Origin of the sequence: Georgenia deserti, assembly GCF_042680605.1 — a bacterium.
In the GTDB taxonomy this organism is placed as follows: domain Bacteria; phylum Actinomycetota; class Actinomycetes; order Actinomycetales; family Actinomycetaceae; genus Allobogoriella; species Allobogoriella deserti.
Genome location: NZ_JBHUEE010000005.1, coordinates 164,637 through 212,609, shown reverse-complemented (window position 1 = coordinate 212,609; position 47,973 = coordinate 164,637). Strand labels below are relative to the sequence as shown.

Annotated in this window: 42 protein-coding genes (1 of these 42 cut by a window edge); 22 read left to right on the top strand and 20 right to left on the bottom strand. The window is 70.4% G+C overall.

Annotation, left to right across the window (positions count from 1 at the left end; all coding sequences use genetic code 11):
• Positions 1-152: 152 nt before the first annotated feature.
• Both ACFSE6_RS11105 and ACFSE6_RS11100 read left to right on the top strand, forming a co-directional pair.
• A complete protein-coding gene (locus tag ACFSE6_RS11105; protein WP_388006574.1) occupies positions 153-1,133 on the top strand; it encodes a VOC family protein in 981 nt (326 codons plus the stop codon).
• Positions 1,130-1,711 carry a carboxymuconolactone decarboxylase family protein gene (locus ACFSE6_RS11100; protein WP_388006571.1) on the top strand — a complete coding sequence of 194 codons (582 nt, stop codon included), beginning with the start codon at positions 1,130-1,132 and terminating at the stop codon, positions 1,709-1,711. Before ACFSE6_RS11105 ends, ACFSE6_RS11100 begins: the two co-directional genes overlap by 4 nt.
• A gap of 79 nt (positions 1,712-1,790) precedes the next feature.
• Here the strand turns inward: ACFSE6_RS11100 and ACFSE6_RS11095 are convergent, their stop codons facing one another.
• The 4 genes from ACFSE6_RS11095 to ACFSE6_RS11080 all read right to left on the bottom strand — a co-directional run bounded on the left by ACFSE6_RS11095 (position 1,791) and on the right by ACFSE6_RS11080 (position 8,673).
• A complete protein-coding gene (locus tag ACFSE6_RS11095) occupies positions 1,791-3,650 on the bottom strand; it encodes an amidohydrolase (protein ID WP_388006568.1) in 1,860 nt (619 codons plus the stop codon).
• Between the two features lie 187 nt (positions 3,651-3,837).
• Positions 3,838-5,676 (bottom strand): amidohydrolase, encoded by a 1,839-nt coding sequence (locus ACFSE6_RS11090; RefSeq protein ID WP_388006565.1) that lies wholly within the window; start codon positions 5,674-5,676, stop codon positions 3,838-3,840.
• 222 nt (positions 5,677-5,898) lie between these two features.
• Positions 5,899-7,857, bottom strand: coding sequence for a primary-amine oxidase (locus tag ACFSE6_RS11085; protein ID WP_465254145.1), 1,959 nt, complete (start codon positions 7,855-7,857; stop codon positions 5,899-5,901).
• 168 nt (positions 7,858-8,025) lie between these two features.
• Positions 8,026-8,673, bottom strand: a complete 648-nt coding sequence (locus ACFSE6_RS11080; RefSeq protein WP_388006559.1) for a TetR/AcrR family transcriptional regulator — start codon at positions 8,671-8,673, stop codon at positions 8,026-8,028.
• A 144-nt stretch (positions 8,674-8,817) separates the two neighbouring features.
• On the opposite strand from ACFSE6_RS11080, the gene ACFSE6_RS11075 reads away from it, so the two are divergent.
• The 3 genes from ACFSE6_RS11075 to ACFSE6_RS11065 are packed head-to-tail and all read left to right on the top strand — an operon-like array spanning position 8,818 to position 12,153.
• Positions 8,818-9,801 (top strand): AraC-like ligand-binding domain-containing protein, encoded by a 984-nt coding sequence (locus ACFSE6_RS11075; protein WP_388006556.1) that lies wholly within the window; start codon positions 8,818-8,820, stop codon positions 9,799-9,801.
• Between the two features lie 16 nt (positions 9,802-9,817).
• Entirely contained in the window at positions 9,818-10,870 is a 1,053-nt protein-coding gene (locus tag ACFSE6_RS11070; RefSeq protein ID WP_388006553.1) for a phosphotransferase enzyme family protein, read from the top strand.
• Positions 10,867-12,153 carry an aspartate aminotransferase family protein gene (locus tag ACFSE6_RS11065; protein WP_388006550.1) on the top strand — a complete coding sequence of 429 codons (1,287 nt, stop codon included), beginning with the start codon at positions 10,867-10,869 and terminating at the stop codon, positions 12,151-12,153. Before ACFSE6_RS11070 ends, ACFSE6_RS11065 begins: the two co-directional genes overlap by 4 nt.
• Positions 12,154-12,158: 5 nt before the next feature.
• On the opposite strand, the gene ACFSE6_RS11060 is transcribed toward ACFSE6_RS11065, so the two are convergent.
• The 3 genes from ACFSE6_RS11060 to ACFSE6_RS11050 form a co-directional block, all read right to left on the bottom strand.
• Positions 12,159-13,643 (bottom strand): APC family permease, encoded by a 1,485-nt coding sequence (locus ACFSE6_RS11060; protein WP_388006547.1) that lies wholly within the window; start codon positions 13,641-13,643, stop codon positions 12,159-12,161.
• A 115-nt stretch (positions 13,644-13,758) separates the two neighbouring features.
• On the bottom strand, positions 13,759-14,574 hold the full coding sequence (locus ACFSE6_RS11055) for an SDR family NAD(P)-dependent oxidoreductase (protein ID WP_388006544.1): 816 nt from the start codon (positions 14,572-14,574) through the stop codon (positions 13,759-13,761).
• Positions 14,571-15,944, bottom strand: coding sequence for an MFS transporter (locus ACFSE6_RS11050; protein WP_388006541.1), 1,374 nt, complete (start codon positions 15,942-15,944; stop codon positions 14,571-14,573). Before ACFSE6_RS11050 ends, ACFSE6_RS11055 begins: the two co-directional genes overlap by 4 nt.
• 182 nt (positions 15,945-16,126) lie before the next feature.
• Between ACFSE6_RS11050 and ACFSE6_RS11045 the strand changes: the two genes are divergently transcribed.
• The 3 genes from ACFSE6_RS11045 to ACFSE6_RS11035 are packed head-to-tail and all read left to right on the top strand — an operon-like array spanning position 16,127 to position 19,037.
• Entirely contained in the window at positions 16,127-17,659 is a 1,533-nt protein-coding gene (locus ACFSE6_RS11045; RefSeq protein ID WP_388006538.1) for a fumarylacetoacetate hydrolase family protein, read from the top strand.
• The gene (locus ACFSE6_RS11040; protein WP_388006535.1) at positions 17,656-18,318 is read left to right on the top strand and encodes a GntR family transcriptional regulator; all 663 of its coding nucleotides are present in this window, start codon (positions 17,656-17,658) and stop codon (positions 18,316-18,318) included. The genes ACFSE6_RS11045 and ACFSE6_RS11040 overlap by 4 nt, the downstream gene beginning before the upstream one ends.
• 14 nt (positions 18,319-18,332) lie before the next feature.
• On the top strand, positions 18,333-19,037 hold the full coding sequence (locus ACFSE6_RS11035) for an IclR family transcriptional regulator (RefSeq protein ID WP_388006532.1): 705 nt from the start codon (positions 18,333-18,335) through the stop codon (positions 19,035-19,037).
• Between the two features lie 78 nt (positions 19,038-19,115).
• Here the strand turns inward: ACFSE6_RS11035 and ACFSE6_RS11030 are convergent, their stop codons facing one another.
• The 4 genes from ACFSE6_RS11030 to ACFSE6_RS11015 form a co-directional block, all read right to left on the bottom strand.
• Entirely contained in the window at positions 19,116-20,804 is a 1,689-nt protein-coding gene (locus ACFSE6_RS11030) for a thiamine pyrophosphate-binding protein (protein WP_388006529.1), read from the bottom strand.
• A 142-nt stretch (positions 20,805-20,946) separates the two neighbouring features.
• Positions 20,947-21,624, bottom strand: a complete 678-nt coding sequence (locus tag ACFSE6_RS11025; RefSeq protein ID WP_388006526.1) for a hypothetical protein — start codon at positions 21,622-21,624, stop codon at positions 20,947-20,949.
• 55 nt (positions 21,625-21,679) lie between these two features.
• Complete coding sequence (locus tag ACFSE6_RS11020; protein ID WP_388006523.1) at positions 21,680-22,315, bottom strand: hypothetical protein; 636 nt, start codon at positions 22,313-22,315, stop codon at positions 21,680-21,682.
• Positions 22,316-22,340: 25 nt separating this feature from the next.
• Positions 22,341-24,248 (bottom strand): FAD-binding monooxygenase, encoded by a 1,908-nt coding sequence (locus tag ACFSE6_RS11015; RefSeq protein WP_388006520.1) that lies wholly within the window; start codon positions 24,246-24,248, stop codon positions 22,341-22,343.
• Between the two features lie 268 nt (positions 24,249-24,516).
• Between ACFSE6_RS11015 and hpaE the strand changes: the two genes are divergently transcribed.
• The 9 genes from hpaE to ACFSE6_RS10970 all read left to right on the top strand — a co-directional run bounded on the left by hpaE (position 24,517) and on the right by ACFSE6_RS10970 (position 32,694).
• On the top strand, positions 24,517-26,034 hold the full coding sequence (hpaE, locus tag ACFSE6_RS11010) for a 5-carboxymethyl-2-hydroxymuconate semialdehyde dehydrogenase (RefSeq protein WP_388006517.1): 1,518 nt from the start codon (positions 24,517-24,519) through the stop codon (positions 26,032-26,034).
• A 26-nt stretch (positions 26,035-26,060) separates the two neighbouring features.
• Positions 26,061-27,155, top strand: a complete 1,095-nt coding sequence (gene hpaD, locus ACFSE6_RS11005; protein WP_388006514.1) for a 3,4-dihydroxyphenylacetate 2,3-dioxygenase — start codon at positions 26,061-26,063, stop codon at positions 27,153-27,155.
• Positions 27,156-27,165: 10 nt separating this feature from the next.
• Positions 27,166-27,951, top strand: a complete 786-nt coding sequence (hpaH, locus tag ACFSE6_RS11000) for a 2-oxo-hept-4-ene-1,7-dioate hydratase (RefSeq protein WP_388006511.1) — start codon at positions 27,166-27,168, stop codon at positions 27,949-27,951.
• A complete protein-coding gene (locus ACFSE6_RS10995) occupies positions 27,936-28,727 on the top strand; it encodes an HpcH/HpaI aldolase family protein (protein WP_388006508.1) in 792 nt (263 codons plus the stop codon). Before hpaH ends, ACFSE6_RS10995 begins: the two co-directional genes overlap by 16 nt.
• A gap of 75 nt (positions 28,728-28,802) precedes the next feature.
• Positions 28,803-30,266, top strand: coding sequence for an NAD-dependent succinate-semialdehyde dehydrogenase (locus ACFSE6_RS10990; RefSeq protein WP_388006505.1), 1,464 nt, complete (start codon positions 28,803-28,805; stop codon positions 30,264-30,266).
• 142 nt (positions 30,267-30,408) lie between these two features.
• Entirely contained in the window at positions 30,409-30,822 is a 414-nt protein-coding gene (locus ACFSE6_RS10985; protein WP_388006502.1) for a ChaB family protein, read from the top strand.
• 70 nt (positions 30,823-30,892) lie between these two features.
• Positions 30,893-31,918, top strand: coding sequence for a chymotrypsin family serine protease (locus ACFSE6_RS10980; protein ID WP_388006499.1), 1,026 nt, complete (start codon positions 30,893-30,895; stop codon positions 31,916-31,918).
• Positions 31,919-31,979: 61 nt separating this feature from the next.
• Entirely contained in the window at positions 31,980-32,222 is a 243-nt protein-coding gene (locus tag ACFSE6_RS10975) for a hypothetical protein (RefSeq protein WP_388006496.1), read from the top strand.
• Between the two features lie 52 nt (positions 32,223-32,274).
• Positions 32,275-32,694: a nucleotide pyrophosphohydrolase gene (locus tag ACFSE6_RS10970; RefSeq protein WP_388006493.1), complete on the top strand. Its 420-nt coding sequence runs from the start codon at positions 32,275-32,277 to the stop codon at positions 32,692-32,694.
• Here the strand turns inward: ACFSE6_RS10970 and ACFSE6_RS10965 are convergent.
• From ACFSE6_RS10965 to ACFSE6_RS10950, 4 genes are read right to left on the bottom strand one after another with little or no spacing between them, the layout of a single operon-like run.
• On the bottom strand, positions 32,676-34,997 hold the full coding sequence (locus tag ACFSE6_RS10965) for an FAD-dependent oxidoreductase (protein ID WP_388006490.1): 2,322 nt from the start codon (positions 34,995-34,997) through the stop codon (positions 32,676-32,678). The genes ACFSE6_RS10970 and ACFSE6_RS10965 overlap by 19 nt on opposite strands.
• A gap of 52 nt (positions 34,998-35,049) precedes the next feature.
• Positions 35,050-35,931 carry a carbohydrate ABC transporter permease gene (locus tag ACFSE6_RS10960; protein WP_388006487.1) on the bottom strand — a complete coding sequence of 294 codons (882 nt, stop codon included), beginning with the start codon at positions 35,929-35,931 and terminating at the stop codon, positions 35,050-35,052.
• A gap of 3 nt (positions 35,932-35,934) precedes the next feature.
• Positions 35,935-36,933: a carbohydrate ABC transporter permease gene (locus tag ACFSE6_RS10955; protein WP_388006484.1), complete on the bottom strand. Its 999-nt coding sequence runs from the start codon at positions 36,931-36,933 to the stop codon at positions 35,935-35,937.
• The gene (locus ACFSE6_RS10950; protein WP_388006481.1) at positions 36,930-38,234 is read right to left on the bottom strand and encodes an ABC transporter substrate-binding protein; all 1,305 of its coding nucleotides are present in this window, start codon (positions 38,232-38,234) and stop codon (positions 36,930-36,932) included. Before ACFSE6_RS10950 ends, ACFSE6_RS10955 begins: the two co-directional genes overlap by 4 nt.
• A 141-nt stretch (positions 38,235-38,375) precedes the next feature.
• Between ACFSE6_RS10950 and ACFSE6_RS10945 the strand changes: the two genes are divergently transcribed.
• Complete coding sequence (locus tag ACFSE6_RS10945; RefSeq protein ID WP_388006478.1) at positions 38,376-39,446, top strand: LacI family DNA-binding transcriptional regulator; 1,071 nt, start codon at positions 38,376-38,378, stop codon at positions 39,444-39,446.
• Positions 39,447-39,455: 9 nt separating this feature from the next.
• Here ACFSE6_RS10945 and thiD read toward each other — a convergent pair whose 3' ends face one another.
• The 3 genes from thiD to ACFSE6_RS10930 all read right to left on the bottom strand — a co-directional run bounded on the left by thiD (position 39,456) and on the right by ACFSE6_RS10930 (position 41,880).
• Entirely contained in the window at positions 39,456-40,256 is an 801-nt protein-coding gene (gene thiD, locus ACFSE6_RS10940) for a bifunctional hydroxymethylpyrimidine kinase/phosphomethylpyrimidine kinase (RefSeq protein ID WP_388006475.1), read from the bottom strand.
• Positions 40,257-40,322: 66 nt separating this feature from the next.
• Positions 40,323-41,285 (bottom strand): SDR family oxidoreductase, encoded by a 963-nt coding sequence (locus ACFSE6_RS10935; RefSeq protein WP_388006472.1) that lies wholly within the window; start codon positions 41,283-41,285, stop codon positions 40,323-40,325.
• A gap of 76 nt (positions 41,286-41,361) precedes the next feature.
• Positions 41,362-41,880 carry a winged helix-turn-helix transcriptional regulator gene (locus ACFSE6_RS10930; protein WP_388006469.1) on the bottom strand — a complete coding sequence of 173 codons (519 nt, stop codon included), beginning with the start codon at positions 41,878-41,880 and terminating at the stop codon, positions 41,362-41,364.
• A gap of 171 nt (positions 41,881-42,051) precedes the next feature.
• On the opposite strand from ACFSE6_RS10930, the gene ACFSE6_RS10925 reads away from it, so the two are divergent.
• Positions 42,052-42,609 (top strand): dihydrofolate reductase family protein, encoded by a 558-nt coding sequence (locus tag ACFSE6_RS10925; protein WP_388006466.1) that lies wholly within the window; start codon positions 42,052-42,054, stop codon positions 42,607-42,609.
• Between the two features lie 37 nt (positions 42,610-42,646).
• On the opposite strand, the gene ACFSE6_RS10920 is transcribed toward ACFSE6_RS10925, so the two are convergent.
• A complete protein-coding gene (locus ACFSE6_RS10920) occupies positions 42,647-43,528 on the bottom strand; it encodes a LysR family transcriptional regulator (RefSeq protein WP_388006463.1) in 882 nt (293 codons plus the stop codon).
• A gap of 86 nt (positions 43,529-43,614) precedes the next feature.
• On the opposite strand from ACFSE6_RS10920, the gene ACFSE6_RS10915 reads away from it, so the two are divergent.
• Positions 43,615-44,679 (top strand): YeiH family protein, encoded by a 1,065-nt coding sequence (locus ACFSE6_RS10915; RefSeq protein WP_388006460.1) that lies wholly within the window; start codon positions 43,615-43,617, stop codon positions 44,677-44,679.
• A 68-nt stretch (positions 44,680-44,747) separates the two neighbouring features.
• Positions 44,748-45,488, top strand: coding sequence for a GTP pyrophosphokinase (locus ACFSE6_RS10910; RefSeq protein WP_388006457.1), 741 nt, complete (start codon positions 44,748-44,750; stop codon positions 45,486-45,488).
• 87 nt (positions 45,489-45,575) lie between these two features.
• On the opposite strand, the gene ACFSE6_RS10905 is transcribed toward ACFSE6_RS10910, so the two are convergent.
• A complete protein-coding gene (locus tag ACFSE6_RS10905) occupies positions 45,576-46,493 on the bottom strand; it encodes a hypothetical protein (protein WP_388006454.1) in 918 nt (305 codons plus the stop codon).
• A gap of 71 nt (positions 46,494-46,564) precedes the next feature.
• Between ACFSE6_RS10905 and pabB the strand changes: the two genes are divergently transcribed.
• Positions 46,565-47,973, top strand: the 5' portion of a protein-coding gene (gene pabB / locus ACFSE6_RS10900; RefSeq protein ID WP_388006451.1) for an aminodeoxychorismate synthase component I. It continues 394 nt past the right edge of the window; the window shows 1,409 of its 1,803 coding nt (coding positions 1-1,409); it begins with the start codon at positions 46,565-46,567; the stop codon falls past the right edge of the window.

Sequence of the window (47,973 nt, the reverse complement as noted above, 5' to 3'; positions counted from 1 at the left end):
CTCGTCATTCCTGCACCCACTCGTCATTCCTGCACCCACTCGTCATTCCTGCACCCACTCGTCATTCCTGCACCCACTCGTCATTCCTGCACCCACTCGTCATTCCTGCACCCACTCCTCACACCTGATCCCCGAACCCGAAGGAGCATGACGTGACCGCCCCCGCCGAACCCATGCACGAGCTGGCTCACCTCGGGCACGCCTCGCTGTTCACACCCACACCGGAGGCGACGTGCAGCTACTTCGTCGATCTGCTGGGGATGGACCTCCTCGAGGAGCGGGACGGTTCGTCCTACCTGCGCGCCTACGGTGACTACGAGCGCTGGACCGTCAAAGTCACCGGCGCGGACCGGGCCGGCGCGGAGTACATCTCCTGGCGCACCTCGAGTCCGCAGGCTCTCGACCGGCGGGTGACGTGGCTGGAGAGCGCCGGTCACGGGGGCCGATGGGTGGATCAGGAGTTCGGCAAAGGCCCCGCGTACGAGTTCGACGACCCGGACGGGCACACCTTCCGGCTCTACTTCGAGACCGAGCGGTACGTCGCCCCCGAGGGCAAGCGCCCGGTGATCCCGGTCAACATCCAGGCGTACGCCGGTCGCGGCGCCAACGTGCACCATCTGGACCACGTCAATCTGTTGGCGAGGGACGTGCGCGTCTGCCGTGAGTTCTGGGAGGAAGGATTCGGGCTCCGCACCTACGAGATCATCGAGCGTCCGGACGGCGACGGCGAACTCGGCGCCTGGATGTCCAGTTCCATCCAGGGGCACGAGCTCATCTACACGCAGGAGAACACGTCCGGCCACGGCCGCCTGCACCACCTGGCCTACGTCGTCGAGTCCCGCGAGGAGGTGCTGCGTGCGGCCGAGATCATGGCCGACGCCCTCATCTACATCGAGGCCGGGCCGTCGCGGCACACGGCTATCCAAGGGTTCTACCTCTACACGCGTGAGCCGGGCGGGAACCGGATCGAGGTCGCCAACGGCGGGTATCTGGTCTTCGCGCCGGACGCCGAACCGTACGTATGGACCGCCGAGGAGTGGGCGACCAAGCCCGGCTGGGGCGCGCGGATCCCCCCGGAGTTCCACGTCTACGGCACCCCGGTGGTCGATCCGGAGCAGGAGATGACCACGTGAGCGGCTCGGTGCGCCGCCGCCCGCGCCGGCCCGATGAGCTCGACGCCGAGCAGCGGGCGGTCTACGACCGGATCGTCGGCGGTCCACGCGGTTCACAGGCGGGTCAGGTGCCCGTCACCAACGACGACGGCTCTCTGGCAGGACCGTTCGATCTGATGACGATCGCGCCCGCGGTCGGTGACGCCGTCCAGCAGGTCGGCGCGGCGATCCGGTTCACGACGAGCCTCGAGCCGCTCGTGCGGGAGGCGGCGATCCTGCTGGTGGCCGCTCGCCACGGGTGTGAGTTCGAGTGGCGCGCGCACGCCGGCGCGGCGCGGGCGGCAGGCGCGGGCGAGGACCAGCTCGCCGAGCTCGGCGCCGGGCAGGTCCCGGCAGGTCTGACCGCGGAACAGGCGCAGGCCTTGGCGGCGGTGCGGGCCATGCTGGTCAACGGCCGCCTTGACGACGCCGAGTACAGCGCTGCGAGCGACCAGCTCGGCGAGCGCACCCTCGCGGAGCTGGTCTGGCTGTGCGGGTACTACTCGATGCTCGCGCTCGCGCTGGCCGTGTTCACGCCGACGTCGGACGAGCCGGAGTAGCCGTCGAGATCGTCGTTTCGGGTGCTGTCAGCGCCCGAAACGACGATCTCGACGCAGCAGGTCACGCCCGGCCGAGCCGTCAGACGTGGCAGCAGCCCTTGGTCATGTACGTGTGCAGGCCGCTCGCTGCCGCGGCCGCCGTGGTCGTCGCGGCGGTGTCAGTGGAGGTGTCGGATGCGGTGTCGTAGACGACGTCACCGCCCACCACCGTCATCCCCACCGGCAGATCCACGATCTCTTCCGAAGGGGTGTCCAACAGGTCACCGTCGAGGACGACCAGGTCGGCTGCCATGCCCTCGCTAAGCGCGCCCTTCCAGGCCTCGGCGTGGTCCTGCCAGGCACCGGCGGTGGTGTACGTGGCCAGCGACTCTTCCAGCGAGATGATCTCGTCCGCACCGAACACCTCGCCGGTGGCCAGGCTCTTCCGCGTCAACATCGCCGCCAGCCCCTCACGGAAGTTGGGGAAGCCGACCACTGGCGCGTCGGACGCACTGCCGACGTGCACGCCGGTGTCCAGGGCGGTCCGGTACGGCCACTGATAGTCGGCGCGCTCCCGCCCGATGATGTCGACCAGCTGGTGCGAGAGGGACCGCTTGATCTGCGGGTTGAAGCTCGCCCCGAACCCGTAGTCGGCCATGCGCCGGAGGTCCTCGGGCGTGGTTAGATCGCCATGGATGACGTAGTGCCGCAGGTCCCGGCCACCGAGCTCATCGACCGCGACGGCATAGGCGTCGACGACGGCGTTGATCGTGCGGTCGCCGGTGGCGTGGGTGCCCACCTGGAAGCCCATGTCGTGCGCCGTCATGACCCAGTCGTTCAGGATCTCGAGCTGTTCCTCCACGGAACCGCCGGGCAGCGTCAGGCCACCGGTGCCGCCGCCGACGTACGGCTCGGAGACCCACGCGGTGCGGGCTTGGGTGGGCACGCCGTCGGCGAAGATCTTCACCTGGCTGACATTGAGCCACGACGGGTCCGTGTCCAGCTCTCGCGCAGTCGTCAGCGTCTGCCGCAGGTCGCCGGCACTCGACGCGGCGATCATGATGGTGAACCGTTGCCGGATCTCGCCCGCGCCGAGCATGTCCTGGTACAGCGCGACCGAGTCGAGTCCAATCCCGGCGTCGGTGACGGAGGTGATGCCGTGCCGGTGCATGAGGTCGACGGCGGTGGTCATCCCGAGGCGCTTCTCGTCGTCGGTGAAGTCGGGGACCTCGACCAGGCCGGCCGCCCCCTCGAACAGCAGCCCGGTCGGCTCACCGTCACCGTCCTTGACGATCTCCCCGCCGGGCGGCGGGACGGTGTCCCGCGTGATGCCGGCGAGTTCGAGCGCCCGGGTGTTGACCAGTAATGCGTGACCGGACCACTCGCGCAGCGCGATCGGGTTGTCGGGGCTGACGTCGTCGAAGTCGTGGCGGGTGGGGTAGCGGCCCTCCGCGAGGTACCCCTGGTCCCAGCCGAATCCCCGGATCCAGTCCCCGGGCTCTTTGTCCTGGGCCGCCTGGGCCACCAGGTCACGGATGTCGGCGATGGAGGTGACGGCGTCGCGGCTGAGATCGAGGGTCAGCGGCGGTTGGTTCGTCCCCAGGCTCATGGGGTGGAAGTGCGCGTCGTTGACCCCCGGGATGACGGTGCGCCCGCGCAGGTTGACCGACTCGGTCCGAGAGTTCGTGAACCGGCGCAACTCCCGGGTCCGGCCGACGGCGAGCACCTGGCCGTCCTTGATCGCGATCGCCTCATGAGGGGCGAACCGTCCGTCCATCGTCAGGACGCTGCCGTTGTACAGGAGCAGATCCGCCTTGTTGTGCCCGATACCCCGCCCGTTCCCCCGGCCGCTGCCGGGTGAGGCCACGGCGCCGGTGCCGCCGAGGGCGCTCAGTGCGACCCCGGCTCCGGCGCCCTGGAGAAAGTGGCGCCGCCCCACGTGCTTCGATCGTTCAGTCATGGTGCCTCCATGCCTCGTCGAGCCCGTGGCGCCACGGTCCCCGCACCGATGCGAGGGGGCCACGGGGTGAGTCGCCCCCATGCTTCCGGCACGGGCCACGGCCGTCTTGTGCCTGCCTGTGCTGCCGTTGTCGTCGGGTGTGGCGCACGAAAGCACGACAAGACCACCTCAGACGCGGCGGCAGTCGTCAGACGTGGCAGCAGCCCTTGGTCATGTACGTGTGCAGGCCGCTCGCTGCCGCGGCCGCCGTCGTCGTCGCGGCGGTGTCGGTGGAGGTGTCGGACGCGGCGTCGTAGACGACGTCACCGCCCACCACCGTCATCCCCACCTGGAGGTCGACGATCTCCTCGGCAGGGGTGTCGAGCAGGTCGCCGTCGAGGACGACCAGATCGGCCGCCATCCCGTCGGCGAGGGTGCCCTTCCAGTCCTCGGCGTGGTCCTGCCAGGCACCCGCCGTGGTGTAGGTGCCAAGTGCCTGCTCGAGCGAGATGACCTCATCCTCGCCGAACACCTCGCCGGTGGCCAGGCTCTTCCGCGTCAACATCGCGGCCAGTCCCTCGAGGAAGTCGGGGAAGACGTTCGGCGCGTCCGACGCGCTGCCAACGTGCACGCCGGCGTCGAGCGCCGTGCGGTAGGGCCACTGGTAGTCGGCGCGCTTCCGCCCGATGATCTCGACGATCTGGTGCGCGAACGAGGTCTTGATCTGCGGGTTGAAGCTCACGCCGAAGCCGTGGCGGCCCATGCGGCGCAGGTCCTCCTGCGCGGCGAGGTCCCCGTGGATGACGTAGTGCCGCAGCCCGCCGCCGAGTTGGTCGGCTGCGGCCTCGTAGGCATCGACGACGGCGTTGATCGTGCGGTCGCCGGTGGCGTGGGTGCCCACCTGGAAGCCCTCTGAATGAGCGGTGAGCACCCAGTCCTGCAGGGTCGCGAGCTGCTCGTCGACCGTGCTCCCGGGCAGGGCGAGCCCGCCCGTCCCGCCGCCGACGTACGCCTCGGAGACCCAGGCCGTGCGGGCCTGGGTCGGCACGCCGTCGCCGTAGATCTTCACCTGGTCCGCCTGCAGCCAGGACGGGTCGGTCTCGATGTCTCGAACCGCTCGCAGCTCGTCGGGCAGGTCGACGCCGACCTCGGCGAGGATCATGGCCGTGACCCGCTGGCGGATCTGACCGGCGGCCTGCAGGTCGCGGTACATCCGGATCGTCGCCGCGTCGGTGCCGGCCTCGGTCACCGAGGTGATGCCGCCCTGGTGCATGATCTCGACGGCACGGCGCAGGCCCTGTCGCTTCTCCGCGTCGGTGAACTCGGGGATCACCTCCTCGATGAGGTCGGTCGCTGACTCCAGCAGCATGCCGGTCGGCTCGCCGTTACCGTCCTTGACGATCTCCCCACCCTGGGGCGGTTCGGTGTCCCGGGTGATGTTCGCCGCCTCGAGTGCTGCGGTGTTCACCCAGGCCGCGTGGCCCGACCATTCGCGGAGGTAGGCCGGGTTGTCCGGGCTCACGTCGTCGATGTCGTGGCGGCTCGGGTACCGCCCTTCGGCCAGGTAGCCCTGGTCCCATCCGTAGCCCCGGATCCACTCCCCCGGCTCCTTCGACCCGACCGCCTCGGCGACGGCGTCGCGGATGTCGGCGATCGAGGAAACCGCCTGCCGGCTCAGGTCCAGGGTGAGCGGTGGTTGGTTCGTCCCCATACGCAGCGGGTGGTAGTGGGCGTCGTTGACCCCCGGGATGACGGTGCGCCCGCGCAGGTTGACCGACTCGGTCCGAGAGTTCGTGAACCGGCGCAACTCCCGGGTCCGGCCGACGGCGAGCACCTGGCCGTCCTTGATCGCGATCGCCTCATGAGGGGCGAACCGTCCGTCCATCGTCAGGACGCTGCCGTTGTACAGGAGCAGATCCGCCTTGTTGTGCCCGATACCCCGCCCGTTCCCCCGGCCGCTGCCGGGTGAGGCCACGGCACCGGTGCCGCCGAGGGCGCTCAGTGCGATCCCTGCGCCCGCCCCCTGCAGCACGCTGCGGCGTCGCACGTTCCGTCGAGCTGCCGACCGATCCATGGCTGACCTCCGATGTCAGGTTCGTCGCTCGTGGCACGGCAAGGCGTGCTCTCTCCTGCATCGTCGGCCCGGCGCTGCGCGCCCGTCTTGCGCCGCGGCGCCCGCTCCTTGTCCCTGCGTGTGACGGGCGCCTGCTGCTGGCCGCCTGTCCTCGTGGCGCGCACGGCGCCTCCTGACGGCGACTGGTGCGAACGCTCAGTGCCCGCACGAGCACTGGTGGTCGCCACCGTGGTGCCGGGCCTGGCTCCAGTCCGGCACGTCGAGGGCCGGGTTGGAGTCGAGAAATCCGTGCGGCTTGAGCCAGAAACCCGAGTAGTCGACCGGCATGACCGGCCAGTCCTCCGGCCGAGGGATGTGGGTCGGTCCGAACGTGTGCCACAGCACGACGTCGGTGTCCTCGATCGACCGGCCCGCCTCGACCCACGTGCCGAGCCCGTCGCCCGCGTGCTGGTTGGGGAACTCACCCGCCGGGAAACGCTCCGCGGCGTCGAACGGCGTCGCCCACAGGTGGTGCTGGGCGAAGGTCGCGCGCCGGGCCGCCGAGGATCCGGGTTGGGCCATCAGCCGAGGACCGGCCATCGGTGTGAGTTGGTAGGCGGTAGGCTTCCCGACGCCGTTGCGGCGTCCGGTACTGGTCACGTACCAGCGGCGCCCGGCCTCGGAGTCGGCGTCGCGGGCCGTCTCCGAGCGCAACGGCGTGCGCCGCCAGGTGAACGCGTTGCCGTGCGGGTTCTCCGGACCGATCGGGATGCCGACGAGCTCCTCCTCCTCCACAGAGTTCGCCAGGCCGTCGACGGCCATGTCGAGCCGGGCGCAGAAGATGTGCTGGTGGACCGGGGCGAGGATGCCCGGGGCGATCTCCGGCGCGTGCCGGTTCTCGGTCCCCGGTTCACCCGCGCCGACGAAGACGATGCCGGTCGCCTTGGTCTCCATCTGGATGGAGCCGTCGAGGTAGAAGTACCAGAAGAAGCCGTAGTCGTAGTTGCCGACCGTCGCGAAGTAGGAGAGCACCAACCGGCGCGAACGCCGCACCTGGGGCTGCTCCCCCACCTCGGTGTGCTTCCAGAGGATGCCGTAGTCCTCCTCATGCATGCAGACCGCGTGCGGGATCGGCATGGGGTTGCCGTGATCGTCGGCGACGACGGCGTCGAAGTAGTGGATGACCCCGAGGCAGTCACAGCCCAGCTTCAGCGAGTTGGCGTTCTTGCCGAGGAGGTACTCGCCCGCGTCGAAGTAGCTGATCCAGTACCGGGTCACGTCGGTGTCGCCGTAAGGGACCACCATCTCCGGTACGGACGCGCGATAGATGACCGAGCGGTCCTCCTGCCCGTCCCGGAAGCTGATCTGATTGAGAACCAGGCCTTCCTGGGCGTTGAACCCCACCCGCATCGTCCAGTTCTCCCAGCGCACAAGGCTGCCCTCGACACGGAACGACGGCCCTTCGGGCTGGGTGATCTCCAGCGGTTTGAGGGAGGTCCGGGGCTCGCCGACGTGATCGGGCGTGTAGTGCCAGTCGCCGCTCGGGACCGGGACCTCGCCCTCGTCCGTGAGCTCGACGACCTCCCCGGCGGTGAGGTCGACGAGGGCGATGAGGCCGGCCACCGGGTGCGCCCACGGGTTGTCGCCGTCGTAACGGCGGTGGAAGGTCAACGACCGGATCATCCGGTGCCCGGCGTATCCCTCGTGGGGGAAGTACCCGGGTGCGAGCGGGGCGACCAAGCTGTGTGAGGTGTCGGTGATGCCGCGCCGGGCCATGGCCGCCTGCCAGCGACGGTCCGCCATGACGATCTCCGAGGCGCGCTCGTACTCCTCGAACAGGTACTGGGGCTGTCCATACGGGTGCGTGCCGGTCGGGACATCCCGACGATCGAGAACGACTCCCTCCGTCACCGAGACCACCGCCTCACGGACCGCGCCGGAATCGGTCTCCAGAAGCGTGACGCGCAGGCTCCGGTCGAAGTCGTCGGCGCCGTCGACGTGGCCGAGGACGAGGTCCTTCGCCGGCTCGACCGGCAGGATCCGCGGCACTCTCGTCGTCTCGGTGAGGTCGCCCGACTCGACCAGGATCCGGCGTGCGGCCGTGATCTCCTGCGCCGTCACCATGTCGAGCGGGTGGGTGACCCCGAACGACGACGGTGGCGCGACCGGACGCATGGTCTCCGTCAACTGCCCCTCCTCAACGCACTGGTGGGGCGCTGACGTGCCCCAGGCGGTCAGGATATGGGCGGGGCCGGCGGCGCCGTCGGCGCGCGCGGCGCCTCGGCCACGCAGCGTCAAACGGTGTGCGTTCCGCGACAACCACGGTCGTCGCCCAACGCGCGGTCACCCGGTAACTGTGCCGGCCAACGGGTCGACGGACGAGAAGCTGCGGCGGCCGGCGTCGGTCAGCCAGGGAGCCAGCAACTGCCGGATGACCTGCCACTGACGCTCCGGCTCGGCGACGGGGGTCCGCAGGACATGCTCGACCTGGTACCCGACGGCCAGGACCAGCACGGTGTCCGAGAGGAGGACGAGCGGGGCGTGCGGCGAGACCTCACCGAGGTGGACCGCGTCTCCGAGGTGTCCGCGCAGCATTCCCCGCCACTGCTCCTCCACCTCGTTCTGGAACGCGCCCAGTGACGGCTTTGCCGGGACGCGGCCCCAGAAGCTCGTGACCACGTGCGCCTCGTCCCGGGTGACCTTGTCGAGAGGGTTGAGTTCGCGCACCATCGCGATGAACGCGGCCAGGCCGGCCTTGTCCCCGGTCGAATCCGAGATCCTGGCCGTGGTCCGGTCGAAGATGAGTTGAAAGGCGCGGAACAGCACCTCGTCGAACCCGTCGAAGTAGTGCCAGAGCGCTCCGGTCGAGACACCGAGCTCCGTGGCGAGCGCGCGCGTGCTGGCCGCCTCCATCCCGTCGCGGGCGACGATCCGCAGGTAGGTCTCGACGATGTGGCGGCGTCGCGCTTCGCGATCGACGATCTTCGGCATGGCGTGATTCTCGCTCCGGCGGCCACGCCCCCGCGAGCCTGTGTCGCGGCGCGGGACCTTTACGGGACTGCAACAGCTCGGTAACCTACTTTGAGCACTCGCTCAATAACGTCACCGGCAAGGTCGCCGAGACGAGGGAACGACATGACACAGACGCATGCGACGAAGCAGGTCGTCAATCTCCCCACCGCACCGCTCGGCCTGGACGCCTGGCGCGCCGCCGTCACCAGCGCCGTCGCGCCCCTGGAGATCCGGGCCACCGACGGTGTGCCCTTCCAAGGACATCTCCACCAGACGGTGGTGGGCGAGGTCTCGTTGTTCGAGATGGTCGCCACACCGCACATCGTGCGCCGAACGCACGAGCTCATCGCCGCGCGCGAGTGCCGTTATTACAAGTTGAGTCTGCAGCTCGCCGGACGCGGCGTGCTCGAACAGGACGGCCGGACGGCACATCTCCTCCCAGGGGATCTGGCCATCTACGACACGCACCGCCCCTACACGCTGCGATTCCCGGAACCGCACCAGTCGATCGTCATGGTCTTCCCGCGGGACCTGGTGGACCTGCCCCCGGACGAGGTCTCCCGGGTGACCGCGACGCGCTTCCCCAGCGACGCCGGGCTCGGCCGGGTCATCAACCCCTTCTTCGTCGAGCTGGGCCGGAACATGGATCAGCTGGCCGACGGACACGCCGCTCGGCTCGTCCGGTGCGCGCTCGACCTGCTCGTCACGATGCTCTCCCAGCAACTCCAGCAACGCCACGAGACCCAGGGAGAGAGCGCCCGAAACCTGGCGCACGAGACCAGGGCGTACATCCTCGACCACCTCGGCGACGAGGACCTCAGCCCGGCCGAGATCGCACGAGCGAACTACATCTCGCTGCGGCACCTGTACACCATCTTCTCCCCCGAAGGGCAGACGGTCTCGGCCTGGATCCGGTCACGGCGGCTCGAGCACATCCGCCGCGACCTCGTCGACCCGTTGTTCGTCGACCGGCCCGTCTCCTGGGTCGCCGGCCGGTGGGGGTTGCACGACGCCGCCCATTTCAGCCGGATCTTCAAGGCCGAGTTCGGCGAATCACCCAGCGCCTACCGGCGCCGGCACACCGACCGGCGCCTGTTGGCCAGCTGATCGCGAGCACATCCTGATGGACAGCCACGTCGCCGCGACGATCGCCCGTGCCGCGTTGGACCGATTCGCCATCGCACGCTTGTCGACCGTCACCTTCGTCAAGTACCGCGAGAACCACGTCTTCCGTATCGACACCCCCTCCGGTGAGTCGTACGCACTCCGGCTGCACCGGCCCGGCTACCGCAACGAACGCGAGATCGACACGGAACTGCGCTACGTCGAGGCCCTGGCTCGGCGCGGGGTGCCGGTCCCGTCCGTGGTGCGGGCCTGCGACGGCGAACCGTACGCCCGCGTCACCGCGGCGAGGCATACCCGCGTCGTGTCCGTCCTGCGCTGGTTGCCCGACGCTCGCCAACTCGGCGATGCGGGCGAAGCTTTCCTCACCGGCGGAGCTGAGACCGTCGAGGCGTTCCGGGACGTGGGATCCCTGCTGGGCCGGTTCCACCGGGCGGCGCAGGCGCTCGAGCGGCCGGCCGGCTTCGAGCGTGCCGCCTGGGACGCCGACGGCCTGGCCGGAACGAAGCGGCTGTGGGGCGATCCGTGCCGACTTCGCGGGCTCGACGCCCATGACCGTGCCCTCCTCGGCGACGCCGCGGCGTTCGTCCGTGCGCGGTTGGCCACCGTGGGCGAGGAGGCATCGTGCTTCGGGGTGATCCATGCCGACACCACGCCCGAGAACATCCTGAGCACACCGACCGGTCTGTGGCTCATCGACTTCGACGACTTCGGCACGGGCTGGTACGTCTTCGATCTCGTGACCGCCCTCTTCCACCACACGCCGCACCCGCGCTACCTGCAGTACCGAGACGCTCTGCTGACGGCCTACCAGGCGCACCGCCCGCTCACGCGCCACGAGCTCGAGCTCTGGGACCCCCTCATGCTGGCCCGGGGCATGAGCTACCTCGGCTGGGCGGCGGACCGGCCGGGCGACCCGGCCAGTGACTTCGTCGCCGACCACGTCGCACCCTGGGTGCTGCGGGCCGCACATGCCCTCACCACCGGGACCGACCTCCCGTGGCGGGCGGGCTCGCCCGGCACTGCCGTCACGACCTCCGGGAAGGGACCATGACCGTCTCACTGCTCGACCGGCGTCACGCGACCCTGGGACGGCACTCGCCGTTGTTCTACGACGAGCCCGTGCACCTCGTCGCGGGAGAGGGCGTCTGGCTCACCGACGTCTCCGGGCGGCGGTACCTCGACGCGTACAACAACGTCCCGCACGTCGGGCACGCCCACCCCCGGATCGTCGAAGCTCTGCGGTCGCAGGCGGCGACGTTGAACATCCACACCCGGTATCTCAACGAGCGTGTGGTCGACTACGCCGAGGCCCTGCTCGCCCGGTTCGAGCCTGGCCTGGACCGGGTGCTACTGACCAACAGCGGCTCCGAGGCGAACGATCTCGCGTTGCGGATCGCCACCCAGCACACCGGGAGCCGCGGCGTCCTGGTGACCGACTGCAGCTATCACGGGAACACGACCCTGCTCGCGGGAATGACCACCGGACTGGCCACCCACGAGCCGCTCGGGGAGCATGTGCGCTCGTTCGCGGTGCCGGACCTGGACGCACCGGCGAACCGCGCGCGCAGGGAGTCGGACGTGCTGGCCGAAGCCCTGGCGTCCGTCGACCGCGCCGTGGGCGAGCTGGCCGCGTCCGAGCACGGCGTCGCCGCGGTCCTCGTCGAATGCCTGTTCTCGACCGAAGGATTGCCGCGGGTCCCCGCCGGCTTCGTGAGCGGCCTCGCCGAGCGCGTCCATGCCGCGGGCGGACTGGTGATCGCCGACGAGGTGCAGGCCGGACTGGGGCGGACGGGCGCCCGTTTCTGGGGTTATCAGCGCCACGGCCTCGCACCGGACGTCGTCACTCTCGGCAAGCCCCTGGGGAACGGGCACCCGCTGGCCGGCGTCGTGACGACGCCAGAACTGCTCGAGGAGTTCGGCTCCCGGAACGAGTACTTCAACACCTTCGCCGGAAACCCGGTCTCCGCGGCCGTGGGGCACGAGGTTCTCCGCGTCATCGACGAGGAGGACCTCGTCGCGAACACGGTCGCCCTCGGGCTCAGGATCCGCGACGAGCTCGCGCCCGCCCTGGCCGCCCACCCACGGCTCGGCCCGCTGAGGGGCGAAGGGCTCTTCTTCGGGTTCGAGGTCTTCACCGACGGGAGCCGAGAACAACCGGACGGCCCGGCGACGAAGCGTCTCGTCGAGGCCGTCAAGGCCCGTGGCGTTCTCCTGAGCCGGATCGGGCCGACCGGTTCGGTGCTCAAGATCCGGCCTCCGCTGGCGCTGCGCGAGGACGACGTACCGGTGCTGCTCGAGGCACTGGCCGGCGCCGTCGACGAGCTCGACGGCTGACCCGATCAGGCTCGCGGACCGGAGCCCTCCGGTTGCCGCACCTGTGCCGGCTCGACGTCGAAACGCTCGAGGTCGGTCTGCAGCCGCTCGTAGACCTCGGGGCGTCGCGCCCGCAGGTAGCCCGCGTAGGCGACCCCACCGACGAGGGCGACGGCGAGCAACCACGGCAGCACCGCGACGTAGGCGGCGTCGGACCCGGCGAGCAGGGGGAAGTTGAGCACGGCCATCACGGAGATCCACGCGAGGCCCAGGAATCCCAGCCCCGGCGCGATGAACGTCTTCCACCACCGGCCGTCCCCGACCCGACGGAAGTGCACCACGATCGCCAGCGCAGCCAGCATCTGCAGGACCACGATGCACAGGGTGCCGAACCCGATCATCACCGGCACCAGCGTCGTGATGGCGTCGAGCCCGAAGACGGCGAACAGACCGGCGACGACGATGGCGAACGCCGCGTTGACGATGAGTCCGTTCTGCGGCACGCCGTTGGCACGGGTTCGCGCGAGTCCCCGGAAGAGGATCCCGGCACGGCCGAGCGAGAACAGGTACCGCCCGGCCACGTTGTGGAACGCGAGCTGCGCCGCGAAAAGGGAGACCACGAGCAGCACCATCGCGAGCGAGAGCAGGAAACCGCCCAGGTACTCGTCGATGACGACGAACATCAGGTCACCGGCTTCGAGGTGCTCGAGGCCGACGTCCTGCGCCTCGTGCACACCGACCGCGCTGACCAGGGCCCAGACCGTGGTCGCGTGCAGTAGTCCGATGACGACGATGGCCGTGTACGTCGCGCGCGGAATGGTCCGCAGCGGATCCTTGGCCTCCTCGCTGAACAGGGAGGTGGCCTCGAACCCGAGGAAGGCCGTCCCGGCCAACAGCAGCGCGACGGCGAGCGAGCCGCCGAAGATGACCTCGCCGGAGAAGACCTCGAGGCTGAAACCGGTCCGGACGAGTACCGAGATGCTGAAGGTGGCGAGCAGCAGGATCTCCAGGATCAGTGCGACGCCGAGCACCTTGGCGCTGATGTCAATGCCGGAGCGGGCGAAGGCGAAGGCCAGGAGCATGATCACCAGGCCGCACAGGAACCAGTGGACGTCGATGCCCGTGAGCTCGCCGATGACCAGCGAGGTGAAGAAGCCCGCCGTGCCGATCGCCCCGGCGACGAAGAAGTTGTAGCCCATCGTCGCGATGAATCCCGCGACGAGTCCGCCGGGTTTACCCAGGCCCTTGACGACGAAGGCGTAGAAGCCGCCGGCGTTGACCAGTTCCCGGGACATCTGCGCGTAGCCGACGGCGAAAAGCAGCAGCACACATGCCACGGCGGCGAAGGCGAAGACCACACCACCGCCGTTGCCGAGGGCGACCGCCAGTGTCGCGACGACGATGGCCACCGTCATGGGGGCGACGGCGGCCAGGACGACGAAGACCACGCCGGGTACGCCGATCTGGTTCGACGCCAGACGGCCGTCCGGTACCGAGTTCGAGGCAGACACGTCGATTCCTTTCAGCGGGCGGGGTGAGCACCGCCGATTATTCGAGTGTTCACCGGCCGGGCGGTTGACTGCCCGTGCGGATGGGTCTCCACCGAATGCGCTCCGCCGGTGCGGTTCAGTCCTCGGCCCGGTCGAAGGCGAGCGTCGGCAGATCGACACACCGCGCGCCGCCGTCGACCGGCAGGACCGCCCCCGTGATGTACGACGCTGCCGGCGAGGCCAGGAAGTGGATGACCTCGGCGATCTCGGCCGGTTCCGCCGCCCGGCGCAGGGGCACGTCGGCGGTGGCGGCGGTATAGGCCGCAGCCCGGTCGGGCAGGGAGGCAGACGACGCGAGTTCGTCCATCTCGTCGTCGGCCATCGGCGTGCGTACCCACCCGGGGCAGATCGCATTCGCGCGCACCCCGCGCGGCCCGTAGTCACGCGCGATCGAGCGCATCAGCCCGAGCAGCGCGTGCTTCGTCGTCGTGTAGCCCAGCGTCTCGGGCGCAGCCGCGAGGCCGGAGAGCGAGGAGACGACGACGAGTGCACCGCACGTCTCGGTGAGCGCCGGCATCGCTGCCCGCGCGGTGACGAACGCGGTGTCCAGGTTGGCCCGGATGCTCGAGGACCACTCGGCATCCGTGGTCTCGGTCAATCTCGAGAATCCGTGGCCCCCGGCGTTCGCCACCGTCGCGTCGAGCCGGCCGTACTCGCGCAGCACCGCCGCGACCGCTTCGCCGGCCTGGCCCGGATCGGCCGCGTCGGCGGGCAGCATGAGCGCGCCGGTGCGCTCGGCGATCGCCTGCAGGGGGCCGGTGCGGCGCCCGGTGACCGCCACGCGCCATCCGGCATCGACGAACCGGTGCGCCGTCGCCGCACCGATGCCGGTCCCGCCGCCGGTGACGAGCGCGACCCGGGGCCCGGGCCCGGTGGCTGCCGCGGTGGTCATCCCTGCCGGTCCCGGGCGGTGTCCGGACGCCAGGAGCTCCAGCCGCCGCTCCGCTCGAAGTCGATGTCCAACGGGATGTCGCGCCGGTCCTTCAGCCCGGCGGTCGCCGCCACGGCGACCAGGACCATGAGCACCAGGTAGGGCACGATCGCCCAGGTGGTTCCGAAGGCCTGGAGCAGCGCCTGCGCGATCACGTTGGCGAACGCACCGCCGACGATGGCGCCGATCGCGTAGCTGATCGAGACACCCGAGTACCGGATCGAGGCCGGGAACATCTCGGCGTACCAGGCGGCCTGCGGGCCGTAGGTCAGGCCGAGACCGACGGCCATGAACGAGGCGCCGAGGGCGATACCGCCCACGCCGAGCTTGACCAGCTCGAACAGCGGGATGGCCGCTGCGAAGAGCAGGACCCATCCGATCATGTAGGTCCGTTTGCGCCCGATCACGTCGCTGATCCACCCGCCGACGGCGGTCGAGACCAGCCACACGGCGGCGCTGAGCAGGATGGCGAGCTGGACACCGACCGGGTCGAAGCCGTAGCCGCCCTCGTCGACCGGACGGGAGGCCAGTCCTTGGATGAATCCGCCGGTCGTCATGTAGCCGAGCGCGTTGTTGCCGGCGAACAGCAGCGCGGCGAGCACCACGAGAAGCCCGTGCCTGGCGAAGAGCTGGCGGATCGGGGCCGACTGCTGTTCCTGGTGTTCGCGGATCTCTCGGAAGACCGGCGACTCGTCCACTGTCCGGCGCACCACGTAGCCGACGATGATGAGGACGAAGGACAGCAGGAACGGCACCCGCCAGCCCCAGCTCAGGAACTCCTCGCCCGGCGCGATCGCGCGCATGAGCGCCAGGATCCCGGAGGCGACGATCATCCCGATCGGCACCCCGAGCTGCGGGCTCATGCCGAAGCGGCCGCGCTTGCCCGTCGGCGCGTGCTCGACCGACATCAGGACCGCGCCGCCCCACTCGCCGCCGGCCGAGATGCCCTGCAGGATGCGCAGCAGCATCAGCACGACCGGCGCGATGACGCCCACGGACGCGTATGTGGGCAGGACGCCGACGAGCGTCGTGGCACCGCCCATGAGCAGAAGGGTGAGGACGAGCATCGGGCGGCGTCCGATCTTGTCCCCGAAGTGGCCGGCCAGGAAGGCGCCGAGCGGGCGGAACAGGAACGACAGGCCGATCGACAGCAGCGAGAGGATCATGGCCATCGACTCGCCGGCCGGCGAGAAGAACAGTGGTGCGAACACCAGGTTGGCCGCGAAGGCGTAGATGAAAAAGTCGTACCACTCGATGGTGGTGCCGATGATGGTGGCGGCGACGACCTTCCGGCGGTCCGCCGCGGTGCTTGCGGGAGTTGTCGTACTCATCCGGTGACTGACTCCTTCGTCAGGCGTGTCATCGACTGGGGCCTCGGGGCGCCCGCGGAACGATATACGATTCCGTACACGCTGCGTCAAGCGCTCGCGGCCGCCGTCGCTAACGGCGGTCCACCACGCTGTGACGCAGGCGCACCACGGCTGCGGACCCCGAAAGATATACGATCGCTCCCATGCACGATGCGACGAGGCAGACGACGCCGGACCCCGACGCCGACCCGCTGCAGCCCGTGGGCGCCCACCGCGCGTGGGAGCTGGTGGGCGGCCGGCCCGGGAAGGTCGTCGCCATGCATATCGGCTACGCCGCCCGCGCGGCCCAGAAGGGGCGCACGCCGGAGGCCCCCGGGTATTTCCTCAAACCGCCGACGTCCTTGACCACGAGCGGCGACGTGGAGCTGCCGGCCGGCTGCGAGATCCTCGGGTTCGAGGGTGAGATCGCCGTCATCATCGGAAGGACCGCGCGCCGCCTGAGCGAGGCGGACGCGTGGTCCGCCGTCGCCTGGGTCACGGCTGCGAACGACCTGGGGGTCTTCGATCTGCGGTGGGCGGACAAGGGAGCGAACCTGCGCTCCAAGGGCGGCGACGGCTATACCCCGATCGGGCCTGCGTTGCTCCCGGCCGCCGAGCTCGACCCGCACGCGATCGAGATCAGGGTCTGGCGCGACGGCGAGCTCGTCCAGCAGGACAGCACCGCCACCCTGCTGTTCAGCCTGCCGCAGATCGTCAGCGACCTGTCCCAGCTGATCACCCTCGAGCCCGGTGACGTCATCCTCACCGGCACCCCCGCCGGCGCCTCGACGTTCGAGCCCGGTCAGACCGTCGAGGTCGAGGTCACCGCCGCCGGGCGCACCACCGGACGCCTGCGCACCGGAGCGGTACGTGACACCACTCCCCTGCCGCCGTACAGCGCCCGACCGAAGCCGACACCCGAGCAGTGGGCGGACGCCTCGGGGCGCCCACCCAGCGACTTCGCCGAGCCGGACCCGCCGGTGCTCGACGCTGACCTGCGCGAGCGCCTCGGCAGGGTCGCCGTCGCCACTCTCGCCCAACTGATGCGCGGGCGCGGCCTGAACAACGTCAGCATCGACGGCGTCCGCCCCACCCGCCCGGGCGCCCGGCTGGTCGGCACCGCCCGCACGCTCCGATACGTGCCGTGCCGCGAGGACCTGTTCGCCGCGCACGGCGGCGGGTACAACGCCCAGAAGCGGCTCTTCGACGATCTGAACGCCGGCGACGTCGTCGTCATCGAGGCCCGTGGCGAACCGGGCGCCGGCACGTTCGGCGACATCCTTGCGTTGCGGGCCCGGCACCTCGGCGCCGCCGGGATCGTCACCGACGGCGGCGTCCGCGACGCCGAGGTCATCGCCGAGATGGGCCTGACCACCTACGTCGCCGGCGCGCACCCGGCAGTGCTCGGACGGCGACACGTCCCGTGGTCCTACGACGAGACGATCAGTTGCGGCGGCACGACGGTCCAACCCGGCGACGTCGTCGTCGGCGACGGTGACGGCGTGCTGGTCATCCCGCCCGGCCTGGTCCGCGAGCTGGTCGCCGAGGCCGAGGAGCAGGAGGCCGGTGAGGAGTTCATCGCCCGGATGGTCGAGGAGGGGCACCCGGTCGACGGGCTGTTCCCGATGAATGCGCAGTGGCGGGCACGGTACGAGGCCGAGGCCGCGCAGGGCGCGGACGGTCCGGAGCGGGCATGAACACGGCGAGCAAGTCCCAGCGCGCCTACGACCATCTCCACGAGCGCATCGAGTCCGGCGCCTACGGGCCGGGTTACCGGCTGGTGCTGCACACCGTCGCGCGGGAGATCGGCGTCTCCGTCGTCCCCGTGCGCGAGGCGATCCGCCGTCTCGAGGCGGAGGGGCTGGTGACGTTCGAGCGCAACGTCGGTGCACGGGTGGCGGACATCGATCCGGGCCAGCTCGAGGAGACCACCCAGACCCTCGCCGTCGTCGAGGGTGCGGCCGTCGCGTTCGCCCTGCCGCACCTGACCGAGCAGCACGTCACGGAGGCACGGCGGTTGAACGACCGGTTACGGCAGAGTCTCGACGACTTCGACCCGGTGACGTTCACCCGCCGCAACGAGGCCTTCCACCGGGCCCTGTCCGATCCCTGCCCCAACCCGCAGCTCCGCGGGCTGGTGGATGACGGGTGGCGCCGGCTCGCCAAGATCCGGCAGTCCACGTTCGGCTTCGTGCCGGGCCGGGCGCGCGAGTCGGTCGAGGAGCACGAGCGGATCGTCGAGCTGCTCGAGAACGGCGCCGATCCCCGGGAGGTCGAACTCGCGGTCCGCGAGCACCGGCTCCGGTCGCTGCACGCCTTCCTGGACCGGCAGCACGACGAGTCTGCGGCGTCGTAGGGGGCCGAGCGCGCATGGCAGCCGAGAGGAGCACCGCGGGGGCGCAGACCCTGGCGCGTGGGTTGGCGGCGATCGAACTGCTGGCCGAACATGGGCCGCAACGCATCCAGGAGCTGGCAGACCGGCTCGGTGTCCACCGGTCGATCGCCTACCGGATCGTGCGCACGCTGGAGGAACGCCGCTACGTCATCCGGGACGCCGCCGGGCGCCTCGAGCTCGGTCCCCAGCTCGCCGTGCTCGCCCGCAACATCGACGAGGACCTGCAGAGCGCGGCGTTGCCGCACCTGACGGCGCTGGCGAACGAGGTCGGCATGACGGCGTTCGTCGCCGTCCAGGACGACGACGACGTCGTCACCCTGGTCACGGTGGAACCGCGGCGCGTCCACGCCTCCGTGGCGCAGAGGCCCGGCACACGGCACCCGCTGAGCAAGGGGGCGCCGGGCATCGCGCTGCAGACGTTGCTCACGGCCACGGAGTGGGCCTCGCTCGGGCACGACGAACCGATGCGGCCCGAGGTCGCCGCCGCCCGGCAGACCGGCTACGCCACCAGCCACGACGAGGTCATCCCGGGCATCAGCTCCGTCGCCGCGGCCGTGCCCCATCCGCGACTGCAGCCGCGCGCCGCCATCGCGGTCGTCACCGTCGGTCGGCCCGATACGGCGAGTGTCGGCCACCACGTCGCCGCGGCGGCCGCACGCACCGCCGCCGACCTCAGCTGACCCCACCCCACCCGCGAGTGGTCAACCCCGCCCCGACTCGTCAACGATGCACCGACTCGTCAACGATGCACCGATTGGTCAGTCGTGTGCCGGGCGGTTCGCCCGGATGATCTCCTGCTGGTAGGGCGCGACGACGTCGGCCGAGATCCGCACGTCGAGCAGCAGGAACCGCCGCTGCCCGGCGGGCGTGGCCGCCCAGGCGGCGAGCCGATCGAGGTCGGCCAGGTCGCGGACGACGACGCCCTCCGCGCCGACCGCGTGGGCGAGCCCGGCGAAGTCGACCTCGGGGATCCGCATCGGGCCGTCAGCCATCCCCTGCCGCCCGTACAGGTTCACCTCGGCACCGTAGGCGGCGTCGTTCCAGACGACGGCCAGGCCCCGGCCACCGGCCACCCGGACCGCGGTCTCCAGGTCGGCCAGCGCCATGAGGCCGCCACCGTCGCCGGTGGTGAGCACGATGGTCGAGCCGGGCCTGGCGACGGCGGCGCCCGCGACGCTCGGCAGCCCGAGCCCGATGGCCTGGTAGGCGGTGCCGACCATGATCATCCGGTCCGGTGCGGCGACCGGCCAGTACATGTTGGCCCACCCGATGAAGTGGCCGCCGTCGGAGACGACGACCCGATCCTCGGGTAGCAGTTCACCGATCCGGGCGGCCACGCGGCGGGGGTCGAGCCGGCCGTCGGGAGCGACGTCCTCGCCGACCTCCTGCGCCCGGGCGGCACCGACGTCGACCGCCTCCCGCCAGGGTGGACCCTGCCGCTGCACCGGCTCGGCCGACCGGCCGACCGAGCCCTCGAGCCGCTGCACCAGCGCCTCGGCCACCAGCGCGGCGTCGCCACGGATGTAGGTTCCGACGCGCGCGTGCGTGGCCGTCGGCGCGAGGTCCACCTGGATCACCCGCGTCGTCGGGCCGAAGAGCTCGCCGAAGCGCATGGTGAACTGGTTCAGCGAGGCACCCACGACGAGGGCGACGTCGGCCTGCTGGACGAGGTCCATGGCGCCCGGCGCGCCGAAGCCGCCGGCGACGCCCAAGTCGTACCGTGCGTCCGGGAAGACGCCGCGTGCGAGCGCCGTCGAGGTCGTCAGGGCGCCGGCGACCTCGGCGAGCCGCCCCAGTGCCGGCCCGGCACCGGCCAGCCACGCGCCGCGTCCGGCGACCAGCACCGGCCGCTGACCGGCGGCCAGTTCCTCCGCGACGAGGTCGAGGGCCGCCTCGGTGGCCGGACCCGTCGGCGCGAGCGGTTCGGGCAACCGGTCCGGCGGCAGGTCAGGGATCGGGCCGGCGTCGAGCGCGCCGACGTCGTACGGGATCGCCAGCACCACCGGCCGGCGGCCGGCGCGGGCGTGCTCGACAGCGATCGCGGTCGTGGCGGCGGCGTCGGCGCGAGCGACGGTGTACGTACGGGCACCGACGCCGGCGGCCACGGAGATCTGGTCGACGTCCCACGGCCGGGCGCCGGAGGTCGGTTCGTCACCGACCACGACCACCATCGGCGTGCGAGCCTGGACCGCCTCGGCCAACGGCGTGAGCATGTTGGTGAAGCCGGCACCGTATGTCGCTGTGGCCACCGCGAGCTCACCACAGGCACGGTGGAAGGCATCGGCGGCCACCACGGCACCCGCCTCGTGCCGAACCGCAGTGAACGTGACATCGGTGTCCCGTTCCAGGGTATCGAGCAGGTGGGCGTTGCCGTTGCCCATGAGGCCGAACACGTGGTCGACGTGGGCCGCGAGCGTGGCGGCGACATGGGCGGCGACGGTGGGCATGACGAGGGCCTTTCGAGACGACGGATGGCTTCCGTATGTGTCTCGCCCGCGCGCCTGCTGCGCTCACGCGCTTCGTGCCCATTTGTCGAGCACCGCCGGGGCCACACCTGCGCGGCACCCGGCTGACATCACGACTATACGATCAGACGCTCGGCTCCTGCACCGTGGCGACGATGTCTGCCAGTTGCTCGCGCCCGAGTTCGTCGCCCGACACGTGGAGGACGACGGTCGGGTAGTCCGAGTCGCGCGGCCGGTCGACGGAGATGATGGCCACGGGTTCGATGTCGTCGGTACAGGAGTTCGTGCACTCGTAGTACAGCTGCTCGAAGATCACCGCCTCGCCGAGGTCGGTGGAGACCTCCGCGACGTCCCGGGGGTCGTCGACGTCGTCGATGGTGCGGTACAGGCCATGGAAGCCGTTGCCGATGCGCCGGTTCATGCCCCCGACGTCGGGGCAGTCCGTCGGGACGAGCTCGATCCACAGACCGCGGTCGCCGACCGAGTCGCCCAGGGTGTAGCGGCGCACCGGACCACAGTGCTCGGCGCCCTCGCGCGTGTCGATGTCCCTGATGGACATCGACCGCGGCACGGTCAGCTCCGCGAACAGCAGATCGTCCGCGATCCGCAGGGCACGCTCGTCGGGCTCGGCACCGCCGCGCCCGTCTGCCTCACCGTCACCCTGCACGAACAGCAGCCCGGTCGCCGTCACCGCCCACACGAGCAGCACCACGACGCCCACCACCCACGGCCATCGCCGGCTCCGCGGTGGCAGAACGGTGACGTGCGGCGGCCCGGTGCCGCCGGACGGAAACATCGTCATCCCGGCATCGTCTCCGCTGATCGGACCGCCGGCGATGGGCACATCTGCCCGGTCGTCAGTACGGCGCGCGCACCGACGAGACCATCTCGTCGAGTTCCTCGCGATCGACCGTCTCTCGGTCCCCGCGCACCACGACGGTGGGGTACGCCGGATCGACCGGCTCGTCGAGGGCGATGATGGCGACCGGTTCGCGGTAGTCCCGGCAGACGTTGGTGCACTCGGTGTAGTCCTGGGTGAAGATCACCGCCTCGCCGAGCGAGGTGCTCGTTTCGGCCACGTCCTCCGGCTGCGGGACGTCGTCGATGGTGCGGTACAGGCCGTGCTGGCCGTTGAGCGCCTCCTCGTTCTCCGCGGCTCGGGCACACTCGGTCGGCACGAGTTCGACAACGACCAGCACGTCGGAGGGCCGAGTGCCTCGGATCGAGTAGCTGCGGACCGGCCCGCACTCCTCCCACTCGGTGGTGTGGATCTGCCGGATGCCGGTGGCGGCGGGCGCCTCGATCTCCATGGACAGCCGGTCGTCGTCGACGGTGAGGACGTTCTCCGACCAATACCGGGCGGTGAGCCAGGTGGCGGCCACCGCCACCACGACCGCGAGAAGCACGAGGAGGACGACGGCGCCCAGCACCCGTAGCCACCGACGAGGCTGCGGGCGGGCCGGCTTGAGGCCTTCCACGGATGCGCTGGTCACCGGGACATCATGGCGTGTCGGCAGGTCAGGCGGGCGCTCCCGCGCGGTCGGGACGCATCGCGCCGGCGAAGAACTGCGCGAGCTCGGCGGTCGCGGTCAGCGGCAGCACGTGCGAGACGTACTGATCCGGCCGGACCACGACGACGGCCCCGGACCGGTCGATCTCACGGAGCTCGAAGATGTCGTTCTCGGGATCGGCGGCGTAGACCTTCTCGTAGTCGATGAGCTGGAACGGCCCTACGCGTGGCAGGAAGATGCGGGGGACCTGCCCGAGATCGACGTCGTGGTGGTGCTGCTGGTAGACGACCTTGACGTCGAACCAGGCGTCCAGGTCCTCGCCCGCGGGCGTGTAGGCCAGGACCGGGGAATCCGGCGAGGTGGCGAGCCAGTCGGCCAGGTCCGCCGTCGGTGAGACTGCGCCGGGCGAGGCGGCGTCGGCGAAGACGTAGATCCGCCATCGCCCGTCGGCACGGGCGTGATGTCCCAGATGGACGGGGTTCGTGTCGGCCACCCGGACCACGGGAGCCGACTTGAACCGTTTGCCGATGGTGAATCCGCGCGCCAGCGACTGATGGGTGTCCTCAGCGGTGATCATCGACGGCGTGTAATGCGTCATGAATCCGGCAGGAAACTCGGCGGTCTTGACGTAGAACTCCTCGAGGATGGACGGGTCCTCGAGCTCCTCCGGTTTGGCCGCCATGAGGCTCGACCATTCCCTGTCGAAGTCGATGAGATTCTTCGCCACCACCTGCCGCTCGGCCGAGTAGGTCTGGAGCAGCGCCGCCGGCGCGCGCCCGGACAACACATGGCCCAGCTTCCAGCCGATGTTCCATCCGTCCTGGATCGAGACATTCATCCCCTGCCCCGCCTTGGCCGAGTGGGTGTGGCAGGCGTCGCCGGTGATGAACACCCGTGGCGTCCGGGTTCCGACCTCGGCGTCGGGGACGTCGTCGAACCGGTCGGTGAGCCGGTGGCCGACCTCGTAGACACTGTGCCAGGCCACGTGGCGCACATCGAGGGTGTACGGGTGCAGGATGGCGTTCGCCTGGTCGATGATCTGCTCGATCGTCGTCGCCCGTACCTGGGCACTGCCGTGCTCAGGGACCTCACCCAGGTCCACGTACATCCGGAAGAGGTGGCCGCCTTCGCGCGGGATGAGCAAGATGCTGCCCGCGCGGGACTGGATGGCGCACTTGGTGCGGATGTCCGGGAAGTCGGTGACGGCGAGCACGTCCATCACGCCCCAGGCGTGGTTGGCGGCGTCACCGGCCAGGGTGCGCCCGATGGCCTGCCGCACCGGGCTGCGGGCCCCGTCGCAACCGACCACGTACCTGGCCCGCACGGTGCGTTCCTGCCCGGCGCGCTCGCCCGCCGTGCGGCGCAGCGTGACTGTCACCGGATACGCGGTCCCACCCGTGTCCACCTCGAGGCCCACGAACTCCAGGCCGTAGTCCGGCCGCAGCCGGGCCGGCCCGTTCGCGGCCGCCTCGGCGAAGTAGTCCAGCACGCGGGCCTGATTGACGATCAGGTGTGGGAACTCGCTGATGCCGGTGGGGTCGTCCTGGGTCCGTGCCGTACGCACGATGCGGGCACCGTCCTGCGGGTCGGGCTTCCAGAAGTTCATCTCGGTGATCCGGTACGCCTCGGCGATGATCCGCTCGGCGAAGCCGAAAGCCTGGAACGTCTCGACGCTGCGTGCCTGGATGCCGTCGGCCTGACCGACCTCGAGGCGGCCCGCGCGCCGCTCGACGACTCGCGCGCTCACCCCGGGGAACTGGGCGAGCTGCGCGGCCGCGACCATGCCCGCGGGCCCGCTGCCGACGATCAGGACGTCGACCTCGTCGGGCAGGTCGTCTGGACGATCCAGCCCGACGCCGGCCGCAGGCTGGGTCCGCGGGTCACCGGAGACATAACCATGGTGATGGAACTGCACCGTCCACTCCTCACGTCGTCGTGATCGCCACCCGCACCACGGATGTTCAATAATCGAACGGGTTGTTCGTTTAACGGTGCCTGGATCGTAGGAGCCTCGCGGCGAGCCCACAAGCCGCTCTCGCGATCGGGAGGCGCACACCACGCGTGGGTGACGTCCGGACCCCGTTGCCGCCGCGTCGGCAAAAAGTATACGATTTCGAGTACGAATCATTGGGCAACGACGCCGCACGCGGCACGGCCCCTGCCGAACCGACGGAGGAACGACCATGTCCGAGACCGCGCCCCCGCCGTCCGAGCGCCCGCACCTTCCCGATATGCCCGAGAAGATCCAGCACTACATCGGCGGCGAGCTCGTCGACTCGGCCGACGGTGCCACCTTCGACGTCCTGGACCCGGTCACCAACGAGGTCTACATCCAGGCCGCGGCCGGCAAGCAGGCGGACGTCGACCGCGCCGTCGCCGCCGCCCGCACGGCCTTCCGGGAGGGGCCGTGGCCCGCGATGCTCCCCCGCGAGCGCTCGACGGTGCTGCACCGCATCGCCGAGATCGTCACCTCCCGCGACCGGCAGCTCGCCGAGATGGAGTCCTTCGACTCGGGCCTGCCGATCACGCAGGCGCTGGGTCAGGCCCGGCGCGCGGCCGAGAACTTCCGGTTCTTCGCCGACCTGGTCGTCGCCCAGGCCGACGACACATTCAAGGTCCCCGGACGCCAGATCAACTACGTCAACCGCAAGCCGATCGGCGTCGCCGGCCTCATCACACCGTGGAACACCCCGTTCATGCTGGAGTCGTGGAAGCTCGGGCCGGCGCTGGCCACCGGCAACACTGTGGTTCTCAAACCCGCCGAGTTCACCCCGCTCTCGGCCTCCCTGTGGGCGGGCATCTTCGAGGAGGCCGGCCTGCCCGAGGGCGTGTTCAACCTCGTCAACGGCCTCGGCGAGGAGGCCGGCGACGCCCTCGTCAAACACCCCGACGTCCCGCTCATCTCCTTCACCGGCGAGTCCGCCACCGGGCAGCTGATCTTCGCGAACGCCGCCCCGCATCTGAAGGGCCTGTCGATGGAGCTGGGCGGGAAGTCCCCTGCCGTCGTTTTCGCCGACGCAGACCTGGACGAGGCGATCAACGCGACGATCTTCGGGGTCTTCTCGCTCAACGGCGAGCGCTGCACGGCCGGCAGCCGGATCCTGGTCCAGCGCGAGGTCTACGACACCTTCGTCGAGCGGTACGCCGCCCAGGCGAGGCGAGTCAGGGTCGGCTACCCGCACGAGGAGAGCACCGAGGTCGGCGCACTGGTCCATCCCGAGCACGTCGAGAAGGTCATGAGCTACATCGAGCTCGGCAAATCCGAGGGCCGCCTCGTCGCCGGCGGAGGCCGCCCGGAGGGTTTCGAGTCGGGCAACTTCGTCGCCCCCACCGTCTTCGCCGACGTCCCACCCCGGGCACGGATCTTCCAGGAGGAGATCTTCGGGCCCGTCGTCGCGATCACCCCGTTCGAGACGGAGGAGGAGGCGCTCGAGCTGGCCAACGACACCAAGTACGGCCTGGCCGCCTACATCTGGACCAACGACCTCAAGCGCGCCCACAACTTCTCCCAGGGCGTCGAGGCGGGCATGGTCTGGCTGAACTCGAACAACGTCCGTGACCTCCGTACTCCGTTCGGTGGCGTGAAGGCCTCCGGCCTGGGCCAAGAGGGCGGCTACCGCTCGATCGACTTCTACACCGACCAGCAGGCCGTGCACATCACCCTCGGCGAGGTGCACAACCCCGTCTTCGGCAAGGCCTGAACCGACCGCGCAAGGCAAGGAAGCCCATGACCCCCATCCCCATCCCCACCCCCGCCTCTCCCCCGCCGGACGTGGTGCGCTGCGCCTACCTCGAGCTGGTGGTGACCGACCTGGAGCGGGCACGCCACTTCTACGTCGAGGTCCTCGGTCTGGTCGTCACGGCGGAGGAGGACGACGCCGTCTACCTGCGCAGCCTCGAGGAGTTCATCCACCACAACCTCGTGCTGCGCCGGGGGCCGGTCGCCGCGGCGGCCGCCTTCTCCTACCGGGTGCGCAGCCCGGAAGAGCTGGACAAGGCGGAGGCCTTCTACTCCGAGCTCGGCTGCCGGGTCGAGCGCCGACCGGAGGGCTTCGTCCGAGGCGTCGGCGACTCGGTGCGCGTGGAGGACCCGCTCGGGTTCCCGTACGAGTTCTTCTACGACGTCACCCACGTGGAGCGGCTCGCGTGGCGCTACGACCTCTACACGCCGGGGGCGCTCGTGCGGCTTGACCACTTCAACCAGGTGACCCCCGACGTCCCCCGAGCCGTGCAGTACATGTCCGACCTGGGCTTCCGGACCACAGAGGACATCCAGGACGAGAAGGGCACCGTCTACGCCGCCTGGATGCGGCGCAAACCCACGGTGCACGACACCGCCATGACCGGCGGGGACGGCCCGCGGCTGCACCACATCGCGTTCAACACCCACGAGAAGCACAACGTGATCGCGATCTGTGACAAGCTCGGAGCCCTGCGCCTGTCCGACTGCATCGAACGCGGACCGGGCCGGCACGGGGTCTCCAACGCCTTCTACCTCTACCTGCGCGACCCCGACGGCCACCGGGTGGAGATCTACACCCAGGACTACTACACGGGCGACCCGGACAACCCGGTGGTGACCTGGGACGTGCACGACAACCAGCGGCGCGACTGGTGGGGCAACCCGGTGGTGCCCAGCTGGTACAACGAGGCGTCCCTGGTCCTCGACCTGGACGGCAACCCCCAGCCGGTCGTCTCCCGCACCGAGGAACGCGAGTTGGACGTGACCGTCGGCGCGGACGGCTTCACCTACACCCGCAAGGGCCAGGACGACCTGCCGTCCTGGAAGCAGGGCGAGTACAAGCTCGGCGAACAGCTCTAGGCTCGTGCCGATGCTGACCCCCGAGCAGATCACCGAGATCGCCGACGAGCTCGCCACGGCCGAGCGCGAACGGGCCACCGTGCCCCTGTTGACGGCGCGGTACCCCGAGATGTCGATCGAGGACTCCTACGCCGTGCAGAACGAGTGGCGCCGCCGCGGCATCGAGGCGGGCCGCCGGCCCGTCGGCCGCAAGATCGGCCTCACCTCCAAGGTGATGCAGGCCGCCACCGGAATCACCGAGCCGGACTACGGCGCGATCTTCGGCGACATGGTCCACGAGTCCGGTGCGGTCATCGAGCACGCCCGGTTCTCCAACGTGCGCATCGAGGTCGAGCTCGCCTTCGTTCTCGCCACGCCCGTCGAGGGCCCGCACGCGAGCGTCTTCGACGTCCTGCGCGCCACCGAGTACGTCGTCCCCGCGCTGGAGATCCTGTCCAGCCGCATCGAGATGGCCGGCCGCACCATCGTCGACACCATCAGCGACAACGCCGCCATGGGGGCCATGGTCCACGGCGGCACCCCCGCCCGACCCGAGAGCGTCGACCTGCGGTGGGTCAGCGCCCTGTTGTACCGCAACGAGGTCATCGAGGAGTCGGGGGTGGCGGCCGCGGTCCTGGGACACCCCGCCACGGGCGTCGCGTGGCTGGCGAACAAGCTCGCTCAGCACGGCGACCGGCTCGAGGCAGGCGACCTCATTCTCGCCGGCTCCTTCACACGCCCGATGTGGGTGGAGCAAGGTGACACCGTGCTGGCCGACTACGGACCGATGGGGACGATCACATGCCGCTTCACCTGAACCCGACCTTCCGCGACCGCCTCGCCGCGGCGGACCGTCCGCTCTACGGCGGGTGGGTCTGCTCCGGTTCACCCGTCACCGCGGAGATCATGGCCGGCTCCGGACTGGAATGGCTCCTCATCGATATGGAGCACGCTCCGAACGGGTTGGAGTCCGTCCTCGCCCAGCTCTACGCCGTCTCCGGATACCCGGTGACCCCGATGGTGCGGGTTCCCATCGGCGAGACGGTCATCATCAAGCAGGTCCTCGACCTCGGCGCCCAGAACCTCCTGGTGCCGATGGTCTCGACGCCGGAGCAGGCCCGGGACGTGGCCGCCATGGCGCAGTACCCACCGGCCGGCCACCGTGGGGTGGGCAGCGGTCTCGCCCGTTCGGCCCGGTGGAACCGGATACCGGGCTACCTGCCCGACGCCGCTGACCACGTCTCGGTCTTCGTCCAGGTCGAGTCCGAGGAGGCGCTGCGCAACGCCGGAGCCATCGCGGCCGTGGACGGGATCGACGGTGTCTTCGTCGGGCCGAGCGACCTGGCCGCGTCGATGGGGCTGCTCGGCCAGCAGACCCATCCTGACGTCGTCGCCGCCGCCGCCGGGGCGCTCGCCGACATCTCCGCGGCCGGCAAGCCGGCCGGCGTCAACGCGTTCGACCCGGCCGCCGCCCGCCAGTACCTCGAGGCGGGGGCCGACTTCATCCTCGTCGGCGCCGACGTCGCCCTGCTCGCCCGCGGGTCCGAGCAGTTGGTACGGACGTATCTCGGGGACGCGGACACGCAGTCCTGAACGTGCGTCCCAACGCCGGAGCAGCGACCATCGCCACCAACGAGCATTTCGCCGTCGATCCGAGGAGGACCAGCCGTGAGCGATCGTGAGACCGCCCTACTCGCCGAGGTGCCGGGCCAACTGTTCATCGGCGGACGATGGATCGACGCCGAGAACGGGGCGACGCTCGCCGTCGAGGACCCGGCCACCGGGAAGGTGCTCCGCGAGGTGGCCGACGCCTCGGCGGCGGACGCGACGCGGGCCCTGGACGCGGCCGTGGCCGCACAGCACGAGTGGGAGACCACCCCGCCCCGCACGCGCAGCGACATCCTGCGCCGCACGTTCGATCTGGTGCAGGACCGTGCCGAGGACCTCACGCTGCTGATGACCCTGGAGATGGGCAAGACGCTGCCCGAGTCCCGGGGCGAGGTCGCCTACGGCGGGGAGTTCCTGCGCTGGTTCAGCGAGGAGGCCGTCCGCGTCACCGGGCGATACGGGCTCAACCCGGAAGGAACGGGCCGCACGATCGTCTCCCAGCGGCCCGTCGGACCGTCGTACTTCATCACACCGTGGAACTTTCCACTCGCCATGGCCACCCGCAAGATCGCCCCGGCGCTGGCCGCCGGGTGCACGGTGGTGGTCAAGCCCGCCCAGCTCACGCCGCTGACCACGCTGTTCTTCGTCAAGCTGCTCGAGGAGGCGGGGTTGCCTGCGGGCGTGGTCAACGTCATCACGTCGGCGTCCTCGAGCCGGGTCTCCGAACCGGTCATCGCCGACCCGAGGCTGCGCAAGCTGTCCTTCACCGGATCCACCCCGGTCGGCCGCAAGCTCATCGCCCAGGCTGCGGACAACGTGCTGCGGGTCTCCATGGAGCTCGGCGGCAACGCCCCGTTCGTCGTCTTCGACGACGCCGACCTGGACAAGGCGGTCGACGGCGCGATGCTGGCGAAGTTCCGCAACATCGGCGAGGCCTGCACCGCGGCCAACCGGTTCATCGTCCACGAGTCGGTCGCCGAGGAGTTCAGCGCGCGGGTCACCGAACGGGTCCAGACCATGACGGTCGGGCGCGGGACCGAGGACGGCGTCCAGATCGGTCCGCTCATCGACTCCGACGCCGTCGAGAAGGTCTCCGCGCTGGTCACCGACGCCGTCGAACGCGGTGCGGCCGTCCGCACCGGCGGCGAGGCCATCGAGGGTGCCGGTCACTTCTACGCCCCCACCGTCGTCACCGGAGTCGCCCCCGGCAGCGAGATCCTCCGCGAGGAGATCTTCGGACCCGTGCTGGCGATCTCCACCTTCTCCGGCGAGGACGAGGCCGTACGCCTCGCCAACGACACCGAGTACGGGCTGGTCTCCTACGTCTACACCGAGGACCTGGCACGCGGGCACCGCATGATCGACCGGCTGGAGACCGGGATGATGGGACTCAACGTGGGCGTCATCTCCAACGCCGCGGCGCCGTTCGGCGGCATCAAGCAGTCCGGCATCGGCCGCGAGGGGGGCTTCGAGGGCATCGCGGAGTACCTGTCCACGAAGTACACGATGATGCCGGCCACCTGAGGTCGGCGGCCGGCTCGTCCCAGCCTGTGGTCATGTCTGTCCAGGGCACGGATCCAGGAAGATCGCCGTGTCGAGATGCGTCGGCGCACCGAGCGCACCACTCTGGGGTCACGAACCACTCCCGAAGGAAGGGACGGGACCGATGCCCAAGATGACCAAGGGTGGCAAGCCGAAGAAGAGCGAACTGCCGGAAACCATCCAGAAGTCGGGCAAGAAGGCTCAGCGGACGTTCGCCGAGGCGCACGACTCCGCCGCCGAGCAGTACGGCGAGGGTGAGCGTGCCCATCGTGTGGCGTACTCGGCGCTGAAGCACACACACGAGAAGGTCGGCGACCGCTGGAAGCCGAAGAAGGAGTCCGGCCCGTCCGACAAGCAGGCCAAGGGCGGGCGCAGCACCAGCCGCAAGACGGCGGGCGGTGTTGACGCGAACGCCTCCAAGCAGCACCTGTACGACGTCGCGAAGGACCTGGACATCTCCGGCCGGTCGAAGATGAACAAGGACGAGCTCGTCGACGCCATCCAGAAGGCGAACAAGTCCAAGACGCGGAAGAAGTAGCGACCGACCGGTCCTGACCACCGAGCGTCCCGGCGCGCCGATGTCGGTGCGTGCCGGGACACTCGTGTGCATGCACCTCGACGACGCACGGACTCTCAAGCGACGGCTCACCGAGCGAGCGCGCGATCTCGCCGACGCCCGCGGGCTCGCCCGGCCCAGCACGTTCGGCCGTGGTGGCGTGACGAGCGAGGACGTGATCGGTGCTCCGACGCTCGCGGTGGGCGTGTCGGTTCACCCGGGCGGCTACGGCATTGCGGTGCGGTACCGGTCGGACGAACCGCAGTCGCGCGAGGTCGCGGACGAGCTCGCGCGCGACGCCGGCCCGGAGGTCGACGTCCGGCGCACCGGGCGCATCCTCAGCCTGGGTCACGGCTGGGCCGGGACGCCGTTGCCCGTCGAGGCTGCGCAGGGCGAGACCGGCCGGGTCCGGCCGCTGCGTCCCGGCGTCTCGATCGCGCACGTGGACGTCACGGCCGGCACACTCGGAGCGTTCGTCACACGCGGGGAGGGCGAGGTCTTCGCACTGTCGAACTGGCACGTGCTGGCAGGGTCGCCGTCGGCGCAGGTCGGCGACGTCATCGTGCAACCCGGACCGGCCGACGGCGGAGCGGCACCGCAGGACCGGATCGGCACGCTGGCGGACCTGGTGCCGTTGCGACCCGAGCAGGCGGCCACCGTCGACGCCGCGGTCGCCCTGCTCGACGAGCCGGAGGTCGATCCCACCTACCCGGTCGGGGTCGTGACGACGGCCGAGGCCGTCGTCGGCGGCGAACAGGTGGGCAAAATCGGCAGGACCACAGCCGAGACGGCAGGACGGGTCTCGGCCATCGAACTGGACGACGTCGTCGTCGACTACGGGGACCTGGGCCCTCTGAGCTTCGACGACCAGATCGAGATCGAGTCGACTGGCGCGGGCCCGTTCTCCCGCGGTGGGGACTCCGGTTCGCTGGTCTACCGCGAGGACGGCGTCGCCCTCGGCCTGCTCTTCGCCGGGTCCGAGACCGGTGGGCCGGACGGGACCGGCCTGACCTACGCCAACCCCCTCCCCTCGGTACTCGAGGCGCTCGGCGTACGGCTGGCCGCCCCGGCCCGGTGAGCCCGGTCCGCCGTGACGTCGGCGGACACCGGGCAGCACAATGGTGCTCGGAGGTGATCGCGTGGCCACGCTCGAACAGGCACGTGCCGCCAAGCGCGCCCTCCGGGAACGACTGCTCGGGGTGTGCGGCGTCACCGGCCTCGGCGTGACGCCGGCCGACGACGCCCGCCACGCCGGCGACGTCGGCGAAGACCAGTCCTGGTGCGTCCAGGTCGGCGTCGTCTCTGCCGACGTCGAGGTCCCGGCCGACGTGGACGGCGTGCCGGTCCGGGTGCGGGTGACCGGCCGGATCAGCGCTTCCTGAGTGGTGCCACGCCTCTGACCACGACCGACGTCACAGCGATCCGAGGAGCCGGATGGATATCTCCGACGTGCAGCAGCGGCTGCACGACTTCGCCGAGGAACGGGACTGGGCCCAGTTCCACACGACGCGGAACCTGACTCTGGCCCTGGTCGGAGAGGTCGGCGAACTGGCCGAGCTGGTGCAGTGGCGCACGGACCAGGAGATCCGTGACCTCGTCGCCACCGAGTCCGGCCGCGTGGCACTCGCCGACGAACTCGCGGACGTCCTCACCTACCTGATCTCCCTCGCAGACGCCGTCGGCATCGATCTCGACGCGGCCGTCCACGCGAAGATCACGAAGAACGCCGCGAAGTATCCGGCCCACCTGGCCCGCGGCTCCAACGCGAAGTACACCGAGCTCGCGGCGGATCCGCCGTCCGCCTCACGCCGGCGCGAGGCGGACGGCGGCGCTCCTCACGGCGCGCCGGCGTAGCAGCGGATCTCGTACAGCGCGGCTGCCGGGTCCCCGTTCGTCGCATGGACGACCACCCGGAGCGAGGTGGTGCGGATCGCCTGGGCCAACACGTGGACCCGCCGTGTGTAGCCGTTCCCGCGCACCGGGAGCACGTCCGTCCATCCGGCGTCCGTCCATGCCTGCAGCGTGTAGTCGCGCACGGTCTGCGGGTCGCGCCAGAGGGTCGGCGTGCGGTCGTACTCGCGGAGCAGGTGACCCGCGAAGTTGAGGTGCACGGTGCGGATCTCCTGCGCCTGAGGCCAGTCCAGACGCAGCCACTGATCGAACGGCTCCCCCGGGTCGGAGCGCCAGGCATTCGGTGCCCGGTGCGGCCGGGCCGCCCCCCGGGCCACGCTCTCCGGGGGATAGACATGCTGGGCGGGCTCGACGCGATGGCTCATCGTGACGCCGTCGCCGAAGCGTCGCATCCGTCCGGGTGTCATCTCGAACGCGGACACCGCGCCCGGCAGCACTCGGCCGGCGCGCACCCACTCCACATCGGCGGCCGCGGCAAGATCGAGCCGCAGGTAGCGCACTCCGTCGACGTCGACCCCGGGCTCGCTCACGTCCACGTCGACCTGCCAGGGCACCCAGTGTTCGCCGGGCTCGGCGCGCAGCACCGTCTCCGCGAGTGGGGAACCGGTGTCGACGCGGTAGTCCCAGATGTGCTCCACGTTCCGCAGCCAGGCCGGGATCTCGACGGCGACGTCGGAATCGTTGCGCAGCAGCACGCTGACCGTCCTCAGGCCGGGTGCGCCCGGTCCGCACCGGACCGGGATCCACTGAGCACGCAGCGCCGTCAGGTGGCTGACGCCCCGGCGGACGTGCTCGCGCAGCCCGCCGTCCTCCCACCGATCGCCCGGTGACGCGCCGAGGTAGGCCGCCTGCGAGGAGGAGCTCACCCGCGCGGACCGCGCGAGATCGTCAGCGTCGGTGTTGCGGACGTTGGGCAGGAAGCAGCCGTCCCGGAGCAACTGCTGCTGGACGTCGTCGATCGCCACCGCCGGCACGTCCTGGAGCGGAACCTGCTTCGTCAGGCAAACGGCAGCGGCCGTCCCCGCCGCCTGCCCCATGATCGCTGTGGTCGCCTGGACACGCACCGACCCGAGTGCGACGTGCGTCGCGGAGACGTTGCGGCCAGCCATGAGCAGGTTGGTGACGTCCTTGGCGATGAGGGAGCGCAACGGGACACCGAATGGTCCGACGTACGCGGTGACCGAGGCCTGCGAGTGCAGGTCGTAGCCCGCCGCGGCGGTCGGCTCGCTGGTCGGCGCGAGCATGCCGCCCGGGGTGTGCAGGTCGATGTTCCACCCGCCGTAGGCGATCTCGTCCTCGAACGGCTCGCCCCGGACGAGGTCTGATTCGGTGAGCAGGTACAGCCCCATGAGGCGGCGGCTCTCGCGCTTGCCCGGCACCTGCCCCAGCCAGTCGAGCGCGAGGTTCCTCGTCGCCTCACGCGTGCGTGGGTCCTTGTTCTTCATCCAGTCCCAGACGCCGAGCGCGTGCCGGGTCAACTCGTGCCGGAGCACCTCGTTGTCGTGGATGGAGTGCCACGGCTTACCGAGCTCGATCCACCAGAAGCCGCCGCGCACGTCGTTGGGCACTCGTCCCTGCTTGTAGAAGAAGTCGGGGTCGGTGTACTCGACGGCCCATTCGGGCAGCTCGAAGTCGACGGGGCGGCCGACGTCCTTGGTCTTGAAATGCAGGGAGTTGCCCATCGTGTCCTCGGACGCCTCGAGCGGGGCGTGCGGTTCGTCGAACTCCGAGCGGGCCTCCTCTCCGGACCGGTACTCGCAGCCGGCGAGCGCCCCCACCACGCCGTCGCCGGTGCAGTCCAGGAAGACCTGCCCCCGCAGCTCGGTCTCGGTCTCCGCGGAGTGGGTCCAGCCGGTGACTGAGGTGATCCGGCCGTCGCGGACGTCGACGGAGCTGACGATGGTGTTGAGCATCAGGGTGAGGTTCTCGGTGCGCTGGGCGATGTCGTACAGCTCCAGGTCCCACACGCTGTTCGCCCAACCGTTCTCGAACAGCGGCTCGTGGTTGCGCATCCGTTCGCCGACCATCACCTCGTTCACCACGCCGCCTTCACGGGCGTACGCGTGGTACGTGGTGCTGCCCCGGGGCACCACCCGGACCTCCGAGGAGCTGTTGCCTCCGAGGACCGGACGGTCCTGGACGAGGCAGACGGTGCGGCCCATCCGGGCCGCGGCAACGGCCGCGGCGAAACCGGCCAGTCCTCCGCCGCAGACGACGATGTCGTACTCCGCACTGACGCGTCTCACGTTCTCTCTTTCGTCGGTGATGGTGGTCCTGCCTCGGCCGGGCCCGAGGGCTTCATCCCTTGAGCCCGGTGGTCGCGATGCCCTCGATGAGCCGCCGTTGGAAGATCATGAAGACGACGAACACCGGCAGCAGCGACAGCGTCGTCATGGCGAACAGCTGACCGTAGGAGGACTCCCCCATGCTGTTCATGAACATGCGCAGGCCGAGGGGCACGGTGTACCGGTGGATGTCCGCCAGATAGATCAGCGGGCCCATGAAGTCCTCGTAGGTCCAGATGAACGTGAAGACGGCGGTCGTGGCCAGCGCGGGGGTCATCAACGGGAGCAGGACCGTGAGGAACCGTCGAAGGTGGCCGCAGCCGTCGATCTCGGCCGCCTCGTCCAGCTCGCGCGGAATGCTGCGCATGAACTGGACCAGCAAGAAGATGAAGAAGGCATCGGTGGCCAGGAACTTCGGCACGATCAACGGCAGGTAGGTGTCGACCCAGCCGAGCACGGTGAAGATCGTGTACTGGGGCACGAGCGTGGCGTGTACCGGGATCATGACGGTGGCGAGCATGGCCGCGAACCAGATCCGCTTGAGCGGGAACTCGACGCGGGCGAACGCGTACGCCGCCAGCGTGCACGCCAGCAGATTGCCGATAACGGCACCGAGGGAGACCACCGCGGAGTTGAGCAGGAAGCGCCCGAACCCGGGCGGGTTGGCGTGCCAGCCCTCGACGACGTTGGAGGTCACCAGCTCGCTCGGGATCACGGTGGTGGAGTTGAAGATCTCGTTCTCGGGGGCGAGCGCGCCGCGGGCCATCCACAGCAGCGGATAGATCATCGCGGCGCACAGCAGGACGAGGAAGGCGTGCATGAGCACGCGCCGGAACGCCGGTGAGCCGGTCGGTCGGCCCGCTCGCGCGTGGTGGACAGCAGTGGACGTGGCCATCGGTCACCGCCCCCCGTCGGCGTAGTAGACCCACCGCCGGGATGTGAGGAACGCCAGGGCGGTGAAGGTGGCGATGATCGCGACGAGGATCCAGGCCAGGGCCGAGGCGTACCCCATCTCGAACTCGGCGAACGCCTTCTGGTAGAGGTACAGCGTGTAGAACAGCGTCGAGCCGACCGGGCCGCCGGTCCCGTTGCTGATGATGTAGGACGGCGTGAAGGCCTGGAAGGCCACGATGGTCTGCATGACGACGTTGAAGAAGACGATCGGCGTGAGCAGCGGCAGCGTGATGGAGACGAACCGCCGCACGGTGCCCGCGCCGTCGACGTACGCCGCCTCCAGGAGTTCGCCCGGGATGTTCCGCAGGCCGGCCAGGAAGATGATCATCGGTGACCCGAACTGCCAGATCGCGAGCACGATGATCGTCATCAACGAATAGTCCGGATCGGCGATCCAGTTCGGTCCCTGGATACCGATGACCCCGAGGAGGTCGTTGACGGCTCCCTCGCGGCCGAACAACTGCCGCCACAGCACCGCGATCCCGACGCTGCCGCCCAGCAGTGAGGGCAGGTACATCACCGAGCGATAGAAGGTCATCCCGCGCATGGCGCGGTTCATCACCAGTGCCAGCCCGAGCGCGACCGCCAGGCGGAGGGGAACCGAGACGCCCACGTACGTCAGCGTCACGGATACCGACTGGCGGAAGTCGGCGTCCGAGGTCAGGGCCTGCGAGTAGTTCGCCAGACCGACCCAGCGGGCATCGGTGAACAGGTCGTACTCGGTGAAGGACAGATAGGCGGAGGCGATCATGGGCCCGAGGACGAGCCCGACGAGCCCGACGAACCAGGGCAGCAGGAACAGGTATCCCGCGATCGCCGAGGCCCGGCGGCGCTTCGACCTTCGGCGCACGGGCGCGGGCGCCGCCGGGGGTCGCGCCGCCCCGCCGTCAGGGCCCGGCGGGCGCTCGAGCGTCGGCGCCGGGGTCCCGGGCCGGCCGGTCATTCGACCTCGGCGGCCGTCGCGAAGAACGCGTCGACGGCCTCGGGGATCGACATCTCACCGAAGGCGACCGCCTCGTTGAGCTCGCTCAGCCGCGTGCGCAGCTCGGCGAACCCCGCCGGCCACAGGCGGTTGAGAGGCGTGGAGGTCTCGGCCACCTCGTCCATGTAGTCCATCGCCTCCTGCTCCTCGTCGGAGAGCGTGCCGTCGAGCTGCTCGCGCGCGGACTGCGACGGCGGCATGCCCAGCGAGACGCCGAGGTCCTCGATCGCGCCGGAGTCGGTGAGGAAGTGGTTGATGACCTGCCCGGCCGCGTCGGGGTTCTCGCTGGTCGACGAGATCGACCACAGGCTCGCGGCGTTCATCCACAGACTGGGGTGGTCGGCGTTGTAGGGCGGCAGGGTGAGCGACAGGTCGTCGTCGACGAGGCGTGTGTAGGAGACGTAGTCCTGCGTCCAGCCGAATCCCATGGCCGCGCGCTGCTGAGCCAGCGGAGCGTTCGGCAGTTCACCCTGCCCTTCGGCGGTCACGTCGGCCGGTGGTGCACCGCCGCGGTCGCGCAGATCCTGCCAGTACTCCAGCCACGAGGTGAGGTCGTCACGGGTAGCGCGCAGCGAACCGTCCTCGGCGTAGAACTGCCTGCCGTCGTCCCGTACCGCCAGGATGAACAGGATGAGGTCCCCGCCGCCGTCCTGGATGCCCCACACGCCGTCGCCGAGCTGATCGGAGACGGCGACGGCCGCCTCGGCGAGCTGCGTCCAGTCGTAGGGCCCGTCCGGCAGCGAGACGCCCGCGTCGGCAAGGAGCTCGTCGTTGGTGACGAGGCCCATGGCGTTCGCGGCGGCGACGACGCCGTAGAGCTCGCCGTCCACGGCGCCGAAGTCCTGCAGCCCCTCGTCGACGACGTCGGAGGCGAGCCCGTCGACCTCGTTGAGGTCCAGCAGGGCGCCGCGGCCCGCGTAGTCGGGGATCTGGCTCCCGGCCTGCATGATGAGGTCGGGCGCGTTACGGCCGGCAGTCTGTGTGGCGAGCCGATCCCAGTAGCCGTCCCAGGCCTGGGTCTCCCGGGCGACCTCGACGCCGCCGGCCTCGGTGAATCGGTCGAGCGCGGCATTGAGCGCCTGGTTCTCCGAGTCTCCTCCCCACCACGTGGCGCGGATCTGGCCGCCGCCCTCGGCAGCGCCCCCGCCGCCACCTGAGCTCTGGTTTCCGACGCCGCATCCGGCGAGTGCCACGGACATGCCGAGCAATGCGGTGCTCACGACTGCCGCAGACCGGCGGCGCCTGGTTCCGGACGTGGACATCGCTGACCTCCATTGGTCTGAATTCGCGGGCGTTCTAACGTTGTATTCTAACGTTAGAACGCAAGGTAGCGACGGTGGGCGGCTTCGTCAACGTGCCGCCGCCGTAGACTCGGCCAGCCCGATGGTCGTCAGGGGGTGTGCGTGAGCCAGAGCGAGGACGTGCCGCGGCGGCGAAGCCGCCGACCGAGCGTGAAGGACGTCGCCGAGCGGGCCGGAGTCTCGTGGAAGACCGTCTCGAACGTGGTGAACAACCGGTCCAACGTGCGGCCGGAGACGCGAGCACGCGTCGAGGAGGCGATCGCCGCGTTGGGCTATCGCACGTCACTGGCCGGCCGGCAACTCCGCCAGGGGCGGACTCACCTGCTCGCCGTGGCGCTGCCCGATCTGACGATGCCGTACTTCGCGGCTCTCGCGCACAACATCATCGCCGCCGCCGAGTCTCGCGGATACACCGTGCTCATCAATGAGACCAACGGCAATCCCGCGACCGAACGCTACGTCGCGGGCGGGTTCGACGCCCAGTTCGCCGACGGCATCATCCTGCGCCCCGAAGGGCTCGACAGCGCCCATGTCACCAGCTCGCACGGACCGCTCCCCCTCGTCCTGCTCGGCGAGCGGGCCGACGGCTCGCACCTGGATCACGTCATCATCGACAACCAGCGCTCCGGTCGTGAGATCACCGCCCACGTCCTCGGGCTCGGACGGACGTCACCGGTGTTCGTCGGCGCCGAGGAGGGGCGCCGGTTCGGTCCCGGCTGGTTGCGCATGCTCGGCTTCCGGGACGCGCTCGAGGACGCCGGTGGCAGCGTCGAGCGCAGCCGGGTCCTGCCGGCGCGGCGATTCGACCGCGAATCCGGCGTGCGCGCCGCCGAGGCGCTGCTCGCGGACGGCCCCGACTTCGACGCCGTCGTCTGCGCGAACGACCTCATCGCCGTCGGCGTCATGTACGCCTTGCGCCGGCACGGGGTGCGCATCCCCGACGATGCCGTGGTCACCGGCTGGGACGACGCTCCCGAAGGTGCCTACTCGAACCCCACGTTGACGACGGTCGCACCCGACATCACCGCCAGCGCCGAACGCGCCGTGGAGGCGCTCATCCGGCGGATCGAGGAGCCCGATGCTCCCGCCGAGGAACTGCGCGTCGGGCACCGACTGGTCCTGCGCGAGTCGACGCTCGGCGCCGACGCGGCCCACCTACCGGGTGACGCGTGAGGACCGGCCTCAGGGCGTGTACGCCCCCTGCCACACGCTGTCGAACGGCGTATGAGCCGAGACACGGGCGGCGATGCCAGCGTTGACCACAGCCTTCGCGGTGCGCACCGCCTCCTCGACGCCGGCACCCTTCGCCAGTTCGGCGGTGATCGCTGCCGCGAGGGTGCAACCGGCTCCCGAGACCCGCTCCTGGCCCACCTTCGGTGCGCGGAAGGTGTGCACGTCCTCGCCGTCGTAGAGCACGTCGACGGCGTCGTCCCCGGGCAGCTCGGTACCGCCCTTGGCCACGACGTAGCGGGGCCCGAGGTCATGGATCCGGCGAGCCGCCTCGGCCAGGTCGTCGACGGTCTCGATGGCGTCCATCCCGGCGAGCGTCTTCGACTCGAACATGTTCGGGGTGATCACGGTGGCGTGCGGCAGGACGTGCTCACGCAACGCGTTGTCCGTATCGAGCGCCGCACCGGGCTCCTGGCCCTTGCAGATGAGCACCGGATCGAGCACCACATGCCGGAACGCGTGCTCCTGCAAGGCACGAGAGACCACGTCGATGGTGGCCGGCGTGCCGAGCATGCCGATCTTGACGACCTCGAGGTCGTGCGTGGCGGTGGCCGCCTCGATCTGGTCCGTGATCACCTCGGGATCGACGGGGACAAAGCGATGGGCCCAACCGTTCTTCGGGTCGAACGAGACGATGCACGTCAGCGTCCCGAGCCCGTAGACGCCGAGCTGCTGGAAGGTCTTCAGGTCCGCCTGGATGCCGGCGCCGCCGGTGGCTTCCGAGCCGGCGATGACGTAGGCGAGGTTGACCATCGGTCCTCCGATCAGGTGATGACTGTGCCGGGCGCGACCCCTCAAGATACTCCTGCGTCGGGCCGGTCAGCGTCGGCCCGCGACGGCGGCGACGGCCGCTCCTGCGGCGACGAACACACCGAATTTGCGCACGGCGGTCTTGCGGCGCCCGTGGTGGCCGCCCGTGACTGCCGGCGGCGTGCCGTCGTCGCCGTAGAGGTTGCCGGTGGTGGGGTCGACCCGCCGCCGGGACAGATAGGTGCGTCCCGCGTAGCTGCCCATCACGTGCTCGACCACGGCCGGGAAGAGCCGGTGCTTGAGGACGAGGGTGCGGCCGACGCACCCGATGACCACCTCACGTCGCGGCCGGCGAAGCACCGAACGGATCGCCTCGGCGACCTGCTCCGGCGGGTACGTCGGCGGGATCGGCCGAGCCGCCCGGCCGGTGTAGTTGGCCACGTGGCCGAAGAAGGGCGTGTCGATGCTCGGTGGGAGCACGGTACAGACATGGATGCCCTTCGCGCCGTCGAGCCGGAGCTCCTCGCGCACGCTGACGGCGAGCGCCCGGATCGCGGCCTTCGACATCGAGTACGGCCCCGCGTAAGGGGCCGGGATCTCCCCGAGCACCGACGAGACGTTGACGACGACGCCGGCTCCCTGGCGCCGCATCTGAGTCAACGCCTCCTGCATCCCGTGCACCACCCCCATGACGTCGACGTCCACCACGCGGCGGATGTCGGTCAGCGGAGTGGCGGCGAACGGTGCCGCGATGCCGACGGCGGCGTTGTTGATCCAGGCGTCGATGCGGCCGAACTCCGCGACGGCGCGGTTCGCCAACGCGGCCACGGCCTGCTCCCGCGCCACGTCGGTGGGCACCGCGAGCGCTCGGCCCCCACGACGACGGCACTCGGTCGCGACCTCCTCCAGCGCCTCGCTACGCCGTGCTGCCAGCACGACGGCGGCCCCGTCCTGCGCCAGGCGCAGCGCGGTGGCGCGCCCGACGCCGTCGGACGCGCCGGTGATGACAACGACAGATCCTCGTGTGCGCACGTCGACCTCCTGGTCTCGGTGCTGACGACGATAGGTCGCCCGGGCCCGCGGCGCCCGCCGGGGGGGCGGGAGTCCGTCAGGGCTGCTCGGCTCCCGCGTCCTGACCTGTGGCTACGGCATCCTCGTAGGCCGCCTGCAGCTCGGCGAACACCGACGGCGCTCCCGGCGGCCGTGGTATCCCGAGGTGGATCTCGCGCAACTCGTCCATGAACCGTTCCCACATCGCCGGGCCGCCCCGGTCCAGGAGCTCGGCGCGCACGCTGAGCTCCGGCGTCACGGGGAGGTGACGGCTCCCCCAGGCGCCGAGCGTGGCGAGCACCGGGAGCAGCTGGATGCCACGTTCGGTGAGGCTGTAGAGCTGCTTCTGCTTGTGCGTGGGGTCCTGCTCCCGGCTCAGGACGCCCGCGCGCACCAGGCGCCGCAGACGCTCGGCAAGGATGTTCGAGGCGATGCCCTCCTCGGAGCGCGTGAGGAGTTCGCGGAAGTGGCGGCGGTTGCCGAACATCATGTCCCGGATGACCAGGAGGGACCACGTGTCCCCGATGACCTCGAGGGAGAGGTTGATGGGACAGCCGGAGCGGTGCTCGTCGGCCATGCCGCACCTTTCGTAGTCGGGGTCTGCGATGCAGCGGGAACTGATTGCAGTTTACGTTCGCCTGCCCGTACGCTCGGACCAGCTGATTGTGAATCACAACCGGTGGGATCGTCGTGACGGCGCGACGGACAGAGGCGACGAAGCGGCGAGACCCGGACAGGAGCGGCACGCATGGGCAAGCTGATCTACTCGGTCATCGGCTCGTTGGACGGTTACCTCAACGACGAGCACGGCCGCTACGCCTGGGCCGTCCCGGGCGAGGATCTGGTGTGGTTCCTCGACGAGGAGCTGGCAGGCGTCGGCACCCACCTCTACGGCCGTCGGATGTATCAGGAGATGGCGGTGTGGGAGACGGACCCGCAGGCCGCCGAACAGTCGCCCGCCTCGGCCCGCTTCGCCGAGGTGTGGCGGGCCGCGGACAAGGTCGTCTTCTCCACGACGCTCCCCACGGTGACCACGCGCCGGACCCGGTTGGAACGATCGTTCGACGCCGGCCTGGTGCGCCGGCTCAAGGCCGAGGCGAGCGGCGATCTGACCGTCGACGGTCCCACGCTGGCCGCGTCCGCGCTCCGCGAGCACCTCGTCGACGAGGTTCAGCGGGTGGTCGTTCCCGTGGTCGTCGGCGGCGGGACGCCGATCTTCCCGCCCGGCGTCCGCCTCGACCTCGAGCTCACCGAGGAACGCCGATTCGATCGCGGCCTGGTCTTCCTGCGCTACGCCGTGCGCTGAGGCGCCCGCACGGCACGGCGCCCGGCCGGCGCAGTAGTCAGCGTCCGCCGACGACGCCGGCGAGGAAATCCGAGGCCGGCGCCGGCAACCCGGCACCACGGCGGAAGACGGCGTGCAGGATCCGACGCAGATCGACGCCGTCGATCGCGACCTCGACGAGGCGGCCGTCGCGCAGCTCGCCCGAGACCGCAAGGGCGCTGAGCACCGCCGGGTAGCCGCCGGAGAGCACCTCGACCTTGACGGCCGCGTTGGAGTCGAGTTCCAGAACCGGCTCGATCGGTCGGCCCAGCGCCCGAGCCAGGGTGTCCCGAGTGCCGGAGCCGTCCTCACGCGAGGCGAGGCGAAGGCCGGCGAGCTCGTCGCGGCACAACGGGCGGCGGCGCCTGGCCAGCGGATGGCTCGGGGCCACCACGAGCGCCAGCCGGTCCGTACCCACCCGGCGGCGTGCCAGGTCGGACGGGACGGTCGGTGACTCGACGAATCCGAGGTCGACCTCTCGTGCGCGCACCGCAGCCACCACGTCTCGAGAGTTGGTCACCCGCAAACGCACGGCGACGGCGTCCCGACGAGCTCGATGCGCGGCCAGCCAGGCCGGCATGAGGTACTCCCCCACGGTCTGGCTCGCCGCGACGCTGAGCTGCTCGTCCTGGTTTGCCGCCAGTGCCTCCGCCCCGGTGACGAGGACGTCGGCCGCCTCGACCACGGCCCTGGCCCAGTCGGTGACCGCGCGCCCGTCGGCGGTGAGCACCGCACCGCGGCTGCGCCGGTCGACCAGCTCCAGGCCGAGGCGCCGTTCGAGCTGCCGCATCCGCGCGCTGGCCGAGGGCTGGCTGATCGTCAAGACACGCGCAGCGGCGGAGATGCTGCCGCGGTCGGCGACGGCGACGAGGAGGCGCACCTCGTCCAACGTGACGTCCACGGACCGACTCTGCCATAGCGACTGCCTATGGATATACCGAGAACCAGTGGCTACCACGGCCATCTCGCGGCAGCGAGGATGGCGTCGTGCCGTCACCGCGTCCCCTGCCCCGCCCCGGTACGGGGACACCGACCGAGGACCGGCCGGCATCGACGCGCCTGAGCGGACCTGCCGCCGGCCTAGGGGTCTGCGTCGTGCTCGCCGTCGGTGCCACCGCCTTCGGCGGGGTCGTCCCGCTCGCGGGCGCGCCGGTCATCGGTGTGGTCGCCGGCGTCGTGGTCGCGACCGCGGTCCCGCGACGGATCCGGAAGTGCTGGTCAGCCGGGGTACGGATCGCCTCCACCTGGGGCCTGCAGGTCGCCGTCGTGCTCCTCGGCGTGCAGGTGTCGGTCACGGACGTCGTCGGGGCCGGCCGTCAGGCGCTGCCCGTCACGGTCGGCACGCTGGCCGTCTGCCTCCTCGCGGCCGCTCTGCTCGGCCGCGCCCTGGGGGTCGATCGTGATCTGCGCACGCTGATCGGCGTCGGCACCGCGGTGTGCGGCGCGTCCGCAATCGCCGCCGTGACGCCGATCGTGCGACCGGCGCCGTCCAGGCTCGCCTACGCGTTGACGACCGTGTTCGTGTTCAACGTCGCGGCGGTGATCGCCTTCCCGCTGCTCGGCCGCGGACTGGGGATGGATGCGGAGACCTTCGGGATCCTCGCCGGCACTGCGGTCAACGACACCTCCTCGGTGGTGGCTGCTGCCGAGGCCTACGGCGACGCCGCCACGCACACCGCCGTCGTCGTCAAGCTTGTCCGGACCCTGGCGATCATCCCGATCTGCCTCGTGCTGTCCGTCCTGGTCACCCGCCGGCCGGCCGGTGTGGACGGGGCCAGGCCATCCCTGTGGCGGTTGGTGCCGTGGTTCCTCATAGGGTTCGCTCTCGTCGTCGGCGCCAACAGCGCAGGCCTGATCCCGGGGGCCGCCCAACCGCCCCTCGCCCACGCCTCGTCTTTCCTCATCACCACGGCGCTCGCGGGGATCGGATTGACGACCGACCTGTCCGGGATCCGGCGGGCGGGCGCCCGTCCCCTGCTGTTCGGCGGTCTTCTCTGGGGTGTCGTGACCCTCGCGGCTGTGGCGCTGCTGGGCACGGTCGGGGCGAGCTGAGCGCTGCACACGCATCGCGGCTTTCGGGAGATGATGGGTGGGCCGAGTCGCCCAGTGGTGAGGAAGTCATGCACGAGCCAGCCTCCATGCAGCCGGAGATGATCCTGCAGCGGGTCGCCGAGCATCTCGGTCAGGACGACGGCGCCGCACGGGATGTGCTGCCGGCCGAGCTGCGGGAGCTGCAGCGCGAGCTGACGCGGTTCCGGCTGCGATACAAGTTCGCGCTCGACGAGATCACCACCAAGCTGCGGATCCTCCAGGAGGAGTTCGAGCAGACGCACAGTCACAGCCCGATCGAGCACGTGCGCACCCGGCTGAAGTCGGCCGAGTCGATGATGTCGAAGGCGATGAAACGCGGCTGTGAGCCGACGTTGGAGTCGATCGCGGAGAAGATCCAGGACATCGCCGGCGCGCGGGTGGTGTGCCCGTTCATCTCCGACGTGTACTGGATCAAGGACATGCTCGCGGCTCAGGCGGACGTGACGATCCTCGAGGTCAAGGACTACATCGCCGCCCCCAAGCCGAACGGCTACCGCAGCCTGCACCTGATCCTGACGATTCCCGTCTTCCTCTCCGACCGCACCGAGAACGTGCCGGTCGAGCTGCAGATCCGCACCATCGCCATGGACTTCTGGGCCTCCGTCGACCATCAGATCCACTACAAGTACGACGGTGCCGTGCCGGCGTCGCTGCTCGAGGAACTGAGCAGTGCCGCTCGCACAGCGGGCGAGCTCGACGAGACCATGGCGCGGCTGCGGGGCGAGCTCCGGGCGACCGAGAACGGGACGAACGGCCAGTACCTCGCCTGAGCAGATCGGCGCGCGAACGCGCGAGTGGCGCGCGAGCGAGCGCTCGAGGGCGCGTCTACGCGCCACTGACTCCGACGCGCGGACGAGTCAGGGACGACGTCGACGGTTCAGCGCCACCGTACCGACCACCCCGATGACAAGCGCCAGCACGGCGTACCGCCAGGAGATGCCGTCCGGTCCGAGCGCGGCGGTGAGCACGGACGCGCCCGCGTCGAGCATCTCGTTCGGCTGCGCGGCCAGTATGCGCGAGCCGACGGCATAGCTGATCGCCGTCATCGCAGCCGGCAGGAACCACAGCGCGAGCAGGGACGCCGCCCAGGCGACGGTCCGCGCTACCGTGCGCACCCCGCACCAGGCGAGCGCCCCGCCGACCAGGACCGCCGGCAGCCACTGCGCGTACCGGAGCACCAGCATGTCCGCCTCGGAGTAGGCAGGGGTGCCGATCGGCGCGACCAGCATCTGCAGCCACAGCCCGGCCGCGAGCGCACCGGCCGTCGCACCGAGGGTCGCTCCACCGCGTGGCGCACGAGCGAGGAGCACCGCCGCCACCAGCGCGCACACGACGGCGGCCGAGACGGCGGCGAGCAGGCCGGCCAGGTAGAGGCTCGAGCGAGTGTCGTCCGACAGTCCGGCGGCCACCACGCGAGTCGTCTGGGCGACGGCAACTCCCACCACCACGAGGTATCCGGCGGCAGCGAAGGCCGCTGAGCGGGTGCGACCGCTCGGGTCCGGCGAAAGCACACGGCTGCGCGCCGCGAGTCCGGCGAGGGCGCCGCCCACGACCAGCATGCCGGCCGTCTGGGGCAACGTGTACTGACTGAACGGCAGCAGGGCGATCGGCATCTGCTCCGGGAGCACCTCACCAGCCCAGAGGTTCTGCAGCGGCAGCCGCATGCCGGTGATCGCCCACGGGATCAGTCCGATCACGGCGGTAACGACCCCGGTCAAGATCGGCGCCCATGCCGGGCGATGGGTCCTCGTCCGGATCATCTCGGTTGTCGTCACGGCGGCATCCTGCCACCTAGCCCTGCGCCACAATGGTCCGACCCTCCGCCATCCGACCGGGACGTCCCCACATGACCAGCACCTCCGAGCCGGCCACCGTCGCCCGGTTCGACGACCTGCGCTCCGGCGAGGTGTTCCGGTTCGAGGCCCTCACCGGGGAGATCCTCGCCCGCACGCCCGAGGAGGTTCTCCCGGCTCTCGCCGAGGTCGAGCGTGCCACCGCCGCCGGACGGTGGGCGTTCGGTTTCGTGGCCTACGAGGCCGCCGCCGGACTGGACGAGGCGTTCCCCGCGAGCAAGGGTCCGCCCGGTCTGCCACTGGTGTGGTTCGGCCTGGCTGACGCGCCCGCCGCGCCGACCGCTCTGCCCGAGATCGGAGGGACGTTCCGCGCCGGGACGTGGCAGCTCGAGTGGTCCGCCGCGGAGCACGCCGCCCGCGTGAGAGCGGTGCGTGCCGCGATCGCCGAGGGTGAGACCTACCAGTGCAACCTCACCACCCGGATGACCGCCACGGTCGAGGGTGATCCCCTGGGCCTGTACCGCAGGCTCGTCACCAATCAGCGCGGCGCGTACAACGCCTACCTGGATCTCGGCCGGTTCGTGGTGACTTCCGCCAGCCCGGAGTGCTTCCTGCACTGGCACGGCGACAGGCTCACCAGCGTGCCGATGAAGGGCACCGCGCCTCGCGGCCTGACCGTGCAGGCGGATCACGAGGCCCGGGACCGGCTGGTGGCGAGCCGGAAGGACCGCGCGGAGAACGTCATGATCGTCGATCTCATCCGCAATGACCTGGCGCGCGTGGCCGAGCCCGGCACGGTCGAGGTCACCGACCTGCTGGCTGCCGAGCGCTACAGCACGGTCTGGCAGCTCACTTCCACCGTCTCCGGGCGCACCCGGCCGACGACGACGCTGCCGGAGGTCTTCCGCGCCCTCTTCCCGTGCGGGTCGGTCACCGGCGCTCCGAAGGCCCGCACGATGCACCTCATCGACCAGCTCGAGCCCTCCCCGCGCGGGGTGTACTGCGGCGCGATCGGCTACGTCGCGCCGGGGCCGGTGCGGCGGGCACGGTTCAATGTCGGGATCCGCACGGTCGTGGTCGATCGGGAGCACGGCACGGCGACCTACGGCGTCGGCGGCGGCGTGACGTGGGGGTCGACCGCGGACGGGGAGTACCGCGAGATTCTCACCAAGGCCCGAGTGCTGCACGCCCCGCCGGAACCGGAGTTCGACCTCATCGAGACCGTCCGGCTCACCCCGAACGGCGCGGTCAACCTCGAGGCGCACCTGAACCGGCTGTCCGGTTCGGCGCGGTACTTCGGCTTCGCACTCGACCGCGAGGCGGTCGTCTCCACGGTGGAGGCGGCGGCCGGACACCTCACCCGCGACTGCCTGGCCCGGGTCACGCTCACGCGTGACGGCGACGTGGACGTCACCACCCGCTCCGCCACCTTCGACGCCGGCGACCTTCTCACGCTCGCCGT

Excerpts from the sequence above, each read along its gene's own strand:
- hpaD (WP_388006514.1), top strand. The coding sequence starts at position 26,061 with ATGACCCCCATCCCCATCCCCACCCCCGCCTCTCCCCCGCCGGACGTG.
- ACFSE6_RS11050 (WP_388006541.1), bottom strand. The coding sequence starts at position 15,944 with ATGAGTACGACAACTCCCGCAAGCACCGCGGCGGACCGCCGGAAGGTC.
- thiD (WP_388006475.1), bottom strand. The coding sequence starts at position 40,256 with ATGGTCAACCTCGCCTACGTCATCGCCGGCTCGGAAGCCACCGGCGGC.
- ACFSE6_RS11025 (WP_388006526.1), bottom strand. The coding sequence starts at position 21,624 with ATGACGATGTTTCCGTCCGGCGGCACCGGGCCGCCGCACGTCACCGTT.
- ACFSE6_RS10980 (WP_388006499.1), top strand. The coding sequence starts at position 30,893 with ATGCACCTCGACGACGCACGGACTCTCAAGCGACGGCTCACCGAGCGA.
- ACFSE6_RS10950 (WP_388006481.1), bottom strand. The coding sequence starts at position 38,234 with ATGTCCACGTCCGGAACCAGGCGCCGCCGGTCTGCGGCAGTCGTGAGC.
- ACFSE6_RS10960 (WP_388006487.1), bottom strand. The coding sequence starts at position 35,931 with ATGGCCACGTCCACTGCTGTCCACCACGCGCGAGCGGGCCGACCGACC.
- ACFSE6_RS11040 (WP_388006535.1), top strand. The coding sequence starts at position 17,656 with ATGAACACGGCGAGCAAGTCCCAGCGCGCCTACGACCATCTCCACGAG.
- ACFSE6_RS11080 (WP_388006559.1), bottom strand. The coding sequence starts at position 8,673 with ATGCCGAAGATCGTCGATCGCGAAGCGCGACGCCGCCACATCGTCGAG.
- ACFSE6_RS11065 (WP_388006550.1), top strand. The coding sequence starts at position 10,867 with ATGACCGTCTCACTGCTCGACCGGCGTCACGCGACCCTGGGACGGCAC.
- hpaH (WP_388006511.1), top strand. The coding sequence starts at position 27,166 with ATGCTGACCCCCGAGCAGATCACCGAGATCGCCGACGAGCTCGCCACG.
- ACFSE6_RS10925 (WP_388006466.1), top strand. The coding sequence starts at position 42,052 with ATGGGCAAGCTGATCTACTCGGTCATCGGCTCGTTGGACGGTTACCTC.
- ACFSE6_RS10955 (WP_388006484.1), bottom strand. The coding sequence starts at position 36,933 with ATGACCGGCCGGCCCGGGACCCCGGCGCCGACGCTCGAGCGCCCGCCG.
- hpaE (WP_388006517.1), top strand. The coding sequence starts at position 24,517 with ATGTCCGAGACCGCGCCCCCGCCGTCCGAGCGCCCGCACCTTCCCGAT.
- ACFSE6_RS11075 (WP_388006556.1), top strand. The coding sequence starts at position 8,818 with ATGACACAGACGCATGCGACGAAGCAGGTCGTCAATCTCCCCACCGCA.
- ACFSE6_RS11030 (WP_388006529.1), bottom strand. The coding sequence starts at position 20,804 with ATGCCCACCGTCGCCGCCCATGTCGCCGCCACGCTCGCGGCCCACGTC.
- ACFSE6_RS11045 (WP_388006538.1), top strand. The coding sequence starts at position 16,127 with ATGCACGATGCGACGAGGCAGACGACGCCGGACCCCGACGCCGACCCG.
- ACFSE6_RS10970 (WP_388006493.1), top strand. The coding sequence starts at position 32,275 with ATGGATATCTCCGACGTGCAGCAGCGGCTGCACGACTTCGCCGAGGAA.
- ACFSE6_RS10995 (WP_388006508.1), top strand. The coding sequence starts at position 27,936 with ATGCCGCTTCACCTGAACCCGACCTTCCGCGACCGCCTCGCCGCGGCG.
- ACFSE6_RS10910 (WP_388006457.1), top strand. The coding sequence starts at position 44,748 with ATGCACGAGCCAGCCTCCATGCAGCCGGAGATGATCCTGCAGCGGGTC.
- ACFSE6_RS11055 (WP_388006544.1), bottom strand. The coding sequence starts at position 14,574 with ATGACCACCGCGGCAGCCACCGGGCCCGGGCCCCGGGTCGCGCTCGTC.
- ACFSE6_RS11085 (WP_465254145.1), bottom strand. The coding sequence starts at position 7,857 with ATGCGTCCGGTCGCGCCACCGTCGTCGTTCGGGGTCACCCACCCGCTC.
- ACFSE6_RS11035 (WP_388006532.1), top strand. The coding sequence starts at position 18,333 with ATGGCAGCCGAGAGGAGCACCGCGGGGGCGCAGACCCTGGCGCGTGGG.
- ACFSE6_RS10985 (WP_388006502.1), top strand. The coding sequence starts at position 30,409 with ATGCCCAAGATGACCAAGGGTGGCAAGCCGAAGAAGAGCGAACTGCCG.
- ACFSE6_RS10930 (WP_388006469.1), bottom strand. The coding sequence starts at position 41,880 with ATGGCCGACGAGCACCGCTCCGGCTGTCCCATCAACCTCTCCCTCGAG.
- ACFSE6_RS11070 (WP_388006553.1), top strand. The coding sequence starts at position 9,818 with ATGGACAGCCACGTCGCCGCGACGATCGCCCGTGCCGCGTTGGACCGA.
- ACFSE6_RS11095 (WP_388006568.1), bottom strand. The coding sequence starts at position 3,650 with ATGACTGAACGATCGAAGCACGTGGGGCGGCGCCACTTTCTCCAGGGC.